General features: G+C 49.0%; 46 protein-coding genes. 28 read left to right on the top strand and 18 right to left on the bottom strand.

What is annotated here, in order from left to right; all coding sequences use genetic code 11:
• The 3 genes from ABNT28_RS01490 to fabA all read right to left on the bottom strand — a co-directional run.
• Positions 1 to 803: SDR family oxidoreductase (locus ABNT28_RS01490; protein ID WP_348720894.1), on the bottom strand; the 803-nt coding region annotated here is incomplete at its 3' end.
• A 1-nt stretch (position 804) separates the two neighbouring features.
• Positions 805 to 2,037 carry a beta-ketoacyl-ACP synthase I gene (fabB, locus tag ABNT28_RS01485; protein WP_348720893.1) on the bottom strand — a complete coding sequence of 411 codons (1,233 nt, stop codon included), beginning with the start codon at positions 2,035 to 2,037 and terminating at the stop codon, positions 805 to 807.
• A 1-nt stretch (position 2,038) separates the two neighbouring features.
• Positions 2,039 to 2,557 (bottom strand): 3-hydroxyacyl-[acyl-carrier-protein] dehydratase FabA, encoded by a 519-nt coding sequence (gene fabA, locus ABNT28_RS01480; protein WP_332924727.1) that lies wholly within the window; start codon positions 2,555 to 2,557, stop codon positions 2,039 to 2,041.
• Positions 2,558 to 2,839: 282 nt separating this feature from the next.
• On the opposite strand from fabA, the gene irrA reads away from it, so the two are divergent.
• Positions 2,840 to 3,286 (top strand): iron response transcriptional regulator IrrA, encoded by a 447-nt coding sequence (irrA, locus tag ABNT28_RS01475; RefSeq protein ID WP_332924728.1) that lies wholly within the window; start codon positions 2,840 to 2,842, stop codon positions 3,284 to 3,286.
• Between the two features lie 253 nt (positions 3,287 to 3,539).
• Positions 3,540 to 5,672 carry a catalase/peroxidase HPI gene (gene katG / locus ABNT28_RS01470; RefSeq protein WP_332924729.1) on the top strand — a complete coding sequence of 711 codons (2,133 nt, stop codon included), beginning with the start codon at positions 3,540 to 3,542 and terminating at the stop codon, positions 5,670 to 5,672.
• 32 nt (positions 5,673 to 5,704) lie between these two features.
• Here katG and ABNT28_RS01465 read toward each other — a convergent pair whose 3' ends face one another.
• A complete protein-coding gene (locus ABNT28_RS01465; protein ID WP_332924730.1) occupies positions 5,705 to 6,238 on the bottom strand; it encodes an SH3 domain-containing protein in 534 nt (177 codons plus the stop codon).
• Positions 6,239 to 6,377: 139 nt separating this feature from the next.
• Between ABNT28_RS01465 and ABNT28_RS01460 the strand changes: the two genes are divergently transcribed.
• Entirely contained in the window at positions 6,378 to 7,364 is a 987-nt protein-coding gene (locus ABNT28_RS01460; RefSeq protein WP_332924731.1) for a D-glycerate dehydrogenase, read from the top strand.
• Positions 7,365 to 7,525: 161 nt separating this feature from the next.
• On the opposite strand, the gene ABNT28_RS01455 is transcribed toward ABNT28_RS01460, so the two are convergent.
• The 5 genes from ABNT28_RS01455 to ABNT28_RS01435 all read right to left on the bottom strand — a co-directional run bounded on the left by ABNT28_RS01455 (position 7,526) and on the right by ABNT28_RS01435 (position 12,694).
• Complete coding sequence (locus ABNT28_RS01455; RefSeq protein WP_348720890.1) at positions 7,526 to 8,299, bottom strand: HesA/MoeB/ThiF family protein; 774 nt, start codon at positions 8,297 to 8,299, stop codon at positions 7,526 to 7,528.
• A gap of 41 nt (positions 8,300 to 8,340) precedes the next feature.
• On the bottom strand, positions 8,341 to 8,790 hold the full coding sequence (dut, locus tag ABNT28_RS01450) for a dUTP diphosphatase (RefSeq protein ID WP_332923246.1): 450 nt from the start codon (positions 8,788 to 8,790) through the stop codon (positions 8,341 to 8,343).
• Complete coding sequence (gene coaBC / locus ABNT28_RS01445) at positions 8,783 to 10,270, bottom strand: bifunctional phosphopantothenoylcysteine decarboxylase/phosphopantothenate--cysteine ligase CoaBC (protein ID WP_348720888.1); 1,488 nt, start codon at positions 10,268 to 10,270, stop codon at positions 8,783 to 8,785. The genes dut and coaBC overlap by 8 nt, the downstream gene beginning before the upstream one ends.
• Before the next feature lie 106 nt (positions 10,271 to 10,376).
• Positions 10,377 to 11,888 carry a 2-polyprenylphenol 6-hydroxylase gene (gene ubiB / locus ABNT28_RS01440; RefSeq protein ID WP_348720886.1) on the bottom strand — a complete coding sequence of 504 codons (1,512 nt, stop codon included), beginning with the start codon at positions 11,886 to 11,888 and terminating at the stop codon, positions 10,377 to 10,379.
• Positions 11,888 to 12,694: a class I SAM-dependent methyltransferase gene (locus ABNT28_RS01435; protein WP_332923147.1), complete on the bottom strand. Its 807-nt coding sequence runs from the start codon at positions 12,692 to 12,694 to the stop codon at positions 11,888 to 11,890. The genes ubiB and ABNT28_RS01435 overlap by 1 nt, the downstream gene beginning before the upstream one ends.
• 149 nt (positions 12,695 to 12,843) lie before the next feature.
• Here ABNT28_RS01435 and mutM point away from each other — a divergent pair, with 149 nt between their 5' ends.
• From mutM to ABNT28_RS01370, 13 genes are all read left to right on the top strand, one after another.
• Positions 12,844 to 13,677: a bifunctional DNA-formamidopyrimidine glycosylase/DNA-(apurinic or apyrimidinic site) lyase gene (gene mutM / locus ABNT28_RS01430; RefSeq protein ID WP_348720885.1), complete on the top strand. Its 834-nt coding sequence runs from the start codon at positions 12,844 to 12,846 to the stop codon at positions 13,675 to 13,677.
• Positions 13,678 to 13,735: 58 nt separating this feature from the next.
• Positions 13,736 to 14,104, top strand: a complete 369-nt coding sequence (locus tag ABNT28_RS01425; RefSeq protein WP_332923145.1) for a hypothetical protein — start codon at positions 13,736 to 13,738, stop codon at positions 14,102 to 14,104.
• A 187-nt stretch (positions 14,105 to 14,291) separates the two neighbouring features.
• On the top strand, positions 14,292 to 14,558 hold the full coding sequence (gene rpsT / locus ABNT28_RS01420) for a 30S ribosomal protein S20 (protein ID WP_332923144.1): 267 nt from the start codon (positions 14,292 to 14,294) through the stop codon (positions 14,556 to 14,558).
• Positions 14,559 to 15,108: 550 nt separating this feature from the next.
• Positions 15,109 to 16,626, top strand: a complete 1,518-nt coding sequence (dnaA, locus tag ABNT28_RS01415) for a chromosomal replication initiator protein DnaA (RefSeq protein WP_348720884.1) — start codon at positions 15,109 to 15,111, stop codon at positions 16,624 to 16,626.
• Positions 16,627 to 16,877: 251 nt separating this feature from the next.
• Positions 16,878 to 17,981: a DNA polymerase III subunit beta gene (gene dnaN, locus ABNT28_RS01410; protein WP_332924695.1), complete on the top strand. Its 1,104-nt coding sequence runs from the start codon at positions 16,878 to 16,880 to the stop codon at positions 17,979 to 17,981.
• Positions 17,982 to 17,988: 7 nt separating this feature from the next.
• Entirely contained in the window at positions 17,989 to 19,245 is a 1,257-nt protein-coding gene (gene recF, locus ABNT28_RS01405; protein WP_332924696.1) for a DNA replication/repair protein RecF, read from the top strand.
• Entirely contained in the window at positions 19,242 to 21,692 is a 2,451-nt protein-coding gene (gyrB, locus tag ABNT28_RS01400) for a DNA topoisomerase (ATP-hydrolyzing) subunit B (protein ID WP_332924697.1), read from the top strand. Before recF ends, gyrB begins: the two co-directional genes overlap by 4 nt.
• 134 nt (positions 21,693 to 21,826) lie before the next feature.
• Positions 21,827 to 23,110, top strand: coding sequence for an ActS/PrrB/RegB family redox-sensitive histidine kinase (locus tag ABNT28_RS01395; protein ID WP_332924698.1), 1,284 nt, complete (start codon positions 21,827 to 21,829; stop codon positions 23,108 to 23,110).
• A 116-nt stretch (positions 23,111 to 23,226) separates the two neighbouring features.
• The gene (locus ABNT28_RS01390; RefSeq protein WP_348720883.1) at positions 23,227 to 23,757 is read left to right on the top strand and encodes an ActR/PrrA/RegA family redox response regulator transcription factor; all 531 of its coding nucleotides are present in this window, start codon (positions 23,227 to 23,229) and stop codon (positions 23,755 to 23,757) included.
• A gap of 184 nt (positions 23,758 to 23,941) precedes the next feature.
• Positions 23,942 to 25,126: an O-succinylhomoserine sulfhydrylase gene (gene metZ / locus ABNT28_RS01385; protein WP_332924851.1), complete on the top strand. Its 1,185-nt coding sequence runs from the start codon at positions 23,942 to 23,944 to the stop codon at positions 25,124 to 25,126.
• A gap of 5 nt (positions 25,127 to 25,131) precedes the next feature.
• Complete coding sequence (locus tag ABNT28_RS01380) at positions 25,132 to 26,022, top strand: DMT family transporter (RefSeq protein ID WP_332924852.1); 891 nt, start codon at positions 25,132 to 25,134, stop codon at positions 26,020 to 26,022.
• Positions 26,023 to 26,059: 37 nt separating this feature from the next.
• Positions 26,060 to 26,944 (top strand): DMT family transporter, encoded by an 885-nt coding sequence (locus tag ABNT28_RS01375; RefSeq protein ID WP_332924853.1) that lies wholly within the window; start codon positions 26,060 to 26,062, stop codon positions 26,942 to 26,944.
• A 108-nt stretch (positions 26,945 to 27,052) separates the two neighbouring features.
• A complete protein-coding gene (locus ABNT28_RS01370) occupies positions 27,053 to 27,409 on the top strand; it encodes a hypothetical protein (RefSeq protein ID WP_332924854.1) in 357 nt (118 codons plus the stop codon).
• 42 nt (positions 27,410 to 27,451) lie between these two features.
• Here the strand turns inward: ABNT28_RS01370 and ABNT28_RS01365 are convergent, their stop codons facing one another.
• A complete protein-coding gene (locus tag ABNT28_RS01365; protein WP_332924855.1) occupies positions 27,452 to 27,880 on the bottom strand; it encodes a heme-binding protein in 429 nt (142 codons plus the stop codon).
• A gap of 271 nt (positions 27,881 to 28,151) precedes the next feature.
• Between ABNT28_RS01365 and ABNT28_RS01360 the strand changes: the two genes are divergently transcribed.
• The 6 genes from ABNT28_RS01360 to ABNT28_RS01335 all read left to right on the top strand — a co-directional run bounded on the left by ABNT28_RS01360 (position 28,152) and on the right by ABNT28_RS01335 (position 32,209).
• Entirely contained in the window at positions 28,152 to 28,640 is a 489-nt protein-coding gene (locus ABNT28_RS01360) for a cyclic nucleotide-binding domain-containing protein (protein WP_332924856.1), read from the top strand.
• Between the two features lie 57 nt (positions 28,641 to 28,697).
• Positions 28,698 to 29,594, top strand: a complete 897-nt coding sequence (locus ABNT28_RS01355) for a phytanoyl-CoA dioxygenase family protein (RefSeq protein ID WP_332924857.1) — start codon at positions 28,698 to 28,700, stop codon at positions 29,592 to 29,594.
• Positions 29,595 to 29,741, top strand: coding sequence for a hypothetical protein (locus tag ABNT28_RS01350; RefSeq protein ID WP_332924858.1), 147 nt, complete (start codon positions 29,595 to 29,597; stop codon positions 29,739 to 29,741).
• 162 nt (positions 29,742 to 29,903) lie between these two features.
• Complete coding sequence (locus ABNT28_RS01345; RefSeq protein ID WP_332924859.1) at positions 29,904 to 30,791, top strand: pirin family protein; 888 nt, start codon at positions 29,904 to 29,906, stop codon at positions 30,789 to 30,791.
• Positions 30,792 to 30,861: 70 nt separating this feature from the next.
• Positions 30,862 to 31,704 carry a hypothetical protein gene (locus ABNT28_RS01340; RefSeq protein WP_332924860.1) on the top strand — a complete coding sequence of 281 codons (843 nt, stop codon included), beginning with the start codon at positions 30,862 to 30,864 and terminating at the stop codon, positions 31,702 to 31,704.
• Positions 31,705 to 31,852: 148 nt separating this feature from the next.
• On the top strand, positions 31,853 to 32,209 hold the full coding sequence (locus ABNT28_RS01335; RefSeq protein WP_332924861.1) for a hypothetical protein: 357 nt from the start codon (positions 31,853 to 31,855) through the stop codon (positions 32,207 to 32,209).
• On the opposite strand, the gene ABNT28_RS01330 is transcribed toward ABNT28_RS01335, so the two are convergent.
• Positions 32,206 to 34,137, bottom strand: a complete 1,932-nt coding sequence (locus ABNT28_RS01330; protein ID WP_332924862.1) for a sigma 54-interacting transcriptional regulator — start codon at positions 34,135 to 34,137, stop codon at positions 32,206 to 32,208. The genes ABNT28_RS01335 and ABNT28_RS01330 overlap by 4 nt on opposite strands.
• Before the next feature lie 167 nt (positions 34,138 to 34,304).
• Here ABNT28_RS01330 and ABNT28_RS01325 point away from each other — a divergent pair, with 167 nt between their 5' ends.
• The 6 genes from ABNT28_RS01325 (at position 34,305) to ABNT28_RS01300 (ending at position 40,903) form a co-directional block, all read left to right on the top strand.
• A complete protein-coding gene (locus ABNT28_RS01325; RefSeq protein WP_332924863.1) occupies positions 34,305 to 35,360 on the top strand; it encodes an NAD(P)-dependent alcohol dehydrogenase in 1,056 nt (351 codons plus the stop codon).
• Between the two features lie 41 nt (positions 35,361 to 35,401).
• Entirely contained in the window at positions 35,402 to 36,940 is a 1,539-nt protein-coding gene (locus tag ABNT28_RS01320; protein WP_332924864.1) for an extracellular solute-binding protein, read from the top strand.
• Between the two features lie 90 nt (positions 36,941 to 37,030).
• Positions 37,031 to 37,897, top strand: coding sequence for a sugar ABC transporter permease (locus tag ABNT28_RS01315; RefSeq protein ID WP_332924865.1), 867 nt, complete (start codon positions 37,031 to 37,033; stop codon positions 37,895 to 37,897).
• 3 nt (positions 37,898 to 37,900) lie between these two features.
• Complete coding sequence (locus ABNT28_RS01310; RefSeq protein ID WP_332924866.1) at positions 37,901 to 38,749, top strand: carbohydrate ABC transporter permease; 849 nt, start codon at positions 37,901 to 37,903, stop codon at positions 38,747 to 38,749.
• A 1-nt stretch (position 38,750) separates the two neighbouring features.
• Positions 38,751 to 39,830 carry an ABC transporter ATP-binding protein gene (locus ABNT28_RS01305; protein ID WP_332924867.1) on the top strand — a complete coding sequence of 360 codons (1,080 nt, stop codon included), beginning with the start codon at positions 38,751 to 38,753 and terminating at the stop codon, positions 39,828 to 39,830.
• Entirely contained in the window at positions 39,830 to 40,903 is a 1,074-nt protein-coding gene (locus ABNT28_RS01300) for an ABC transporter ATP-binding protein (protein WP_332924868.1), read from the top strand. Before ABNT28_RS01305 ends, ABNT28_RS01300 begins: the two co-directional genes overlap by 1 nt.
• A gap of 35 nt (positions 40,904 to 40,938) precedes the next feature.
• Here ABNT28_RS01300 and ABNT28_RS01295 read toward each other — a convergent pair whose 3' ends face one another.
• The 7 genes from ABNT28_RS01295 to ABNT28_RS01265 all read right to left on the bottom strand — a co-directional run bounded on the left by ABNT28_RS01295 (position 40,939) and on the right by ABNT28_RS01265 (position 47,572).
• Positions 40,939 to 41,424, bottom strand: coding sequence for a YajQ family cyclic di-GMP-binding protein (locus tag ABNT28_RS01295; protein ID WP_332924869.1), 486 nt, complete (start codon positions 41,422 to 41,424; stop codon positions 40,939 to 40,941).
• Positions 41,425 to 41,566: 142 nt separating this feature from the next.
• Complete coding sequence (locus ABNT28_RS01290) at positions 41,567 to 42,166, bottom strand: class I SAM-dependent methyltransferase (protein ID WP_332924876.1); 600 nt, start codon at positions 42,164 to 42,166, stop codon at positions 41,567 to 41,569.
• Between the two features lies 1 nt (position 42,167).
• Positions 42,168 to 43,223 carry an alcohol dehydrogenase family protein gene (locus ABNT28_RS01285; RefSeq protein WP_348720881.1) on the bottom strand — a complete coding sequence of 352 codons (1,056 nt, stop codon included), beginning with the start codon at positions 43,221 to 43,223 and terminating at the stop codon, positions 42,168 to 42,170.
• Positions 43,224 to 43,317: 94 nt separating this feature from the next.
• Positions 43,318 to 44,052 carry an LrgB family protein gene (locus tag ABNT28_RS01280; RefSeq protein WP_348720880.1) on the bottom strand — a complete coding sequence of 245 codons (735 nt, stop codon included), beginning with the start codon at positions 44,050 to 44,052 and terminating at the stop codon, positions 43,318 to 43,320.
• Complete coding sequence (locus tag ABNT28_RS01275; RefSeq protein ID WP_348720879.1) at positions 44,045 to 44,416, bottom strand: CidA/LrgA family protein; 372 nt, start codon at positions 44,414 to 44,416, stop codon at positions 44,045 to 44,047. The genes ABNT28_RS01280 and ABNT28_RS01275 overlap by 8 nt, the downstream gene beginning before the upstream one ends.
• Positions 44,417 to 44,444: 28 nt before the next feature.
• Entirely contained in the window at positions 44,445 to 46,487 is a 2,043-nt protein-coding gene (locus tag ABNT28_RS01270; RefSeq protein WP_332924873.1) for a TRAP transporter permease, read from the bottom strand.
• 83 nt (positions 46,488 to 46,570) lie between these two features.
• Complete coding sequence (locus ABNT28_RS01265; protein ID WP_332924877.1) at positions 46,571 to 47,572, bottom strand: TAXI family TRAP transporter solute-binding subunit; 1,002 nt, start codon at positions 47,570 to 47,572, stop codon at positions 46,571 to 46,573.
• Between the last annotated feature and the right edge of the window lie 860 nt (positions 47,573 to 48,432).

Here is a 48,432-nt window from a genome sequence, read left to right as displayed (position 1 = left end):
GGCACGCCAACATGATTGAAACCGCCATCGACATAATGGATCTCGCCAGTAACGCCAGATGACAGGTCAGATACCAGATATAGACCAGATCGGCCAACTTCATGGATGTCGGGATTACGGCCAAGCGGCGCATTGTCTTCGGAATGACGATAGATATGGCGCGCGCCCGTGATTGCGGCACCTGCCAGTGTTTTCATGGGCCCAGCAGATAGGCCGTTGACGCGGATATTCTGGCCGCCAAGATCAACCGCCAGATAGCGAACCGAGCTTTCCAGCGCGGCCTTGGCAACCCCCATGACATTATAGTTCGGAGTGATACGCTGGGCACCGATATAGCTCAAGGTGACCAATGATCCGCCAGAGGGCATCATATGACGCGCGGCCCGTGCCGCTTCGGTAAAGGAAAAGGCGGATACCATCATCGTGTCGGCAAAATTCTGCCGGCTGGTATCCATATAGCGGCCTTTGAGTTCACTCTTGTCAGAAAAGGCAAGCGCATGAACGACGAAATCAATCGATGACCATGTTTTTGACAAGCTTTCAAAACATGACGCGACGGCACCTTCATGCGCCACATCACATTCAAGCAATAGATCGGAACCAATGGATTCGGCAAGTGGACGCAAGCGTTTGCCAAACCCCTCCATCTGATAGGAAAAGGCCAGTTCGGCACCTTGATTGGCAGCCGCAGCAGCAATGCCCCATGCAATCGAGCGTTCATTGGCAACACCCATGATAAGGCCGCGTTTGCCAGCCAGAAGTGATCCAGGTGCCATTGTCGCTATATCGGCTGTATCACTCATGTCAGACTTTCCGCAAAGCCAAGGTCGCGTTGGTACCACCAAAGCCGAATGAATTCGACAAAGCCAGCTTGATGTCAACATCGTCTATGCGTTTTGAAGGCACCGGAATATCACCTATGGCTGGATCGGGATTGTCGATGTTGGCCGAGGCGGCGATAAAGCCGTTCTGCATCATAATCATTGTATAGATGGCTTCTTGTACGCCAGTGGCACCTAGCGAATGCCCCGTCAGTGATTTTGTTGAAGTGACCACAGGGAGATAGCCGCGCGGGCCAAAGACCTCACGCACAGCATCAAGTTCCTTGGCATCGCCAACAGGCGTTGAGGTGCCATGCGCATTGATATAATCAACCTTGTCATCAAGCTTGTTGCCGTCAAACCCGTCAAGGGCAAGTTGCATACAACGCACCGCGCCTTCGCCTGATGGTGCGACCATGTCATGACCATCCGAATTGGCACCATAGCCAACAAGTTCAGCATAGATTTTGGCACCACGTGCAACAGCGCGATCCATGTCTTCAAGCACAATCATGCCGCCGCCGCCAGCAATGACAAAACCATCACGGTCGGCGTCATAGGCACGTGATGCTTTTTCCGGCGCCTCATTATATTTTGATGACATCGCCCCCATGGCGTCAAACAATACGGACAAAGTCCAGTGCAATTCTTCACCGCCCCCAGCAAACACAATATCCTGACTGCCGCTACGGATCGCATCGGCGCCCGACGTGATGCAATGTGCCGAGGTTGAACAAGCCGAGGTGATCGAATAGTTCAGTCCCTTGATTTTGAAAAAGGTCGCGATACAGGCCGATACGGTAGATGACATGCAACGTGGTACCATATAGGGGCCTACGCGCTTTGGGCTTTTTTCACGTGTCGTATCAAAGGCCGTCAGCATGTTGGCCGTTGAAGGCCCACCTGAACCTGCAATCAGACCCGTGCGCGGGTTTGATACATCATCTTCGCCAAGGCCAGAATCGGCAATAGCCTGTTCCATAGCCAGCACAGCATAGGCTGCGCCCTCGCCCATAAAGCGCATCTGCTTGCGGTCAATATGTTCGGTAACATCCATCTTGACGGTGCCATGAACCTGACTGCGAAAGCCAAGTTCGGTATATTCAGGCGCGGCGACGATGCCTGATGTGCCGGCACGCAAAGATTCGGTAACTTCGGCAACATTATTGCCAATCGATGATACAATGCCAATTCCGGTGATCGCGACGCGACGCATATTAGGCTCCTTCTGGTTGGAATAATCCAACTCTGATGTCATTGGCTTCAAAAACGACCTCGCCATCGCACAGCACTTTACCATCGGCGATGCCCATGACAAGACGGCGCATAATGACACGCTTCATATCAAGACGGAATGTTACCAGTTTATTGCTTGGCAAAATCTGGCCGGTGAATTTGACTTCGCCAACCGATAAAGCGCGGCCACGGCCAAGCCCACCTGACCAGCCCAAGAAAAAGCCAACAAGTTGCCATAAGGCATCCATGCCAAGACAACCCGGCATTACCGGATCGCCCTCAAAATGACAGGGAAAAAACCATAAATCAGGGTTGATGTCGAATTCGGCATCAATTTGGCCTTTGCCAAAATCACCCCCATCGGCATCAATATTTGTAATCCGATCACACATCAGCATCGGCGGCAGTGGCAATTGCGGATTGCCCGGCCCGAACATTTCGCCTTTTGCACAGCTTATAAGCTCGTCATAGGTGAATGAATTCTGATTGCTTGGTGACATGTTAACTTTCCTCTTATCAAGACTGGCCTCTTATCAATGCTGGCCTTTTATCAAAACTGATAGAAACCATCCCGTTCGCCAGTCACGCCCGATAGCATTTTCACGCCATGTAATTGGACTAAACTCCTGCAAAATATTGCAAAATTTATGTTTCAACCTAATTTCAAAGACCTAAACAAACCTAGATATACCCTTGTTATCAAGGCCTAAGAAAGCACGAAATCAGCACCAAAGCCAAGGTAATATTGACAAAATATTTAGGAGCGGTCATTTTCAGTTCAAATGGTTGAAAAAAATCCAAATCCGCTAGCGCGTCCGTTAGCTGCAAACGAACAGAAGCTAGCGGATCAACTGCGCGCGGCGGGGTTGCGCCCGACACGCCAGCGCATTGCGATCGCCGCTTTGTTGCTTGATGGTCGTCATCGGCATGTTTCACCCGAACAGCTGACTGCCGAAATTGCGAAGACCGGCATGCATGTTGCCGGAGGTACTGTTTACAACACGCTGAACCAATTTACCGATGCGGGATTATTGCGGCGGATCACCCTGCATAATGAACACAGCATTTTTGACACGAATGTTGACCATCATCATCATTTCTATGATGCCGATAATGACAAATTGACCGATATTGCGTCGGATGACGTGATATTGGCACATTTGCCAAAAGCGCCGGATGGCCATGAAATATCATCTGTTGATGTGGTTATCAGTATTACTGCCAAATAAAGATAAATACCGTAAATAAAGATTTCTAAATTAAGCCCTCACATATGAAAGCCAATGCGTTTACACCGTCAGATATGGCGTTTATTTATATTCGTTCTAAACAGGCTTGACCTTGTTGGTCTGGCCTCATATCTTTTTTGTAATCGTTCTAAAGAAATGACACGTGATGATCTGCGATCTGTATAGGAGTCTGTTTCCTTGGTTCGATTATCACTTATTATTACGCACTAAACCAACTTGATCGGAGAGACAAATGGACGGCGAAAGCAAATGCCCGGTAATGCACGCACCTCAATCAAACGCGACAGCTGGCGGTACATCTAACCGCGACTGGTGGCCAAAGGCGCTTAATCTCAGTATTTTGCATCAGCATTCAGCGGCGTCCAATCCGATGGGGTCAGATTTCAATTATGCCGATGAATTCAAAAAGCTTGATTTCACCGCGTTGAAAAAAGACCTGAATGATTTGATGACTGATTCTCAGGATTGGTGGCCAGCCGATTATGGTCATTATGGCCCGTTCTTTATCCGTATGACGTGGCACGCAGCGGGCACCTATAGAACAGGTGATGGTCGTGGTGGTGGCGGTACAGGCGCACAGCGTTTTGCCCCGCTTAATAGCTGGCCGGATAATGGCAACCTTGATAAAGCGCGCCGCCTGTTATGGCCGATCAAACAGAAATATGGCAAGCAGATCAGCTGGGCCGACCTTTTGATTCTGGCAGGTAATGTTGCCATTGAGTCAATGGGTGGCAAGACGTTTGGCTATAGTGGCGGGCGTCCAGATATTTGGGCACCAGAAGAAGATATCTATTGGGGTCTTGAAACAGACTGGCTGGCGAATAATCGCTATGCAGGTGACCGCGAACTGGCAACCCCGCTAGCGGCGGTACAGATGGGACTGATCTATGTGAACCCGGAAGGGCCTGATGGCAATCCTGATCCGCTGGCAAGTGCCCGTGATATTCGTGAAACATTTGGCCGTATGGCGATGAATGACGAAGAAACGGTAGCTTTGACCGCAGGTGGACATACGTTCGGTAAAGCGCATGGTGCTGGTGATGCTGCCCTTGTTGGGGTTGAGCCAGAAGGTGCCCCTCTCGAAGAGATGGGCTTTGGCTGGAAAAATGCGCATGGCAAAGGCAAAGGCCGTGACACGATCACCAGTGGCATTGAAGGCGCCTGGACAGCAAATCCGACACAGTGGGATAATGGCTATTTCGATCTTCTGCTTAATTATGAATGGAAGCTGGTGAAAAGTCCGGCTGGCGCACATATCTGGCATGCGATCGACCAGAAGCAAGAAGATATGGCACCGGACGCCGAGGATTCTTCGGTGCGTGTGCCAACGATGATGACAACAGCCGATATGGCGATGCGCGAAGATCCAAGCTATCGCAAAATATCTGAGCGGTTCCATAAAAACCCTGATGAGTTTGCCGATGCTTTTGCCCGTGCATGGTTCAAATTGCTGCATCGTGATATGGGTCCGCGCACCCGCTATATGGGGCCGGAAGTGCCTGAAGAAGAGCTGATCTGGCAGGACCCGGTTCCAGCTGGCAACAGTGATTATGATGTTGCCGCAGTCAAAGCACGTATCGCGGATAGCGGACTGAGCGTTCAGGAAATGGTTGAAACCGCCTGGGCAAGTGCCTCTAGCTATCGCGGGTCTGATATGCGTGGTGGTGCCAATGGTGCCCGCATTCGTCTGGCACCGCAAAAAGACTGGGAGGTTAACAAGCCAGACCAGCTTGGCCGTGTTCTGGATGTATTGTCAGGGATCGCGGCAGATACAGGCGCTTCGGTTGCAGATGTGATTGTGCTGGCAGGTAATGTCGGTATTGAGCAGGCATCTGGCGCAAAGGTTGGCTTTATGCCAGGTCGCGGGGACGCTTCGCAGGAACAAACCGATGTCGAGTCATTTTCGGTATTGGAACCTGATGCTGATGGATTCCGTAACTACCAAAAAACCGACTATGCGTTCAGTCCAGAAGAAATGTTGCTTGATAAAGCGCATCTGCTGGGGCTGACAGCACCGGAAATGACCGTGCTTGTTGGCGGGATGCGTGCTTTGGGTATCAGTGCAAACGGACATGGCGTGTTCACCGAAACACCAGGCACATTGACCAATGACTTTTTCAAGACATTGCTTGATATGGGTGTTGAATGGAAGCCAACAGGTAGCAATAGCTATGAAGCCACCGACCGTGCGACAGGCGCAAAGGTTAGAACAGCGTCACGCGTTGATCTGGTCTTTGGGTCTAATTCCCAGCTTCGTGCGCTTGCCGAGGTCTATGCATCGGATGATGCCGATAACAGTTTTGTAGCTGACTTTATCGCGACCTGGGAAAAGGTGATGAATAACGACCGTTTTGATCTGGCCTAGATAGCCGGATGTAACATTATATTATGGACGGCCTAGTCGATGACTTCGCCGTCCATTATGCCCCAGATTGTTTCGCGGGGCACCCAGCCGTTAATGTCGCCATGCGCAACACGGCACCATTGTTTCGGACATGTTTCAAGATTGAGAAGCGCACCGCGTTCGGCAACAGCGATGACGCGTGCCTCTTGGTTGTCCTGTGCGCGTATTTTGATAACGCCCTTGGTGACAAAAGCTTTGCGTTTGAGCGATAACAGTGATCCCCGCATCCATCCGGATGTGCCGTCATGATCGACAACTTTGCGCCAAACACCAAATTCGGCATCGACAAGTACAGGCAGGCCAATGCGCCGATATTGCCATAATACGGGATATTCACTGCCAGGCCCGGCGCGTAAATTGACTTTGCCAAATTTCAACGTCACGAAACGGGGCACAGGCAGGCCGCTGCCGCGTACCGTAAGTTTGGCGTCTTGTGCAGTGGCTGAAGTTACAGGCGTAGTCAGCCCGAGTATGCCAGTCAGCATGAGAACACAAAGTATGGGGAGGTGAACAAGAAGTTTTGTCATGTACCAATAGTTCTGGTAGTTTAGGTTGATATATGATGCCAATAGCACAAAGATTGGGCTACGGCGTCTAAATAATATTAGACCAGTTTATTTATGTTACCAACCACGCGATTACCAGCGCTGTGCCAGAGGGTTTAAAATGAGTCAAAAGAAACCAAAAGTTGTTTTGACCCGCAAGTTACCTGATTCGATTGAAACCCGTATGCGGGAATTATTCGACACGACGTTAAATGAAATCGATGTCGCGCTGAGTCATGATGCGCTGATTGAAGCGGTAAAAACCGCCGATGTGCTGGTGCCAACAGTTACGGATAAAATTGATGCTGATCTGATTGCCTATGCAGGCGAACAGCTCCGTCTGATCGCATCCTTTGGCACTGGCGTTGACCATATCGATCTGGCGGCAGCAAAGTCACGAGGCATAACGGTTACGAATACGCCAGGTGTGTTGACCGAAGATACGGCCGATATGGTGATGGCATTGATTTTAGCAGTGCCGCGCCGGATTGCCGAAGGCGATGCGCTGGCACGATCTGGTAAATGGCATGGCTGGTCTCCAACGGGTATGCTTGGACACCGGATTAATGGCAAACGGCTTGGTATTATTGGCATGGGCCGGATTGGTGAAGCGGTAGCGCGGCGCGCCCGTGGGTTTGGCCTGTCTATCCATTACCATAATCGCAAGGCCGTGCATCCCGAAACCGAAGCCGAATTAGAAGCAACATATTGGGAATCGCTGGATCAGATGCTGTCGCGGGTCGATATTGTTTCGGTCAATTGCCCGCATACGCCAGCAACGCATATGTTGTTATCGCGGGAACGTCTGAGCCGGATGCAACCATCGGCCTATCTTGTCAACGCGTCGCGTGGGGAAGTGGTCGATGAACAAGCGCTGGCCGAATTGCTGGATGCGCGCCATATTGCAGGTGCCGGACTTGATGTGTATGCCGATGAACCGCATATCCCCGACACCTTGCGCGCGCTAAAAAATGTTGTGCTTTTGCCGCATATCGGATCAGCGACAATCGAAGGACGCCTTGAAATGGGCGATAAGGTTATCATCAATGTGCAGACATTCTGGGATGGGCATTCACCGCCAGATCGTGTGATTGAGGCGATGCTCTAGATCATTGGTTTTTAGTGTGATCATCTTTTCAATCTGCGCTACGCTTGATTGGATGATGCTTGATTCTTTTATTATGCCGCGATCATCTTTCGATTTTCGTTTCACTTCAATCGGATGATGCTTATATTATGCCGCGATCATCTTTCGATTTTCGTTTCACTTCAATCGGATGATGCTTGTCCACAACAGGGGCAGTCCGGGTTTTTGGATGTCGCGATTTCCATCGTCCGCATGTCACGGCCATCAAATAAAACCAGCTTTCCTGTCAGATTTGTGCCAAGCTCAAGGCATAATTTAATCGTTTCGAGCGCTTGCATCGCACCAATGACGCCAGTAACCGGCCCCAGAATGCCTACCTGTGAACATCGGGGTGCTTGCTTTGCATCAGGCATCGCCGGAAATACACAACAAAAGCACGGCGTGTCGGTATGGCCTGCGATACTGCTTTGGAACACCGATAGCTGACCTTCAAGCTGTATCGCTCCACCAAACACCAATGGCCGTTTCAAATGATGACAGCTTGTACCAGCAAGCTGGCGTGTTTCGGGATTATCCGAACAATCGACAATAATGTCATGCGCGCGGATCAATGTTTCGGCATTATCCGAGGTGAGACGCGCATCAAGATATGTTGCTGTGATGGCAGGGTTGAGCCTAGTGACGGCAGTGGCGGCCTGACGGGATTTGCTGGCACCGATGTCGGGCATCGTATAAATGATTTGCCGGTTAAGATCGGTCAAGGCGACATTATCATCATCAAGAATGGTGATATTACCAACGCCAGCGGCGGCAAGATATAGAATGACAGGTGCGCCTAGTCCGCCAGCACCAATGACCAACACCTTTGCCGCGGCCAGCTTGTGTTGTCCCTGTTCATCAATGTCCGGCATAATGACCTGGCGCGCATAGCGTTCCAGATCGGCGTCATTCAGCATAATCATGTCCCTGTTTTATGTTTGTGTATGATGTTTATGTATCATGTTCCTGTCGAGCCAAAGCCATCTGCGCCGCGCGACGTGGTATCAAGGCTGTCAACTTCGCGGAGTTGGCTTTGTATGACCGGCGCGATCACCATCTGCGCGATCCGCATCCCGCGTTCAATGATAAAAGCATCCGATCCCAGATTTATCAAAATGATTTTGATTTCCCCGCGATAGTCACTGTCGATTGTGCCAGGCGCATTGGCGACCGTAACCCCATGTTTGGCGGCAAGTCCGGAGCGCGGGCGAATTTGCGCTTCATGCAAGGCTGGAAGCTTGATGGCAAAGCCCGTTGGCACAAGCACCCGATCACCGGATTCAAGCCGGATAGGAGTGTCATTCGCCGCGCATAGATCAAGACCAGCTGCGCCATCGCTGGCATAGGCAGGAAGCGGTATATCCTTGGCATGCGGCAGACGGCATATATCAAGAGACAGGCTAGACATTGGCAGGTTCCTTATCCGCAACTGTTTCATTCAGTGTCATAATCATAGCTGCAACAAGTTTATCGGCAATCTCGGTCTTGCGCATTTTTGGCCATGCTTCACTGGTGCCATCACGCACCAGCATAATCGTGTTTTTGTCATGCCCGAAAACAAGATTGTCGGATGTGTTCGTACCAGATGATACGGCCACCAGATTGCCGATAATCCAGTCACAATTTTTGGCGATGCGCTTTTGCTGGGCGTTGGCTTCGAGATTTTCGGTTTCGGCGGCAAAGCCAACAAGTAAGGTTGGCCGCTGTTCATGGGTACCCAATGCGGCCAGAATATCGGGATTTTTGACCAGATTAAGCGTCATGCTATCAGCAGCCTGTTTTTTGATTTTATGATTTTTTGGCGCTTGGGCACGCCAGTCAGCTACGGCGGCAGCACAAACGGCAATATCGGCAGGTAAAGCGGCCATACAGGCATCATGCATTTCTTGGGCGGTTTCAACGCTGACCAGCTTTACCCCAGTGGGCGGATCGATGGTGACAGGTCCATTGACCAAGGTGACAGTTGCCCCGTGGCTGGCAAGTGCGGCGGCAATCGCATGGCCTTGCTTGCCAGAGGAATGATTGGCGATAAAGCGCACCGAATCGATTGGCTCGATTGTAGGCCCCGAGGTCACAAGGGCATGTTTGCCCGATAGAGCGAGTGATGATCTGTCTGGTTCCAGTCGCGCCCGCACATGCGCGACAATATCCTGTGGTGATGTTAGTCGCCCTTCGCCGTCTTCGCCGCACGCTGTATCGCCGCTATCAGGACCAATAATATGCACGCCTCGGCTTTGCAGGCGCGCCAGATTATCCTGCGTTGCTGGATGTGACCACATCGCTGGATTCATCGCTGGTGCCATCATGACAGGTGCTGTTGTTGCCAGCAGAATGGTCGATGCCAGATCATCAGCAATGCCGTTGGCAGCTCGTGCCATGAGATTGGCGGTGGCAGGCACGACAAGCACAAGATCGGTTTCGCGGGCAAGGCGAATATGTCCCATTTCAGCTTCGTCGGTGAGCGAAAATAGGTCGGTATAGACCTTTTCGCCTGACAAAGCAGACAGGCTGAGCGGGGTGATAAATTGCTGAGCCGATTTGGTCATGATGCCGGTGATATGAAAGCCATGATCCTGCAGGCGGCGGGTCAGTTCGAGCGCTTTATAGGCAGCGATTCCGCCGCCGATAATCAGCGCAATCCGTTTACCATGCGTGGGGTGGATTATTCTGGGGGGGGTTAGCGTCGTGCTGCTGGTGCTGTTGGCATTTGGGTTGTGAAGTTGGTTGTGATGGGGGGTATCCTGTAACGCTGTATCGATGATGCTTTGAACACGCCTTGGGAAACAGCCACGGGTGATATAATTGCTGATCGCACTTGGACCAACGCCAAGCAATGACTGCAACGCATGTCGCCCGCCTAGCTGATCTATGACTTTTTGAACATCCATGGTTTTTTCACAAAATTAACATTATTCACAGCTATATCACATGTTTGTGAATTTGTGAAGAAATATGAAATGAGACTGTTTTTTGTGAAATATGTGAAATGTGCTATTAATGCCATACAGCGCCGATGGCCAAAGCCAGCGCAAGCAATGCCACGATACCTGGCCAGCGTGGGGCTTTGACTATTGGCGGCTGATTCTGGCGTTGTTCAAGATCCTGTATGATTCTGGGGAGGCGTGAGGCGACCAGCATGGCGTCTTCGAGGAATTGTTCGGCGCGTTTGGCAAGGCCAGCCTGTCCCTGCATCCAGTTGGCAGCAAGGGGTCGTGACAAAGCCCACATATCGGCATTCGGATTGAGTTGGCGCGCGACGCCTTCGGCCATCATCATGGTTTTTTGCAACAGGTTGAATTGCGGCTGGATCGCAATGTCAAAGCGCGTCGATAATTGTAATATCTGCCCCAGAACGGTGCCCAAGGATACGTCGCCTAGCGCCTTGCCCATAATCGGATCGGCGACAGCGCGGATCGATTGCGAAAAATGATGAAGTGATATGGAATCATCAAGCATGCCTGCATCAAAATGCAATTTGGCAACAAGATCGTAATCCCGATCAAGCATGGCATTTAACAAACGTGCCAGAAACATACGGTCGCTGAAACCAAGATGCCCCATGATGCCAAAATCAATCGGCACCAGCCGTCCATCAGCCCCGACAAAGATATTGCCAGGGTGCATGTCGGCGTGGAAATAGCCATCACGGAATACCTGATTGAAAAAACTGGTCGCGGCATATTCGGTCAGTTTGGTGATGTCATGTCCGGCAGCTTCAAGCACGGGGATGTTATCGATGCGGATACCGTCAATCCATTCAATAATCAGCATGCGCGCGGTCGAACGTTCAAGATCAACCCATGGCACATAAATGCCGTCATCATCAGCCAGATTATCAGCCAAGCGTCCGGCCGCGGCAGCTTCAAGGCGCAGATCAAGTTCCATATCCGAAAGCTGAACAAATTGTTCGACGGCGGTAACCAGCTTTAGGCGTTCAAGGCCAGGTGCCAGCCATTGCAGAATCAAAGCCAGCGAGAAAAACAATGAGGTGTCAGCGCGCATCTGCCGTTCGATATCAGGGCGAAGCAATTTGACAGCCACCGCACGGCCATCGCGCAAAACAGCTTTATGCACCTGAGCAATCGAGGCGGCAGCGACAGCTTCCTTGTCAAAGCTGGTGAAAATATCATCAAGCGACTGGCCCGTTTCGCGTTCAATTGACTGTTGCGCAAGGCGACCCGAAAAAGGCGGCAATCGATCCTGAAGCAAGCTGAGGGCATAGGTCATTTCAGGCCCCATCAGATCGGCGCGGGTAGAAAGAGCCTGTCCAAATTTGATAAAGCCTGGCCCTAGCCTAGTTAAGGCTTCGGCAAGGGCAGTTCCAGCGTCACGCGTTGCATTTTGCGAGCGCACCACCCGGTCAAGCACGGTGCAAATACGCCTTAGCCAGCCTGGCAATAGGGTTATGCGGGCGATATGACCCAATACCCCTGCCCGACCAAGATGCCAGCCAATATGGGGAAGCCGGAATAGCGCGCGTAGCATCGACAGAAACCCTATCTGCATCAATCCATCTTCCAGCCAGAATGAATACAGGCGATATTACCTGTCATGCTTCGTATCCGTATCTGGGCAAACCCAGCATCGGCAAACATATCGGCAAGAACTTCCTTGGGGGGAAACTGTCTTATTGATTCGACAAGATAGCGATAGCTATCGGCGTCACCTGCTACCATCTGCCCCATAGTGGGCAAAATAGAAAATGACCACGCGTCGTAAAGCCGTTGCAAGACAGCGTTATCAACCTGTGAAAATTCAAGACACAGAAAACGACCGCCAGCTTTGAGCACGCGATGCGCTTCGGCCAATGCGGCAGGGCGGTCAGTGACATTGCGCAACCCAAAGGCAATGGTCACGAAATCAGCACTTTTATCGGCAAAAGGCAATTGTTCGGCATTGGCATTGCACCAGTTCATCTGGCTGGCCAGCGCTTGCAGATCGCGGCGCTTTTTGCCCGCCATTAACATTGATTCATTTATGTCGGTGATATGAGCAAAACCACCACCAGCACGCAAAAAGCGCTGACCAATATCGCCTGTACCGCCTGCCAGATCGATCAAGGTCTGATGCGGTTGTGGTGCCATCCAGTCGATCATCGCCGCTTTCCAGAGACGATGCACCCCCCCGCTCATCAGATCATTCATGAGATCATAGCGGTTGGCCACCGAATCAAAGACATCGCGCACCATTCCGGCCTTGTCAGCGCGGTTTACCTGACGGAAACCAAAATCAATGCTGTCAGCATCCGAATCGAGATTATGTGTGATGTGATCGGTGTCATGATCGGGATTGTGAGCGTCATCACGTGTCATGCTATGTTTTCATCCTATTCATTATGCTATCGGTTGCCGGTTGCTAGATGCTTTGGTCGGCGCGCTGTTAATATAGACATTTAGTATATATAGCATGAGGTACCAGCTTTCGAATGCAACAATTATATCAAGATTAGGAACGCGACAATATGCCTGAATTGCCCGAAGTAGAAACCGTAAGACGCGCGCTTGCCCCGGTGGTTACCGGACAACAGGTTACCGACGTGTTCGTAGGCCGCAAGGATTTGCGGTGGCCGCTTCCCGAGGCGCTGGATAGCCAGCTTCTTGGCCGTCATTTTGCCGCCCCCATGCGGCGCGGTAAATATGTGCTTATGCCAACCGATGATGGACAGATTTTGCTGATTCATCTGGGCATGTCCGGATCAATAAGAATTCATGAAGCCAAACCAGAGTTAACCCGCCATGACCATATCATGGTGACGGTTGATGCTGCTGACGGGGGACATCGCTATATCGTGCTGAATGACCCACGCCGTTTTGGGTGGGTTGATCTGTTCGCCGCAGATGATATGGCCACGCATAAATTGCTACGGGATATGGGGCCGGAACCATTGGGGAATGGTTTTTCGGCAGCGCATATGCAAACGGTATTTGCGAACCGAAAAAGCCCTGTCAAAAACGCCTTGCTAGATCAGCGTCTGATTGCGGGTATTGGCAATATATATGCCTGTGAAGCGTTGTTCAAAGCAGGTATATCGCCGCGTCGGCGCGCCGGATCGATTACCGCGGGGCGTGCCGAAAAGCTGGTGCATGCAATCGTGACGGTGCTGCGGGCGGCGATTGCCGAGGGCGGCACCAGCCTGCGCGACCATGTTCAGCCTGGTGGTGAAATTGGCTATTTTGTTCAACAACTATCGGTATATGGGCGCGCCGGATTACCCTGTGTGACCTGTGCAACGCCGATTCGCACGATTGTACAATCTGGGCGCAGCAGTTTTTATTGTTCTTCATGTCAACGCTAGGCTTATCTGGCTAGATCGCGTAAAGTGCGTCATCAAGCCAAACGGATAGCAGGTATTTATGAAACAGCGTTATATCGGAAAAAACATCGTAGCGTTTATGCTGGCATTATCGACATTGATAATGGTGGCTGTGGTGCCAGCACAGGCTGAGACACGATGGGTCAGCGACGTGCCGATCATGGAAGAGCTGGATATTGTTGTCGATCTGGGGTTCAGCTTTGATTCGCCAAATGGCCGGATTATCGGCATTTTTGCTACCAGCACTGCGGATGCGGCGAAGGTAAAGGGCTTTTATGATGAGGCGTTAGAGGCACTTGGCTGGGCTAGGCAAAATGAAAGCTGGTATCGGGGCAGTGAAATGATTAGCTTGACGCGCGCTGACACCAGTTTCGGGATCGTCTGGCGTTTGATGGTTCAGCCCCGCTAGACCATGATGCAGAATCAAGCTGTGTAAAGCAGACAGCAACAGACTGAAAAATGTGTCTGGGACAGGAGTGCCACTGGCCACACCCGCCCGCAGTCTTAATAATCAGCCAAATTTGCTTGACGTGGAGGGCAAAAGTCGCCTATAGCACTGTCCGCAACGAAATTTTTGAAATTGAGGGTCATTTTGAATGGCAAATCATAAGTCAGCGAAAAAGCGTATCCGCAGAAATGCCAACCGTGCACTCATTAATGGTGCCCGCATGAGCCGTATCCGCACATTTGTGAAAAAAGTCGAAACAGCCATCGCATCTGGTGATGCCACGGTTGCCCGTGAAGCACTTCGTGTTGCCCAGCCGGAAATCCAGCGTGGCGTTACCCGTGGTGTTGTGCATCGCAATACAGCTTCGCGCAAGATTTCGCGCTTGGCCGCCCGCGTCAAGGCGCTTGCCGCCTAGCTTGCCTAGCACCGTGGGGTGACCTGAGGTATGGCTGGTAAAGATGATGGTCGATAGCCAGTGTTAACTATAAACAGGCTGTCATCATGTCATTCAGGCGCTTTACTATCGATATAAGGCCTTACTGGTCAAGATAAAGTCCACAGCATCATGCGGTGGGCTTTTATTTTTGGAATCGACATATAGCAGGGCAGAATGAAGCGTTCGTAAGAAAGAGCCATATTTCGACGCGACCCCATAAGGGATCTAGATAGCAAAGCATAATATCCGATTCTTGCGATTCGGTGCTTGATAGTTCACAATTTTAGTCAAATGGTGACCTTGTTGAGACGAAAGTCTGTCAACAAAAATAACTGCGCAAAACACAACTTTATTTTGCCATTTCGGGGTTTGGCTGTCTTGCCATCCCGCCCTAATTTTAGCTAATGTCATCAGGCTCAGTTATGAGCATTTCAAAGACTGTTTGCTGTTACATAATACAGGTTTGGCTAGTTACAGTCTGCGGTCTGTCCACAATCAAGTGCGACCACAGCATATATGGGGGTGATACATGTCGAGTGATAATCTTAATGATCCTCCAACCCCACATGTATTTGTGCCGCACGTCACAGATCAGCACGTCACAGATGAGATTGAACCGAACCCCAATTTTGAAAATGGTGATTTTGCGCCGTTAGACTCTAGCACTAATACACAAATTGATCTTGATGCGTGCTGGGAAAAAGTATCAGCCCGTATGCGTGTAGATTTGGGTGACGCCGCATGGCGCAGCTGGATCAAGCCGCTTCGAGTTGGTGCCCTGCAAAATAACATGCTGATAATCGAAGCCGATTCCAGCCTAGCGCGGGATCGTGTAAGCAGTCAGTATGCTGATCGGTTGCGGGTTATTTCGGCAGCTGAATTTACAGGTGTCAAGCGTGTTGAAGTACGTCTTGCGGCGCGCCCTCAATCTATTGCCGAGCGTCCACCGCGGATTACTGATACAGCCAAAAGTAGCGCATTGGTAGCTGATAACACAACCGGTAAGGCGGCGGAAAAACTTGACCCGCTTGCCGGACTTGACCCGCGCTACACCTTTGCGAATTTTGTTGTTGGCAAGCCTAATGAATTGGCTTTTGCCGTGGCGCGCCGCACAGCTGAAAGCGAAAAAGTCGCCTTTAACCCCCTGTTTCTATATGGCGGTGTTGGCCTTGGTAAAACACATCTGATGCATGCTATTGCATGGCATATCCGTGAGCAGACACCATCGCGAAAAGTGATGTATCTGTCGGCGGAAAAATTCATGTATCGTTTTGTGCGCGCGCTTCGGTTCCGCGACACGATGTCTTTCAAAGAACAGTTCCGTTCGGTTGATGTGCTGATGATTGATGATGTTCAGTTCATCAGTGGCAAGGATTCGACGCAGGAAGAATTTTTCCATACCTTTAACGCATTGGTCGAAGATGGCCGTCAGGTGATTATTTCCGCGGATAAGTCGCCAACCGACCTTGAAGGCATGGAAGAACGTCTGCGGAGCCGGCTTGGCTGGGGCATGGTGGCAGATATTCATCCGGCAGATTACGAACTTCGCCTTGGTATTCTGCAAGCCAAGGCCGAACATGCGCATATCCAGATTCCGGATAAGGTGCTGGAATTTCTGGCGCATAAGATTGTCAGTAATGTGCGCGAACTGGAAGGCGCCTTGAACCGGATCATGGCACATGCCATGCTTGTTGGGCGTGAAATCACCATCGAAAGCACAGCTGACCTGTTGGCGGATCTTCTGCGTGCCAGTAGCCGCCAGATCAGTGTCGATTCAATTCAAAAGCAAGTGGCGGCGCATTATGGCATCCGCGTGTCGGAAATGTTCTCGGCACGGCGGGCGCGTAACATTGCCCGCCCGCGTCAGGTAGCCATGTATCTGACAAAAAATCTGACGTCTTTATCCTATCCGGAAATTGGCCGCCAATTTGGTGGGCGCGACCATACGACGGTGATGCATGCGGTCAAAACAATCGAGACATTGACCTTGTCAGATTCGCGTCTGGGCGAAGATGTTGATTTATTGCGGTCACTTTTGTCGAACTAACCGCGATCTGCCTGCATCCGCCGCCTATAGCCTCATTTTATCCCGGCTCATTTTATACCTAAATCGATCCTGTTTTGGTGATTTTTGGGTGTCGCGCCGAATCGCTGAAAACACAATATTTTGGTGTTAGTTTGTTATAATCATGCTATATTTGGATATGAGAGGGCGTATGAGCGATTGACGGTTTATGCGCATGTGTCCCCCGCTGATCGGGCATGGTAGCTCAAGCGCTACAGAATGAGAGAAAATAGATGAAACTGGCAATTGATCGTATGAGTCTTCTAAGGCCTTTGGGTCATGTGCAATCCGTTGTAGAGCGTCGTAATACGATACCTATTCTGGCAAATGTCGTTTTGCGCGCCGAAGATGGACAGCTGTCATTAACAGCCACCGACATGGATATGGATATTACAACCGAGGTTGGTTGTGCAGTGGCAACAGCAGGAACCACAACGATATCAGCGCATATGCTGTATGACATTGTGCGAAAGCTGCCTGATGGGTCAGAAGTTGAACTGTCGGTTGGCGATGGTCATGCGATGATCAGTGCGGGCCGTTCTAGCTTCCGGCTTCCAACCTTGCCCGTTGAAGATTTTCCAGCCATCAGTTCAAATGATCTGCCAACTAATTTTGTGCTGACAGCTGCCGATTTCCGCGATCTGGTCGATGCCACCAAATTTGCCATTTCTACCGAGGAAACGCGCTATTATTTGAATGGTATCTATCTGCATAAATCAGATGCTGGTGATCTGTGCGCCGTGGCAACAGATGGCCACCGTCTGGCAATGACCAAACAGACCCTGCCAAGCGGTGCGGCGCAAATGCCGTCAATTATTCTGCCGCGAAAAGCTGTTGGGGAATTGCGCAAACTGCTTGATGATTATGATGGCGATGTGACGATGTCGATGTCGGAAACACGGGCTGAATTCGCCTTTGGTGCGGTACGGCTGACAACAAAGCTGATTGATGGCACCTTTCCGGACTACACGCGGGTGATCCCGACGAATAATGACAAGATCATGCAGGTTGATGTGGGCGCCTTTTCGGCGGCGGTTGACCGTGTTTCGACAATCTCGTCCGAAAAATCAAAATCGGTTAAAATCGGTTTGCGGCCAGGCGTCATGACTTTGTCTGCCAGCAATACTGACGCGTCAAGCGCGACGGAAGAATTGGAAGTCAGCTATAGTGGCAATGAAATGGAAATTGGTTTTAACGCGCGCTATCTGCTGGATATTGCTGGTCAGGTCAATAGTGAGTTGGTTGAATTTGCCCTTGCTGATCAGGGGTCGCCAACGCTTGTGCGAACGCCAGGTGATGATGCCAGCCTGTTCGTGCTGATGCCAATGCGCGTGTGAGTGACGTTTGACAGCACTTTCACACCACTTCAGACAGACCGATAGTTCGGACAGTGACCGTAATAGCCATGCTATGGGTGGAAAATCCGAACAGACTGCGTCGTCACCACAATTTTGGTTGTCAGGATTGATGTTACGTAATTTTCGCAATTACGAAGCTGTACGGCTTGAATTCGGACAGGCACCTGTGGTGCTGGTGGGCGCGAATGGCGCGGGCAAAACCAATTTGATGGAAGCAATTTCTTTACTGTCGCCAGGCAAGGGTATGCGGCGTGCCAAGACAGCGCATCTGGCGCAGATTGGCGCGGCAATGCCGGATTGGTCGGTATCGGCGGCACTGGAAACCGAAGACGGGGTTATGCAGATTGGCACAGGTGTGCCAGCTGATTCACAGACTGGCCGCCGGATCATGCGGCGTGAGGGGATGACGGTTTCACAGGCCGATATTGCCACACAATTATCGGTATCATGGCTGACGCCGCAGATGGATGGGGTGTTTGTCGATTCACCCGGGACGCGCCGGCGCTTTCTTGATCGTCTGGTAATTGCTTTTGATGCCGCGCATATTGGCCGTACCAATCGTTATGAAAAATTGATGCGCGAACGGACTTTATTAATCAGTGAAGGTCGTGGTGATGCAGGCTGGTTCAACGCGCTTGAAGCCAGTCTTGCCGAAACCGCCATTGCGATCACGGCGGCACGGCGGGCACTGATTCATGATCTGAATATCGAGGCCAGACATGGCTGGCACGGGTTCCCCGGCGTGCGGCTTGAATTGCAAGGTGAAATTGAAAACTGGTTGGATGCCATGCCAGCATTGGCAGTTGAAGACCAGCATATGGCCACCGCCGCCAGCATGCGGGCAGAAGGCACAAGCACATTGTCAGGACCGCATGTCAGCGAGGTTAACGCCTATGATGTGGCAAGCAACACGCCTGCCTATCTGGCATCGACCGGACAGCAAAAGGCGTTGTTGATTGCCGTAGTGCTTGCCCATGCCCGATTACAGGAGCGCCGCCTTGGCCGGCCGCCCATTATGCTGCTTGATGATGTGGCGGCACATCTTGACGCCAAACGTCGGTCAGCCCTGTTTGAGGCATTGTTCGATCTTGGTGGGCAAAGCTGGTTCAGCGGCAGTGAGGCCAGCCTGTTCGAAGGGCTTGGCAAAGGCGCCCAGTTTATGAAAATACATGATGCAGATCATGATGTAAAAAATGAGTCTGGCGTGACAAGCAAAACGCCCAAATGCGAGTGGTTGATATGAGCGAAGACGAAAAAACAAATATCCCAAATGAAAAGGTGAATGTGCCTGAAGGGAATTATGACTCGGATTCGATCAAGGTTCTGCGTGGACTGGATGCGGTGCGCAAACGGCCAGGCATGTATATTGGAGATACCGATGACGGATCGGGGCTTCATCATATGGTCTATGAAGTTGTCGATAATGCGATTGACGAAGCGTTGGCAGGCCATTGTGACATTGTGCAAGTGATGTTGAATGCCGATGGATCAGTCAGCGTTACCGATAATGGACGCGGCATTCCAGTGGATATTCACCATGAAGAAGGCGTATCAGCCGCCGAGGTGATTATGACCCAGCTTCATGCTGGTGGAAAATTTGATAATAATTCCTATAAAGTTTCAGGTGGTTTGCACGGGGTGGGCGTGTCAGTTGTCAACGCCTTGTCCGAATGGCTCCGGCTGACCATTTTCCGCAATGGCCGCAAGCATGAGATGATGTTCAAAATGGGTGAAGCTGATGGTGCGTTGGCTGATATGGGGGATGCCGAAGGGCAGACTGGCACGCATGTTACCTTTTATCCGTCATTAGAGATTTTCTCGTCGATCGAATTTGACTTTACCACGCTGGAACATCGGTTGCGCGAATTAGCGTTTTTGAATTCGGGCGTGCGTATCAAAATGACTGATAACCGGACAAGTGAAGAAAAAGTATCCGAATTTTTCTTTGACGGTGGTCTGGAAGCCTTTGTCACGTGGTTGAATCGATCACGCACCGAAATGCATCCAACAATCACGGCGACAAGCCAGCGTGATGATATTACCGTTGAACTGGCCCTAGCATGGACAGATTCGTTCCATGAAAATACGCTGTGTTTTACCAATAATATTCCGCAACGTGACGGCGGTGCCCACCTTGCTGGTTTTCGTGGGGCCATGACACGGGTGGTTAATAATTACGCGCAATCATCGGGCATTGCCAAAAAGGAAAAGGTACAGCTGACAGGTGATGATTCACGCGAGGGGCTGACAGCGATTGTGTCGGTTAAAGTGCCTGATCCCAAATTTTCATCGCAGACCAAAGACAAGCTGGTGTCTTCGGAAGTGCGCCCTGTTGTTGAACAGGCGGTTGCCGATTGCCTAAACCAATGGTTCGAGGAACATCCATCCGAAGCGAAGAAGATTGTGTCCAAGGCCTATGAAGCCGCGGCAGCCCGGGAAGCGGCGCGCAAGGCACGCGATCTGACCCGCCGCAAAGGTGTTATGGATATTGCCAGCCTGCCAGGCAAACTGGCCGATTGTCAGGAACGCGATCCAGCGAAATCAGAAATCTACCTGGTTGAGGGTGATTCGGCGGGCGGGTCGGCAAAACAGGGTCGTGATCGGTCGAATCAGGCTATTCTGCCCCTACGTGGCAAGATTTTGAATGTCGAGCGCGCGCGCCTTGACAAGATGTTGTCATCAGCCGAGATCGGCACGCTTATCACCGCGATTGGTGCGGGCGTCGGCAATACCGAAATGCAACTTGATAAGGTGCGCTATCACAAGATTGTCATCATGACCGATGCGGATGTTGATGGTAGCCATATTCGGACGCTGTTGTTGACCTTTTTCTTCCGCCATATGCGACCTTTGATCGAGGCTGGCTATCTTTATATTGCCCAGCCGCCATTGTTTCGCGCCAAACGCGGACAATCCGAAGTTTATCTCAAAGATCAGCGCGAACTTGATATATATCTGATGACAGCCGGTTTGAAAGACACGGTGCTTATTGTCGATGGTGATGGCCAGATAGCCGGACCTGATTTAAGGGATGTAACCAATAACGCGGTTACTGCCAGTCGTCTGGTTGAACAGATAACGCGGCAAGTTGGCAACCGTGACGTGGTCGAACAGGCAGCGATAGCGGGGCTTTTGAAAAACACGACGCTTGATAATGACGAAGCGGCCGCATATCTGGCTAAGCGGCTTGAGAATGTTGCCGGCGAACTTGAAAAAGGCTGGCAAGGCACGATCGAAGATACGGTTCATGGCAAAGCCATCGTCATTCAGCGGCGGTTGCGCGGTATTACCGAAAAATATGTCATTGATCGGCGGATCATCGGTTTGCCCGAAGCGGTTCAGCTGGATGGTATGGCCCCACATCTGCAGCAGATTTATGCCAAATTTGCAACATTGACCGGCGCATCGCAAAACACGATCATCCACGGCCCAAGCGATCTGGCACAATTTGTGTTCCAGACAGGCCGAAAAGGCGCACAGATTTCGCGCTATAAGGGGCTAGGTGAGATGAATCCAAGTCAATTATGGGAAACAACACTCGATCCGGATCAGCGGACATTCCTGCAGGTGGTGATTGAACATGAAGAAGATGCCGATAACGCATTTTCAACATTGATGGGCGAAGCTGTTGAGGAACGCCGGAATTTCATCCAGACCAATGCGCTCCGTGTTGCCAATCTCGATGTTTAGGGCATAGGCATCCTGATGAAACGGGTTCTATGCGCATCCCTATTAATATTACCCATATGATGGTGACATGTGATGTGCCGCCGGATGGTGTATTGTTTCAATCTTTGTGAAAAGCGGGGTAGGGCACCATGTTGATGCAGCGTCTTTTTGCTGGCCCCGACACAAGCGTCAGAAGTCCTATTGATCCAAGGGTTGTTCTGACCATCCGCTGGCTTGCCATTACGGGCCAGCTAATGGCCTTGATATTCACCTATTTTGTGCTTGGATTTGATCTGCCGCTGATACCAGCCTTGTTTATTATTGGCTTATCGGTATTGATGAATTTGTGGCAAAACCGACAGGCCAAGGATGATAGTGGACTGGTCGAACAGAATCTGCTGGCGCTGATTTTTGACATTTTACAACTGGCCGCCTTGTTGTTTCTGACAGGTGGTCTGTTGAATCCGTTTTCGGTTTTGCTTCTGGCGCCGGTCGTGGTGTCGGCAACGATGCTTCGCCGCCGTGCAACATTGGTGCTGATCCTGACAGTTGCGGCCAGCGTTAGCGTGCTGGCTTTATATAATCACCCGTTGCCGTGGGATCAGGATAAGGTTGATTTGCCTGGCCTGTATGTTGCTGGTTTATGGATGTCGCTGGTGCTATCGACAATATTCATTGGTGGCTATGTGTGGTGGGTGGCTTCGGCAGCGCGAAGCCTGTCTGAAGCCCTGTCCCAAGCCCAACTTGCCGTTGCCGAAGAACAACAGGCGGTGGCGCTTGGTTCGCTGGCGACAGCGGCGGCGCATAAGCTTGGCTCACCTTTGAATACGATCACTGTCATTAGCCATGAGTTGAGCCGGGAAATCACCGAGGATGATCCGATATATGAGGATATACAGCTATTACGCGCCGAAGCCGAAAGATGCCGCGTGATTCTGGGATCACTGGAAGATTATAAATCACAAAGCAATCCTGATTTTGAACCCGAACTGCCGATTAATGTGTTGATTGAGGATTTGTTGCATGAACGTTTCGATGCGGGTCATGCCGACGTTATTGTTACGCATGATGCAGATACAATGGATGAGGTGCCTGTTGCCACGCGCCGCGCCGAATTTATTCAGGCGATTGAAGATATTCTGCAAAACGCGCATCAATTCGCCCGTAGCCAGATAGTCGTACATATTGAATGGTCATCGGAAGATATCCATATAAGTATCAATGATGATGGCAATGGATTCAAACCGTCAATATTAAGCCGTGCTGGCCAGCCTTGGAATAGTAGTCGTGAGGGTGAAGACGGGCATCGCGGCCTGGGCATGTTTATCGCGCAAACGCTGATTCGTTCGATTGGTGGCTCGGTTGTTTTCGGTAACGGTAAAAATGGCGGTGGTGAAGTCAGGGTTAGCCTGCCACGTTCATGTTTTATGGTGGAATGATGCTATATGCCAGTACACAGCATGGTTATATGGGTGAAATATGCCATTATAAGGTGCCAGTATAACGTGTCAGTATATGAAAGATTATGTGGGTTTAGAAGAAAAGGAAGCAGAAGGTGACTGATAAATCGTTGTTAATTCTTGATGATGATGCGCCATTGCGCAATCGGCTGAAGCGCGCAATGGAAGCGCGTGGGTTTGATGTGGTTGATGCGGGCACGGTCGCCGAAGGCATTGAACTGGTGCGCAAATCGGTACCATCCTATGCGATCCTTGATATGAAACTAGATGATGGAACAGGACTGACGCTGGTTCAGGAATTACGCAAACGTGACGACACTTGCCGTATCGTGATGCTGACTGGTTTTGGCAATATTGCAACCGCCGTAGCGGCGGTAAAAGCCGGTGCGCTGGACTATCTGCCAAAACCGGCTGATCCAGACCAGATCGTGGCAACCTTGATGCAAACGGGTGACGGCATGCCCCCGCCACCGCAGGATCCGATGAGCGCTGATCGAGTGCGCTGGGAACATATCCAGCGCGTCTATGAACAATGCGGGCGCAATGTGTCAGAAACGGCGCGCCGCCTGCGTATGCATCGACGTACTTTGCAACGTATTCTGAGCAAGCACGCACCGCGAAGCTAGGCTGTGTCGTGTTGCCATGCCGCAATGCCATTTAAGATAGATATTTTCCATACATGCTTGGCCTTGTGCGCGTAGCCTAATGCGCCTATACAAACCCAAGGCCAAAGACATATATCTGTTATTTCAGCGTTCACCGCTGGTTTCGTTAAATGGCCATTTCATAAATATATAGACTGTCGTTGATATGAAGAAAAAAGAACCTGAAATCGCAACCAAGCTGGTCCGTGGTGGCCTTGTTAGATCCGCATATCAGGAAACATCCGAAGCGCTGTATATGACATCGGGATTCGTTTATGAATCAGCCGAACAAGCGGCGGCGGCGTTTCGTGAAGAAACGGATAATTTCGTTTATGCCCGTTATGGGAATCCGACCGTTGCCATGTTTGAAGAGCGTCTTGCCATGCTTGAAGGGGCGGAAGCCTGTAAAGCAACGGGAACCGGCATGGCTGCGGTTTTTGCGGTGATGGCATGCCAGCTGGAAAGTGGAGATAGGGTGGTTGCCAGCCGTGCCCTGTTTGGTGCCTGCCACGTTATTCTGACCAAGACATTGCCAAAATGGGGCATCGAAACAGTGCTGATTGATGGCACCGACCTTGACGCATGGGAAAAAGCGTTAGAGACGCCAACAAAGATGGTCTTTTTTGAAAGCCCTTCGAATCCGTTGCTTGAACTGGTTGATATTGCGGCGGTATCGGATATGGCGCATGCCTCAGGTGCTATGGTTGTGGTTGATAATGTGTTTGCCACGGCCCTGCATCAACGCCCGCTTGAACTAGGCGCCGACATAGTTGTCTATTCGGCGACCAAGCATATTGATGGTCAGGGACGCTTGATGGGTGGGGCGGTGCTGGGCGATCAGCGCTTTATAAAGGATGTATTTACACCCTTTTACCGGCAGACAGGGGCGGCGATCAGTGCCTTTAATGCCTGGGTGATGCTGAAATCGCTTGAAACATTGTCATTACGGGTGGAAGCGCAATGTGCCAGTGCAATGCGGATTGCCACCATGCTGACAGAGCATAAGATGGTGCGCAATGTGCGCTATCCCGGGCTGGCGAACCACCCGCAATATGACCTTGCCCGCAAGCAGATGCGTGGGTTTGGAAGCATGATTGCGTTTGAAGTTGATGGCGATGAAGCCGGTGCCTATGGTGTTTTGAACGCGCTATCACTGATTGATATTTCGAATAATCTGGGCGACAGTAAATCACTGGCCTGTCATCCCTATACAACAACACATTCCAGTCTGAGTGATGAAGAGTTGGCAGAGTTGGGAATCAGCACATCGCATTTACGGCTTTCGGTCGGTCTTGAAGCTACTAATGATCTTATGAATGATATTGAACAAGCCCTTCGTGTTTTAGGATAATTATTTTGGAAACTGCCGCTATTTATGCGTTTGGCGCCGCTATCTGCTGGACGCTGGCGGGGTTATTTGGTCATGCGCCAGCGCGCGCCCTTGGATCACTTCATTTCAACCGCCTTCGGATGATTGCCGCGGCAGGGATTATGGCGGTGCTTCTGGTCATGACAGGGCGTAGTTTTGCCCTTGATCCAATATTTATCTGGCCGCTTGTTATGTCATCAATTGTGGGAATTGTGCTAGGCGATTTTTTCCTGTTTCTGACGATGCGCCGGTTAGGGCCACGCCGGACAAATATGCTGTTTTCATCTAATGCTCCCATGACCGCATTGCTGGGCTGGTTAATCCTTGGCGAAGTGCTGGTCATGCATGATGCGCTGGCTGTCATCATTGCCTTTGTCGGTATCTGTTTAGCGATCATTTATGGCAAGCGCCGCGATTTGATGCATGTATGGGAAGATGTGACACCTCCCTTATCACTGGGCATTCTGTTTGGTTTGCTGGCAGCTTTGGGGCAAGCGATCAGCGCGATTATCATTCGTCCCGCGATGAGTGACGGGCTTGATCCGATTATGGCCAGTCTTGTAAGGGTGATGATTGCGGCTGTGTTTTTCTGGGCAAGCTATCCTTTTGACAAGACACAACGCGCCAAACCAGTCTTGCCAGATGGCAAGATTCTGGTGAATGTTTTTTTCAACGGATTATTTGGTCTGGGCGTAGGCATGGCTTTGTTCTTGAAAGCACTTGAAACCGGACATATTGCGATTGTGGCGATTTTGACAGCCACGACGCCAGTATTGATTTTACCGTTTGTCTGGGTGCGAACCCGTATGATGCCTGCGTGGGGGGCATGGGTTGGTGCCTTTCTGGTTGTTGCATGTGCCAGCTTGCTGGTACTTTAGATACATGACGTCATGATCTTATGTGAGGCGGGGGCTGGTGACTGAACAAAACCGAAATGTGGCGCTTTTGATCCTGTTGGCGCTTGTCTGGTCGTCATCCTTTTCGGCGATCAAATTAGCGGTTGTTGAAACCGGCCCGCTGACGCTGGTTGGTTTGCGCACGCTTATTGGCTTTTTTGTGGTGCTGTTATTCATACAATTTCAGTCCGGTTTTGTCTGGCGTCCGTATGTGCGTCATCTTCCCTATCTGTTTGTCATGAGTGTGATTGGGATGAGCGTGCCATTTTATCTGATTTCCGATGCCGAACTGGTTCTGGATTCGTCACTGACCGGACTGTTGATGTCGGTTGGGCCTTTGTTGACAATCATCGGTGCGCATTTCTTTGCTGAGGGTGAACGCATGTCAGTCAATAAGATGATGGGCGTTCTGATTGGCCTGTCAGGGGTGGTGATATTGTTTGGGCACGCCGCGATGAATGCTGGTGGGACGCATATTATTCCGCAGATTCTGGTCTGTTTGGCCACAGGGTGCTATGTGGCGGCGGCATTGATGGCACGGCGATTGCCACAGGTGCCAGCGTTATTTATTGCGGTAGTGATTATGGGGTTTGTGACAATACAGATGGTGCCACTGGCATTTCTGTTTGAACAACCGCTGGCATGGCACGGGTGGTCAGGTGAAGCATGGCTGGCGATTTTATGGCTTGGGGCGTTACCAACCGGTTTTGCTTTTTTCCTGCGTTATCATCTTATCAAACGTGCTGGGGCTGGCTTTACATCCTTTATCGGATACCTGATTCCAGTTTTTTCGGTTTTTCTGGGCGCGCTTTTGCTAGGCGAGTCATTAGGTTTGGACAAATTTATCGCGCTGGGGCTGATTCTGACAGGGCTGGCGGTGGCCCAACGCACAAAGCAGGCGTAATCTGATAATGCTATTTTTACACAAATTAGAATCAGTATTTAAAAATCAGTGGACGAAAACGCCCAAAACAACGTAACGTAACGCGGTCAAAAAGGGGATTTACCGATCATGACGCCATGTATTTGGAAGACTGTATTAAATAAGGTGGTGGTTATTGCGCTGTCGCTTTTGCTAGCCGCGTGTCATTTAGCCCAGCCCCAGGTAACATCAACGCCGTTGAAAAAACCCGGTTCACAGACTACAGACACAGTAAGTCAGGATGTGGAAGCAACGCCAGCACCGCTACCTAGTCTGGAATTTGAATGGGATACAGGCTATTCGAGTGTCATTTTGCCGCCAGACGAAGTACGCAAGGCCGCTATAGAATCATGCAAGGCCCGCGGTTTTGCCAGAGGCTATATGATCAGTGTGGCTTTGAATGAAGGCAAAGTGCGCGCCCTATATGGATGCCGTGGCCCAAATTAGGCCACAGGCAGGTTTAAGAAAATTACAAATAAGCGTTTTGCTTTAGCCAGCGTCGGCGTCTAGGTCAGCCGCGTCAATGGCTGCAAGTGCAGCAGCTTCGTCATTATCAGATGTGTCACCGGATATGCCGACCGCGCCAAGCAAGACACCGTTTTTATCGCGAATCAGAACGCCACCAGGCACAGGCACGAAATTACCATCAGCAAGACCGTTCATAGCCTGAATAAAATAGGCCTGTTGTTCCGCCCGATTCATAAGCGCACGTGTGCCAAGGCCAAGTTGAATGGCGGCAGATGCCTTGCCCAACGCAATTTTGGCGCGAAGCTGGCTGACACCATCTTCTGACATGCACATGACGATTGATGCACGTGGATCAAGCACGACAACGCTGAGGGGTTTCAAGGATAATGCACGGCCTTTGGCAAGGGCGGCTTTGGCGATAATGTGGGCTTGATCAAGCGTAATTGACATTATGGACTCACTGTAAAGGTTGCAGAACAGGCAAAGAGATCAGAAACAAGGACAATCTAGAAACAGGTATGTATAGGACAACTGACGAGCGAATTTGGCATGGTTTCAAACCGTTGCGCAAGTCCCTTTATTGCCGATGCCAGCCCAAATATAAGCAATTTAGACTAGCCAATCTTGGGTGAAAACTATTAGGGTGTATCGCATTACAGGGCATTATGCTGGCCTGTTGTCAATCCAGTGTGGATTTGAGTTTGTTATGAATGGGGGAAGCATGACAGCGAAAACAGAACGTAATGATGGCGATAACATCAGATCATGGGCGCCGCAGGCGATCATTTATGAACATGACTCGACATCTTTTGAAGCTTATTTAGTGCTTGAAGGCGAGGTTGAGATTTTTGCGCCATTAGGTCTGAAGCTGAATACGATTGGTCAGGGCGAGATTTTTGGTGAGGCATCTTTGTTGTTGAATGCAAAAAGATCAGTTACAGCGCGGGCTGGCAATATGCCAGTCAAAGTGCGAAAAATTCCGCGTAGCTATTTCGACCAACTGCAAAATAAGGACCTTGTCATGACAGCCTTATTGAAGAATGTTCAGTTGCGGTTACAGGATTCAAACAAGCAAAGCAGTGACCTGGCCAAAGAAATCGGACAAATTCTGAAACTTGTTGAAATGCAGGTTAACACCAACAAGGAAGTGTCAACGCGTCTTAGTACTATTCATAAAAGGCTGAATGGTGAAATGATCTTTGGTGATTGATACAGCCAGAGGCTGTTAATGAGGGTGTTCAAAACCCAGCAGACGGAGTGATATAGGATGGAAGCAAGCGTAAAGACAGCTGGAAAAGCTGTGCCAGAAGCCCGTCGTTTTGCATGGCAGCATGAGGCAAGCGACGCGATGCGGCAGGCCTTTGCCGAAGATGGCTATCTGATTGTTGATGATTTTGTCACGCCAGCGATGTGTGACAGCTTGATGGCGCGTGCGCATAGCCTGATTGATGCGTTTGACGTTGACGCGCATCAGGTGGTGTTTTCAGCAACAGCGCAAAGCCACGCCGCCGATGATTATTTCCGCGAATCTGCCTATAATATTTCATGCTTTCTGGAAGAAGGTGCGCTGGACGCGGATGGCCAGCTTAACCGTGATAAACATGTGGCGGTGAACAAAATTGGCCATGCGATCCATGATCTTGATCCGGTGTTTTCTGCATTTTCGCATGCCGATGATCTGGCCGCTGTCACGCGATGTATTGGTATGGTCGCCCCTTTGCAACTGCAATCAATGGTGATCTGCAAACAGCCAGCAATCGGTGGGGAAGTGTCAGGCCATCAGGATTCAACCTTTATCTATACCGAACCGGAAAGCTGTATTGGTTTCTGGTTTGCGCTGGAAGATGCCACATTGGAAAATGGGTGCATGTATGCCGCACCAGGTGGACATCTGGCACCGCTTCGTGCCCGCTTTCAGAATGTGGATGGCAGCATGAAGATGAAGCAATTGGATGATGCGGAACTGCCCGAAGCGACGGTGCCGCTTATCGCGCCAAAGGGAACATTAATCGTGCTTCATGGGCGGTTGCCACATACGTCACCCCCGAATTTGTCGGCAAAATCACGTTATGCCTATACGATTCACATGATCGAAGAATCGGCGCATTACGCGGCAGATAATTGGTTACAGCGTCCTGATCATATGCCGTTGAAGGGCTTTTAGATGTCGGCCAAGGATGACGATTTTACCGAGCATCTGCTAGACCAATTTGCATCCTATTTCATTCTTACGATGGTGGGATTCTATATTATAAAAGGCTTGCGTGAGCATAAGCTACGAAGTGATGCTGCCGCGACACCTCCGCGATAGAACCTGCGGCCACGGTTTGCGTGTGGACCATCGTTATACATCAAAATGCAAAAATATTTTGCGGCGGTAATGCGCTGTGTTCAGTTGACATAAATGCAGTAAATGCCCAGATGGTTGTTATGGCGGCAGATGAATGGTCTGCCAGTGATTGAGGTATATGATATGTCGCAAAAGAAACTTGAAACGATTGTTCCCCCAGCGCCACCGCATTTCGTCGGTGACGGGTTTCGTGTGCATGGATTTATTCCAGGATCAGCTCCGCTAAGCATGGAACGGATGAATCCGTTTTTGATGTTTGATTATAACTCAAAATTCTATTTTCCGCCGTCCGACACGCCGCGTGGGGTAGGGGTGCATCCGCATCGTGGTTTTGAAACGGTGACGATCGCCTATAAAGGCAAAGTCGCGCATCATGATAGTAGCGGCGGTGGCGGTGTGATCGGCGAAGGTGATGTGCAATGGATGACCGCCGCATCAGGCGTGTTACATAAGGAATTTCACGAAGAAAATTTCAGTAAACAAGGTGGTGATTTCCAGATGGTCCAGCTTTGGGTCAATCTGCCAGCCAAGGATAAAATGTCGGCGCCTAAATATCAGGACATAAAGAACGCCGAAATGCCCAAAGTGAAGCTGGATAATGCTGGCGATGGTGATGGCGGCTTTGTCGAGGTGATCGCTGGAGATTATCAAGGTGCGACGGGGGCAGCCAGTACCTTTACACCAGTGAACATTCTGAACGCGCGAATGAAAAAGGGTGCGTCTGCCGCCTTTAACTTTCCCGCCGAGAACAATACGGCGTTTCTGGTGGTTGAAGGCAGTGTCATTGTGAATAATGCTGACAAGGTGCCAACGGATCATTTTGGTCTGCTTGAAAATGCGGGTGAAGATTTTTCTGTTACCGCCGAAGAGGATGCGGTTGTGCTGGTGTTAAGCGGCCAGCCAATCAATGAACCGATTGCTGCGCATGGCCCGTTTGTGATGAATAGCCGCGCCGAGTTGATGCAGGCGTTTGAAGATTATAATAACGGAAAATTTGGCTATCTGACCTGATAGATATTGCTTGCAAAGATATGTGAGTTGCAGACATCATGACCTGTCGGTAATTTCGGCAGGTGATGATATGACTATTGATGCCACCACATTGATAAACTTGGATCACTTTCCCATTCATAGTGATGGGCTGGCGCGTGATGCGTTGATTGATCAGGTTCACAAAAAACTGGCAGATGATGGCTGTGTGGTTCTGAAACAATTTCTGACACCTTTGGCGGTCAGACTTGTGACCAAAGAAGCCGATTCGGTCGCGCCATTTGCCCATCGTTCCTTTAACCGCACCAACGCATATTTCACCAAGGATGATCCGGCTCTGGATTCCGATGACCCACGGCGCCAGTTTTTTGATCGTTCGAATGCGTTTATTCCAGCTGATCATTTTACCACCGACGGGCCGTTACGCGTGATACGTGATTTTCCAGCTTTCGACCCGTTCATAAAGGCGTGTCTGGGACAGGAAAATGTCTATCGATATGCCGATCCGCTTGCTGATGTCATTGTCAATATGGCTGAAGAAGGTGCGGGATTTCCATGGCATTTTGACACTAATAATTTCACTATCACGCTGGCCATACAAAATTCTGATGAAGGCGGTTTGTTTCAATATGCGCCAAATATCCGTCGTTCAGGTGAGAATTTTGACGACGTGAAACAGGTGCTTGATGGAAGCTCGGACAAAATCGTGTCGCTGGCGCTTGAGCCAGGTGATCTGCAGATTTTCAAGGGACGTTACTCGTTACATAGGGTCAGTCCATTACGTGGTAAGCAGAAACGCTATGTGGCGATTTTTTCCTATGTTGAAGAGCCAAATATGGTGGGGACCCCCGAACGCGTAAAACAGCTATATGGGCGCGTATTGCCAATTCATCTGGAACGTGCCGGGCAGCGCGCCGATAGCTATATTGATTGAAGTACATGTGAAATAGGCGGCAACTGCAAAAGCAGGATATTCAGTGGCTATGTTTTTCTATATGCTTGAGGGTAGGAATGCGTGATTGAGATGCGTGCAATCGGCAGGTATCATTATGTTTGGTGCTGTTAGAAAGTGGAAATGACAAATGGTGCGAATGGGGTTTTTTGATCTGATCAGAATACGGGTGGGCGTTTTATTACTGTGTTCTTTGGCGATGGTCGGTGTTTCAAAGTCTGCTTCTGCGAACAGTACAGCCATTATGGTTACCGAATTTGGACAAGCTGATCTGACCGTGCGCATGAAATCAACAGGTGATGTTGATGAAGTGTGGCGTGTAACAGGTTCTTGTCAGATAGCGGACACCTATCTGTCGGTTCAGGTTAAGGATTATGGATATGCAGATTTGACCGTCAAAATTCAGTCTAAGGGCGATGCGGACAAGCAGATATGTATCAAAAACCCAGAAGATGTCCCCGAATGGATGATGAAAATGCTGTTTTAGGCATCAGCCTTTTCCAGATGTTTATAGACAGTGTTGCGGGATACACCCAGGCGGCGCGCGACAAGGCTGACATTGCCGCCGGTTTCAGCCCATGTTTTTTTAATCATAACGCATGTTTCCATGCGCACAGGCGAGCTTGTGCATTTGGGGCATGGTGCGACCGTTGCGCCACCAAGCGATGCTAGAACGATCTGGATGTCCTCACGGATTACCAACTCGTCGGATTTAGCGACAACAAGCTGCAAGACGCGGCGTAACTGTTTTATATTGCCAGGCCAGAGCATCGCCTTTAGATGGTTAATCGCCACTTTTGATAAAATATGCTGTGGTGATATTTCGGCCATCAGGGCATGAGCAATTTTTTGAAAATCGGATCGCTGTGCCAAGGCAGGAACTGTTATCTGACATCCCTGAATGGCCTCGTTAAATTCGTAATTGTAAGATGATTGGTCGTCACCATCATCAGTCAGGCATTTACCAGCAAAGAAAAACGCATTAATAGCGGGTTGATCTGCTATTTCGCGGCGTGCTTCCTCATGTGCCATGACCTGTAGAATGGTCTGCTGGATTTCAGATGCAAGAGTGGTGATGTTATCAAAAAAGATCGTGCCGCCACGCGCTTGCGCCAGCTTGCACGTTTTTCCACTATCGTTTCCAGCTTCAAAAAAGCCAAGTTGATCCATATCGCCAAAAAGCTGGGCTTTATAATTATCTGTATTCATCAAGTTGCAATCAATTTTAACAAAGGGTGTGTCCGTGAGAAAACATGTATGCAGATGGTGGGCAAATTCGGTCTTTCCGGTGCCGCGATCACCTTCGATATAGACAGGCAAACCCATTTTTACCGTGTTATGAACCATTTTGATTTGGTGGGCGAATAGCTCGTCGTCATAAACCTTTGCGCCAAACTGGTCAGCATGCTTTGTCGATAAAGTCTGGGTTTTGCTTTGCTGGTCTGTTGCAGGCTTTGCATGGTCAGGAAACCAGATATCTGGTGTTGTTGGCGATGCATTCAGGACGCGTTTTAAAATGGAATGCTGAACGGTCATGAACACGACGGACCCCATGACATCGCGGATCTGGATGACTTCATTGGCACGTAGCTGATCGATAATAGCCGAAAAATTGACTGAAAATACGTCGCCAAAATGCTGGCGGCTGGACAGGTCAAGACCGCTAAGCATGGCCTTGGCATTCACATTTGCACCTTCGATAAAGCCGTATGTGTCAACCGCAATCAAGGCGACGCTGGTTGTTGGCAAATATTCATGGCGTGCATGAAACGACAAGATAAGCGAGTTACTGAACTGTTCAACAAAAAGGCGATTTTCAACATTTCGTGAGGCCAGCTTAACCAGAGCTAGCGTGTGATTGTTACGGGCGGTCGCATCGGATGTGGCATCAATAACGCCGACAATGCGTTCTTCATGATCGAAAATTGGACAGGCAAAGCAGGATAGATCACCCAATTTATGGAAAAAATGATCCTGACCTGAGACGATCTGAGGTTGGCCACTATGTAGTGCCAGCCCCAGCGCATTTGTGCCACGTAGCTGTTCCATCCAGACTGACCCCGGAATAACAGCCTTGCCGCCTTCGCCAGCCTTGAAATCTTCATCCTGAATCGAATCAAGCACAACACCAGCATCATTTGCATAGGCAACCATGAAGTTGGTGCCAGCAATCTGGTTATATAAAAGTTCTAGTTCGGGGGTAACAAGCTGGCGGATATAGTCATTTTCTTCGAGTATTTCGGTCATCTGGTTATCAGAAATAACAGCTTCAACGGGCTTTCCCGATGATAGCAAGCCAAAATTTTTGCACCGTGCCCAGCTATCTGAAATTGCCGTTATGCCAGACTGGTCGCCATCGTTGTTGTGACCAACAACATTGCGCTGATTTTTACCAAAATTTGTATCCGCACACATACCGTAATCTTTCATTTTTATTACAGTAACGTCCGCCGATAAGTGGCGCAATGTTCAAAAAGTGAACAGTTTTTTGCGATAGTTGTGCAGATCTGAGCATATATCGGCGTTGTTTCGCAATTTTTTCCCTGCAAGGGTAAATTAGAAAAATATAGCAGGTGTAAAAAATGAAAGCACAAGTTCTTAATAAATATGACGATGATCTGACAGCATCAAGCTGGGTTGATATGGAAAATGTTCCTGACCCGATTATTGAAAAATCTAGTGACGTGATTGTCCGGATTGGCGGCGCAGGTGTTTGCCGTACTGATTTGCATATAATCGAAGGCGTATGGCGTGTGGCCAATGATCCCAATGGTGATGCTTTATTGCCGTTGATTATGGGTCATGAAAATGCAGGTTGGATCGAAGATGTGGGATCCGAAGTGGAAGGTCTCAAGAAAGGCGATCCGGTGATTGTGCATCCAAAGATCACAGGCGGTACATGTATTGCTTGTCGTCGTGGACATGATATGCACGGTGAAAACGGATCTTTTCCAGGGGTTGATTGTAATGGTGGATATGCCGAAGCTTTGAAAACGTCGGCACGTAACATCGTCAAACTTCCTCAGACATTGGTACCAAAAGAAGTGGCAGCCTATGCTGATGCCGGGCTGACAGCCTATCGGGCAGCAAAAAAAGCGTCACGTCATCTTTTGCCAGGTGAAAAATGTGTGGTTATCGGATCCGGTGGCCTTGGTCATATCGCCATTCAGGTGTTACGCGCCATGTGTGCAGCCGAAATCATCGTGGTTGATCCGTCTGAACTGTCATTGTCTTTGGCTGAATCCTGTGGTGCAGATCATTTGGTCAAAGCGGATGGCAATGAGGTCGAAAAAATTCTGGAACTTACAAAAGGCAAAGGTGCTGAAGCGGTGATGGATTTTGTCGCTGAGCGCGGCACGACAGCCAAAGGTCTAGCCATGACCCGGGACATGGGTAGTTATTATGTCATCGGCTATGGTGAAGACATTAACGTAAGTGCCTTTGAAATGATTACGACCGAGAAAAACATCATCGGTAGCCTGGTCGGCACATGGGCAGAACTTACCGAACTGATGGCGCTTGCCGACAAGGGCAAAGTCAATCTTGCAGTCCAAGAATATAGTCTTGATAACGCCAATCAGGCGCTTCAGGACCTCAATAACGGTAAGGTCAAGGGCCGTGGTGTTCTTGTCCCGTAAGATTTTTAAAAAGAAGTGAGTACCCAAAAACGGAGGAAACAATGAAGAAGACTATGTATGCAACCGGTTTGGTTGTTGCGGCAACATTAGTTGCCGGTACAGCTAATGCCGATAAGTGGAGCGATCAGTTTCCACATATTAAGAACACTGGCGATATAGCTGGTGAATGTTCGTATGAGTCTATGTCCAAAAAGGACTATAGTGGCCGTACATTAACCATCAACACACATGCTGTGCCTGTTATTGGTGAGCCAACAGCCCTGCATGGCGAGCAATTTTCCAAGTTAACAGGCGCGACTGTTAACATTACGCATACGCCTGCGGGTGATCTGTATGCCAAAGCAATGGTTCCGTTCCAAACTGGACAGGCACCTTATGATATTGTTTTTGGCTTCTCGAACTTTATCCGTGACTGGAAACAGTATCTTGAGCCTGTGCCAGCGAAATACGTGAACATGCGGCAGATGCAGGACGTAACCAAGTCACATATTGATGTGGCATCATGGGATGGCCAGATGATCCAGTTCCCAATTGATGGTGACCGTCATTATCTGAAATACCGCAAGGACGTAATCGATAACCCTGAGTTCCAGAAGAAGTACAAGGCTGATACAGGCCGCGAACTTCGTGTGCCACGCACATGGAAAGAGTATGGACAGATCGCCGCCTACTTTAATGCTCAAGATTGGGATAATGACGGCGAGCTGGAATATGGTGCCGCTGAAGTCATGGCGAAAGACATTCTGGGATCGGCTGCCTTCTTTAGTCGTTCTGCTGCATATTCAAAGAATCCTAATACACCAGGTGGCTTTTACTTTGACCTAGAAACAATGACACCTTTGATTAATAATCCAGGTTTTGTTGAGGCTCTGACCGATTGGGTTGAAGCTACAAAATATGTCCCACCAGGCGGCATTAACTTCAGTCTTGGCGATGAAATCAACTCATTTGGTGGTGGACAGGCTCTGTTCAGCTTTTCATGGGATGACGCCTTTGTAAAAGCTATGGAAGACGATAGCCCAATCAAGAACAAGGTTGGCGTAGCTCCTTTGCCAGGTGCTGATCGCGTATGGAACCGTGTTTCAGGTAAATGGGATGAAGGTTACAACCAAGCACCATTTATTGTGTGGGGCTGGGCTGCCGGTGTTGCCAAGAAAAGTGATGACCATGACATGGCCTTCGACTATCTGTGCTTCTTTGCCAATGATGCGAATCACCAGGCTGATATTGCCATTGGTCGTTTCGGTGTGAACCCGTTCAAGAAGTCTGACTTTGTTCCTGAGATCTATGTTGAGCGTCAGGGATGGGATCAGGAAATTGCCGAAGAATATTCTCAGACATTGCTTGATATGGAAGAGAAAAGCACAAACCGTGTGTTTCCTCTTCGTGTAGCGGGCACTTCGCAATTTACAGAAGCTGTTGCAACAGGAACAGCCAAAGCACTTGCTGGACAGCTATCACCTCAGGAAGCGCTTGATGAAGTTGCTGCTGAGTGGACTAAGATTGTTAAGCGTGTGGGTGCAGATAATGTCAGAAAAGCATATTCTGCCGGTGTCGCACTCGAAGACAACCTGAACTAATCAGGCTATAGTAAATAATATATGGTCACTCTGAATTGTCAGGGTGACCATATTAGCTAGTAAGATGAACATTTTACTTAGAGATTAATTATGAACTTTAAACATAAACACATTTTTCTATTACCCGGTTTGCTGACGCTGCTTGGCATTCTTATTTTCCCAATTATTTTTACAGTCCGGCTTAGTTTGTCTAGTTGGGACAGTTTTTACCCGGGTCTTGATTTCATTGGTTTGGAAAATTACGTCCGGCTTTTTACCGATGATCTGAGGTTCTGGGAGTCATTTGCCAGACTTAGTTTCTTGTCTGTAACGACCGTATTTCTGCAATATGTCATTGGCTTTTCGTTGGCGCTTATGGTCTGGGAGGACATAAAGTTTCAACGGTTTTTCAGAGTTCTGTTTCTGATCCCGATGATGTCCACGCCAGTTATCATGACTGTGATCTGGCGCACGGTTTTTCATGAGTCACTTGGTCCGGTAAATGATTTCTTCAGTTTGTTTGATATGGCACCTCCCTGGCTCAGCAACGAATATCTTTCTTTGGTGACAGTTATAACTGTTGAAGTATGGCAGTGGACGCCTTTTATGTTCCTACTGATGCTTGCAGGCTTGCTATCGCTTCCCAAAGAACCGTTCCTTGCCGCATCGATTGATGGCGCAGGCCCAATTCGTAAATTTGTATATGTCACCTTTCCATTGATGGCACCGATATCTATTGGTGCGATTATTATCCGCCTCATTGAAGCATCCAAGATCATGGATACGGTTTATGTGCTGACGTCTGGTGGACCTGGCACATCAACGGAAACATCAAGCTATTATATTTTCATCAAAGGATTGCGTGAATTCCAGATGGGATATTCCGCGGCTCTGTCATTCACATATCTGATTATCATGATTATCAGTCTGACAGTGATTGCCAATGTTTTGGTCAAAATTTTTATAAAGAAAGCCTAACTCATGACCTTTATATATCGTGCTTTGAAATACGGATTTGTCTCGGTTTGGTCGATGTTCGTAATCGCGCCATTTTTGTGGGCACTATCAACATCATTCAAAGACTTCAATTCAGTTACAGGCAGTGCAACCTATATTCCATGGGTTGATTTCGAGCCATCACTTGAAGGCTGGAAAGTGCTCGTAAGGTCGCCAGCGCAAGGTGGTGTTAATATTGTTGAACCGTATTTCAACTCGATCTTTGTGACCTGTTCGGCCAGCCTGATCAGCATCATTCTGGGTACGCTTGCGGCCTATGCGCTATCACGTTTTACGTTTAAAGCAGGCTTCATAAAGAACAACGATATAACCTTCTTCTTTATTTCACAGCGCATCATGCCGCCAGTTGTTCTATCGATTCCGTTCTTTATCATGCTTGGTTTCCTCGGGTTGCTGGATAGTCTGTTCGGACTGATTCTTGTCTATATCGTGTTGCTCATGCCGATTGCGGTATGGATCATGGTTGATTTCTTTAACAAGGTGCCACGTGAGATTGACGAGACAGCTCTGATTGACGGGTGTAATCCATATCAGGCGTTTTATAAGGTCGTGCTTCCAAACTCTATACCCGGGCTGATTGTTGCAGGTCTGTTCTGCATGATTTTTGGTTGGACCGATTTCTTCTTCGCGTTCATCCTGACCTTTACCGAAGTGCAATTATTGCCAGTAGCTATTGTGGCGCTGAATTCTTCAATTACACCATGGTGGAGCTTGTCGGCGTCGGCGCTGGTATCTGTTGCACCACTTATCGTGGTCGCGTTCCTTGTGGAACGCTATCTGTCAAAAGGCAATCTGTCGGGGGCATTGAAGTAACATGGATCTCGTTGCAGAAAATCTAACCTATAAGCCACAAGACGAATTTCATCTTGATGATGTGTCATTCACCATGAAACGTGGCCAATTATATACCATTCTTGGACGTACCCTAGCAGGCAAGACAACTTTGCTGAAAGCGATAGCAGGTCTTCTGACTGTTGATGGGGGAAGCATAAAGGTGGGTGGGCAGGACTTTGGCAATATTCCCGTATGGGAGCGTAATATTGCTATGGTGTATCAACAATTCATCAATTACCCGCATCTGACAGTGTTCAACAATGTGGCCTTTCCTTTGCGCCAGCGCAAATTGGATGAAGCGACAATCAGTCAGCGTGTCATGTCATCACTTCAAACGGTGGGTCTTGAAGGGTTTGAGGCGCGAAAGATACAGGCGCTTTCTGGTGGCCAGCAACAACGTGTTGCTTTGGCACGGTCGTTGGCCAAAGAAGCCAATATTTTGTTGCTTGATGAGCCGTTGGTAAATCTGGATTACAAATTGCGTGAACAACTAAGAGAAGAATTCAGGAATATTTTCTCGACGCGCGTATCGTCGGATTCAATCCTGATTTATTCCAGCACCGATCCAGTTGAAGCGATGCAGCTTGGTGGTGAGATTATCCTCATGGATGAAGGCCGCATTCTTCAGCAAGGCCCTGCTAAGGATGTGTTTGAAAATCCAGCCAATATCCGCGTTGCCGAAATTGCCAATGATCCAGCGATGAATCTGTTGCCTGGTCAGATTAGTGATGGCCGCATTGTGGTGAATAAGGATATATCGATGCCTGTACCCGCACATTTCAAATCATTAACCGCTGGTGATTATACATTTGGTATTCGTGCAGCTGATGTATCGTTGGCATCGAAAGGCTTGCCATTTCTTGTTGAACTGGCCGAAATCAGCGGTTCGGAGACCTATCTGCATGTCAAGAACGGCGATCAGACGATTGTCGGACTGCTTGATATGGTTCGTGATTTTACCGCTAACGAAAAGGTCAAGCTGGCACTTGATAGTAGCAAAATGTATGCCTTTGGTGCTGATGGTGCGCTTGTATCGTCGCCCTTTGGGAAGGTGAAATAATGGCTAGAATTGATCTTGATAATATTGCGCATAGCTATGATCCAAATGTGGCTGATCCAGTGTACGCTTTACGAAAGTTCAGCCTGACCTGGGACGATGGTGGCCGGTATGCCATTCTGGGGCCGTCTGGATGTGGTAAGACAACAATGCTGAACATCATGTCTGGTATCGTTACGCCATCCGAAGGGCGTATTCGCTTTGACGGTGAAGATGTGACGCAAAGCAAAACTGCAAACCGCAATATCGCACAGGTTTTCCAGTTTCCAGTCATTTATAACACGATGTCGGTTGGTGATAATCTGTCATTTCCGCTGGTTTGTCGGAATGTTGATTCCGCAGTGATTAAGCGCAAGGTACAGGAAGTGGCCGAAACGCTGAGTCTTGAGCATTTACTTGATAGGCCAGCCAACAGCTTGACCGCCGACCAGAAGCAACTGATTTCACTTGGCCGCGGTCTGGTACGAGACGATGTGGCGGCGGTGCTGATGGATGAACCATTAACAGTGATCGATCCGGATCTGAAATTCCGGTTGCGACGCAAGCTGAAAGAAATCAACGAACTGTATAAATCAACGCTGATCTATGTAACGCATGACCAGAATGAGGCGATGACCTTTGCCCATAATATTATCGTTATGGATGAAGGATCACTTGTGCAGGTTGGCACACCACAGGAATTGTTCGAGCGGCCACAAACGACGTTTGTCGGCTATTTTATTGGCGCACCCGCTATGAATATGTATGACGGGACGATCAGCGGTAAGAATGAAGTCAGTGTCGATGGCCATAAGTTCAAGACCAAGACTGATCTCAGTAAAATCAAGACCGATAATGTGAAACTGGGGATTCGTGCCGAATTCATTACATTGTCAGCCAAAAAATCGACAGGTGCCATTGAAGCAAATGTGACGCGGATGGAAGATTTCGGCAATTACCGGCTGGTAACAGCGCAGGTGAGCAGCATGGTTATTAAAGCCAAGATGAAAAGAGAAGCGACAATACCAACAGATAAAGTTTGGCTGACATTCCCCGCTGAACGTTGCTGTGTATATGCTGATGAAGTGCTTGTGTAATCAGCCATAATCACATTTTGGTTACGTGACGATCTTTAGTCTCTAAAGTTTTCAAACTGCAAGGGAAGGCCTGCATCCAGTTCTTTAATCAAAGTCATGGTTGCTTGTAAATCGTCACGCTTTTTGCCTGTTACCCTGACTTCATCACCCTGAATAGAGGCTTGGGTTTTCAGTTTTGATGATTTGATTGCCTTTACGATTTTCTGCGCAACGTCACGCTGGACACCTTGTTTTACCGTTACGGTTTGGCGCACTGTGTTACCGCCAGCCTGTTCAGTGTTTCCAAATTCCAGCGCCTCTGTATCGACGCCTTTGCGCGTTAGATGGGTAAGCAATAATTCCTCGACCTGACGCCGCTTGAGTTCATCATCAGCTATGATCAGAATGGCTTCACCTTCTTTGCTGATTTCAGACTTGCTGCCCTTGAAGTCATATCTGACCTGCATTTCCTTTTTTACGCCCTGAAGCGCGTTATCCACCGAGGTCATGTCGGTTTTGCTTACAATGTCAAAACTGGGCATATGTTTCTCCTATTACTAGCCTAAACCCAAAGAATGGATGCTGACTTTAATCGTCGCCTGATGTCAGGCTTGTCAGGCGTTAGTCTGCCACATTCGGCGGCAAAAAGAGAGATTGTTTTACAAAGTGAGGTGGGTGAAGACGTCAGATCATGAACACATCGAATCTGACTGACTTTCCGATTATCTGATGCGAGCATGGTCTTAGCCCCTCAAGCGGGCTGGCTTTGGCGGGCCATTTTAAAACAACGCGTTTTGATGCGGTGGCAAGGGCTGTCTGGATAAGCGTAAGTTGGTCTTCATCGACGCCAACAATCTCGCGGATAGCTCTTAAATCAGCTTTGACCAAGGCAGATTTTTGCCGTGGGGGGTGCATGGGATCAACCAGCACGACGTCAGGGTGCATGGATGGTAACAGGTCAATCGCGTCAGCATGAAGCAAGGTCATGCGATCAGCTATTTCAGCATGGAGACCACCGGCATTACGCGCGGCCTTAAGACCATCTTGAAGAAGCGTGTGCATCACATCCGATCTTTCGATCAGGGTGATTTGTGATCCCAGCGACGCCAGCAAAAAAGCATCCCTGCCAAGCCCCGCGGTGGCATCAACTATGTGCGGTGTTTTGCCAGCTTTCATGCCAACGGCTTTGGGTAAGCCCTGGCCGCGTCCGCCGCCAAACAACAAGCGGTGATTAACAGCACCGCCTATAAAGTCACATTTTAATGATTGGCTTTGTTTCATGATGTTACTGACTGGCGATCTCAAGAACAATTTTGCCAATATAGTTTTTCTCGGTAAAAGCCTGTTGAGCTTTATTGATATGTTTGAGCGGAAATATGTCAGCAACAAGCGGTTTTATGGCATCTGTTTCAATAAGTGTCACCAGATTAGCGAACACGCCCGCATCAAGCGCGGTACAGCCAAAAAAGCTGATATCTTTAAGATAGAGGGTGCGCACATCAAGTGTGACAAGTGGTCCCGCAACGGCACCTGCAACAGCATAGCGACCATGCCGACGAAGACTATCCAGCAAATCTGGCCAGCTAGCCCCCGCAACAAGATCAATGACAACATCGACGCTATTGGCGCCAAGCGTTTCGATAAGAGAAGCGCCCCTGTCTAGTACCCGATCAGCCCCTAGTGCTTTTAGGGCGGTTTGTTTTTCCGGAGATGTCACCGCATAAACCACGGCACCACGCGCCTTTGCCAGCTGTATGGTGGCAGAGCCGACACCGCCAGAGGCACCAGTGACAAGCACTATGTCGCCTGCTTTGACATGTGCCCGGGTTAGCATATTTTCTGCGGTTGAATAGGAACAGGGAAAAGACGCAAGCGCGACCGAGCTTAAGGCGCTGGTGATGCGGTGAGCGTGGCGGGAGGCAACAACCGTATATTCAGCAAAAGCGCCATTACATTCAGATCCGAAAAACCAAGGTTGATCGAGCCTTTTGCCATGCGCTTCATATAGGCATGGTTCAACCAGAACGCGTTCGCCAATCCGGTCATGTGACACGCCTTTGCCAACAGCCATAATGTCGCCACAAGCATCAATGCCCTGAATAAGCGGAAAGTTAAGCGGTGCGCCTGCCCAGCTTGCATCTTGATTGGCAGCGTCTGATTTTGAATACCAAGCAAGGCGGGTGTTGATATCGGTGTTATTGACCCCAGCGGCATGCATTTTTATCAGCACATCGCCTGTTTGTGGCTGTGGTATGGGCAGATCATCGCGATATTCAAGCATGTCTGGCCCACCATGGCCAAGAAGTACGACACCGTGCATCATATCTGAACTATCCGGCATTTTGTTTTCCTGTTATCAGTCTGTCCTGATGTGGTCGCTAGATTCCATTTTATTGGCCCAGCAAATATCGTTATAGAATGACCAAAGCGATAATTTAAAGAAAATCTCTGATTATGAAAAAAGCGAGCGGTATGATCGCGGCTGTAACGATGCCACTCAACCCCATCGCAACAGCAGCAAATACACCTGCTTCTTTGTCTTTGGCCATGGCGCGTGCGGTGCCAATGCCATGACTTGCCAGCCCAAAGGCAAAGCCGCGAGCGGCCATATTTTTGATCCTGAATAGATCAAGCACAAAGGTGCCAAGTGCCGCACCAATGATGCCTGTCACAATGGTAATGATGGCGGTCAATGACGGGACGCCGCCAATTATTTCAGATATGCCCATAGCGATGGGCGCGGTGACATTTCTTGGGAGCAATGATTTTGTCGTGACCAGATCAAGCTGAAGAATAACTGCTATCGCATAGGTGATGCCGATTGCAAAAAGCGATCCAAGTAATACAGAGGTCACTATTGCCTTTTTGGCACCGACAACAATATTCCAGTTGAGATAGATAGGGATCGACAAAGCCACCGTGGCAGGGCCTAAGAGAAAATGAATAAATTTGGCACCGTCGAAATATCGTTCATATTCCACCCCGAAATTTATCAGACAGGTACTAACCAAAATAATGCTGATTGCGACCGGATTTAAAAGCGGAAATAGCCCCGAAGCGCGATAAAGCCTATCGGCTAGCAAATAAGCGCCAATCGTAAGGGTCAGCCAGAAAAGCGGTTCGGCCTGAAGATAAACCCACACTTGATATAGCTTTGCGGCATCACTCATCGGCTTTGGCTTTGCTGGTTTTCAGGAAAATGACGGAGGTGAAAATCATTGTGAATATCGTGCCAAGCACGATCACGGCGATGATTCGTAGTAATTGCGCTTCAAGAAGTTGCAAATGCATGATGACGCCAACGCCAATAGGCACGAAAAGAAGAGATAGATATTTAAGTAAATTTTCAGATGTATTTATAATATTTGTTCTAAACGTGGTGACATTGGGGTTTATATTTTGCTTTGTGAGCAACAAACTCAAGAGCATCAAAATCAGCCCGATTACCGGCCCCGGGATAGCCAAGTCAAAATATTTTTGAAAAGCTTCGCCAGCCAGTTGAAAAATAAAAATTGTAAAGATAGCGCCTAGCAAATGACCCCACTCCTTTAGATACTGCGCATCATATCCGAATGGCTCTTATCTGTTGCATGGCTGGTAAGATAAGCAAGACAAAGCCAACAAGCATTGTATCCAAACCGGGAGCAATGAACAGCAACGATACCATGCCTACATACCAACGCATTGCAATTGGAATAGGGGCAACAAGATAGCCTGTGAAAGCCGCACCAATTAAGCTAATGCCTATCATAGCGCCCACTAATGTGACCGTGAAAACAGCCCAGGTGAATTCGCCAGCAATCAACAACAATGCTGGTGAGTAAACAAACACGAGCGGCACCAGCGCTTTGGCAATACCAAGGCGGAATGCTGTATTTCCTGTCTTGAAAGGGTTTGCCCCAGCAATACCTGCGGCGGCATATGCAGCAAGGGCTACGGGTGGCGTAATATCTGCTAGTACGCCATAATAGAACACAAAGAAATGAGAGACGAGTGGTACAACGCCCATTAACTCTAATGCTGGCGCCGCTACCGCTACCAAAATGATGTAGGTGGCCGTTGTGGGAATGCCAGCCCCCATGACAATACATGCCATAGCGATGAGCAGAAGTGAGAAAAACAGCGCTAGGGTTTCTAGCGAAAAGTAAGATAACGGCCATATCCCATTAAAGAAGACACCAATATCATTGGCCGTTTGCACCACGACATATCCAAGGCGGAAGCCAACTCCTGTTAGAGTGACAACACCTACAATTATCCCAACGCATGCCGCGGCGGCACCAACGGCGATTGTGTTACGGGCACCAGAAGCAAGACCTTCAATGAGGTCGCGTATTGTTAATCTGTTGTCAGGGCGTAAAAAGCCCACAACAACACAGGCAATGATGCCATACACTGCGGCAAAATCCGGGGTGCGACCAGAGAAGATGAAGTAAACCAGAACAATCAATGGCGTAATTGATAGCCAGTGTTTTTTGCAAACAGTGAGAAATTGGGGAAGTTCATCAGCTGACAGGCCGCGAAGACCTAGTTTTTTGGCTTCAAGATGCACCATGATAAAAATGCCGAAATAATGCAGCAACGCTGGAAACAGGGCCGCAGCAAGAATATCGCGTAATGGGATTTCAAGATATTCCACCATGATAAAGGCTGCTGCGCCCAAGATAGGTGGTGTTATCTGTCCGCCTGTTGAGGATGTTGCTTCGACCGCCCCTGCAAAATGCGGTGGATAACCAACACGCTTCATTGCCGGTATTGTTAAAGCGCCCGTTGTGACAGTATTTGCAATCGATGAACCTGAAATCGTACCCATAAAGGCAGATGAGAAAATCGCAACTTTTGCTGGGCCGCCAGCAAAGCGGCCAGCAATAACCATCGCCATATCAATGAAAAGCTGACCAAGGCCTATGCGTGTAGCCAAAACCCCAAATAAGATGAATAGGAACACATATTGTGCCATCACACCAATCGCGATGCCATAGATGCCTTGGTTGGTAAGATAAAGGTGATTAACAATCCCTGCGATACTTGTACCACCATGTTTGAGCGCCCCTGGGGCGTAAGGACCAAACAAGGCGAATAAAATAAAAATAATTGAAATGAGCGGCAAGGTAAATCCGATTGACCGCCGTGATGCCTCAAGCACCAAAAATAGTAAACATCCGCCAATAATAACGTCAGTAAGAGCGGGGTTGCCAACCCGCATCGCTACAATTTCTGGCGGTAATAGCGGCAGATACATCGCTGTCACAACACTGGCAGCGCATAAGAGATAATCGAGAATCGGGATGTCTTGAAGATAAAGCCAGCCAAAGTTTATTTTGGATGAAGCGTTAAATGGCGTTGTGTTTCGACGATAGCCAAACAGCAAAAAGGCAAGCCCTAGAACAAATGAGATGTGGATACCACGATGCATTAGCTCACGCATCAGGCCAAAGCCAGAGGCATAAAAGTGATAGACAGACATCGCCACTAGAGCAATTGTAATTGCTATTTTGAGAAATGGCCCAACAGTACGAAAGGCAGTTTCCGGATCAAATCTGCGCTCAATGTCCGTCAATTCTTCTGATGTAAGCGTACCAGTTGTATCAGCTTGATCTGACATTGTGCATCCTTGCTGGTTTAAAAAAGACCCCACACCCAAGTGTTATAAAAACTAGTGTGTGGGGTTATATTAAATAGATGAGGCTACTTTAACAGACCAGCTTCCTTGTAGAAACGCTCAGCACCTGCATGAAGTGGCACGCCTACGCCTGCCAATGCACTATCAGGTGTAATCGCTTTACCCTTTGAGTGACCAACGTCCATCAATTTGCGTGATTCCTTGTTCCACAAAGCTTTTGTAATGTTGTAGATCAGGTCATCATCTTCTTTTGCTGATGTAAACCACTGCGCACCAACAGCCACTGTAGATGTCGCATCGACACCTTCATATGTGCCAGCTGGAATATCGCTTTGCGCGAAAAATCCATATTCACTTGTTAGCTTCTCCGCACCGCTTCCTGCGATAGGAACTAGTTTGATGTCAGCAGATGAGGCCAATTCTACAATCGCACCTGTTGGATAACCTGCGACAACGAAGAACGCATCAATCTTACCATTGCGTAACGCTTCAGCTGCGGCATTACCTTTAAGTGCTTCGGCTGTGACGTCATCAACACCCAGACCATTTGCGTCCAAGATCAGATTGGCATCTACGTAAGTACCCGAACCTGGCTCATCAAGTGAAACGCGCTTGCCCTTGAGGTCTGCCACGGAATTGATGCCGCTATCTGCAAGTGCAACAAGGTGGATATGTTCTTGGAACAAAGCTGCAATTGTACGTAAGTCTGTTGCAGGCTCCTTGCCTTCCATTGTACCTGTTCCAGTAAATGCCCAATAAGCAACGTCTGATTGAGCAAAACCTGAATTACGCAGACCAGACAGGATAGCATTTACATTATCAACAGATCCACGTGAAGACACAGCAGACGCGATTAAACCTTCAACACCGCAACTGCCGCCTTTGCCACATTCACGAGAGCCTGGAGGCTTTGAGATGGCATTCGCAATCATGCCTCCAACAGGATAGTAAGTATAGGCAGTACCACCTGTTCCAATGGTAAAAAATGTTAGGTCAGCGGCAAGTGCATTAGCCGAAAGCCCTACAGCAAGCGCACTAGCTGCAACAACCGATTTTATTGATTTCATAAACATTACGTTCTCCAAAAGTTAAGATAGCCAACGTGCCTATCTGAGATCAAACCGTCAAGGTTAGGTATGTGAAAACTATATAGAATGAGAAGAATAAATGCACTTTTATAACTGCCAATCTGTCTAATCATAGCTTAAGAGCATTATCAGGCTTTTGGGTGGTCTCATTAAGACTTGCCCCGTAAGACTCGCCCCGTAAGACTTACCCTGTGAGAAGGTGGGATAATAAATTTGCTGGCGGTAAATAAAGACGCACAAACATCAAAACAACCCAATCCAAAGAAGCAAGGGCTGAGAGTCAGTGGCTTGTGACCCAGTGACTTAAAAACTTTTTGAAAAGCTAAATGACATTGAAACTTCGGGCTTAGATATGCACTGATTTTTCTTTTGAAGAGCTTTTATATGACGGCGACGTGCGGGTGCATCTTCACCAAGGCTTGGTGCAAAATCCATCTCTTCTTGTAAAGCAGCGCAATCAAGTAACGCATCCCCTGCTTTTGTAAGAAGAGACCGGTCTTGGGACGCACATGCGCCCAAGCAAGCAAGCGTTATCAATAATGGAATAGTTATCAACCTCATTGTCACAACGTACCAAATGGTAATTAAAAACAACTAAATATAATGCTAACCAGTGAAACATGGCTAGAGGTTCACGGTTCTTTACACCTGAGAACACCTATATTTTGATGTTCATGCAAAAGTGGATGACCTTTTTAGACGGTAAATAGCCTGTCAGCATCTGGTACCCCAGCGGGTACCCCGTTGCGGTTAGCAAATAATATAAATACTGTAAGCTGTTGAAAAAATGGCGCGCTCGGGAAGATTCGAACTCCCGACCCCTAGATTCGTAGTCTAGT

The organism is uncultured Candidatus Puniceispirillum sp., from assembly GCF_963979125.1.
Taxonomy (GTDB): domain Bacteria; phylum Pseudomonadota; class Alphaproteobacteria; order Puniceispirillales; family Puniceispirillaceae; genus Puniceispirillum.
The sequence above is the reverse complement of the archived record's forward strand: the minus strand, read 5'-3'. Positions and strand labels throughout refer to the sequence as shown.

What these genes read in the sequence shown, in the direction of transcription:
- fabB (WP_348720893.1), bottom strand. Translation starts at nt 2,037, where the DNA reads ATGCGTCGCGTCGCGATCACCGGAATTGGCATTGTATCATCGATTGGC.
- fabA (WP_332924727.1), bottom strand. Translation starts at nt 2,557, where the DNA reads ATGTCACCAAGCAATCAGAATTCATTCACCTATGACGAGCTTATAAGC.
- irrA (WP_332924728.1), top strand. Translation starts at nt 2,840, where the DNA reads ATGGTTGAAAAAAATCCAAATCCGCTAGCGCGTCCGTTAGCTGCAAAC.
- katG (WP_332924729.1), top strand. Translation starts at nt 3,540, where the DNA reads ATGGACGGCGAAAGCAAATGCCCGGTAATGCACGCACCTCAATCAAAC.
- ABNT28_RS01465 (WP_332924730.1), bottom strand. Translation starts at nt 6,238, where the DNA reads ATGACAAAACTTCTTGTTCACCTCCCCATACTTTGTGTTCTCATGCTG.
- ABNT28_RS01460 (WP_332924731.1), top strand. Translation starts at nt 6,378, where the DNA reads ATGAGTCAAAAGAAACCAAAAGTTGTTTTGACCCGCAAGTTACCTGAT.
- ABNT28_RS01455 (WP_348720890.1), bottom strand. Translation starts at nt 8,299, where the DNA reads ATGCTGAATGACGCCGATCTGGAACGCTATGCGCGCCAGGTCATTATG.
- dut (WP_332923246.1), bottom strand. Translation starts at nt 8,790, where the DNA reads ATGTCTAGCCTGTCTCTTGATATATGCCGTCTGCCGCATGCCAAGGAT.
- coaBC (WP_348720888.1), bottom strand. Translation starts at nt 10,270, where the DNA reads ATGGATGTTCAAAAAGTCATAGATCAGCTAGGCGGGCGACATGCGTTG.
- ubiB (WP_348720886.1), bottom strand. Translation starts at nt 11,888, where the DNA reads ATGCAGATAGGGTTTCTGTCGATGCTACGCGCGCTATTCCGGCTTCCC.
- ABNT28_RS01435 (WP_332923147.1), bottom strand. Translation starts at nt 12,694, where the DNA reads ATGACACGTGATGACGCTCACAATCCCGATCATGACACCGATCACATC.
- mutM (WP_348720885.1), top strand. Translation starts at nt 12,844, where the DNA reads ATGCCTGAATTGCCCGAAGTAGAAACCGTAAGACGCGCGCTTGCCCCG.
- ABNT28_RS01425 (WP_332923145.1), top strand. Translation starts at nt 13,736, where the DNA reads ATGAAACAGCGTTATATCGGAAAAAACATCGTAGCGTTTATGCTGGCA.
- rpsT (WP_332923144.1), top strand. Translation starts at nt 14,292, where the DNA reads ATGGCAAATCATAAGTCAGCGAAAAAGCGTATCCGCAGAAATGCCAAC.
- dnaA (WP_348720884.1), top strand. Translation starts at nt 15,109, where the DNA reads ATGTCGAGTGATAATCTTAATGATCCTCCAACCCCACATGTATTTGTG.
- dnaN (WP_332924695.1), top strand. Translation starts at nt 16,878, where the DNA reads ATGAAACTGGCAATTGATCGTATGAGTCTTCTAAGGCCTTTGGGTCAT.
- gyrB (WP_332924697.1), top strand. Translation starts at nt 19,242, where the DNA reads ATGAGCGAAGACGAAAAAACAAATATCCCAAATGAAAAGGTGAATGTG.
- ABNT28_RS01395 (WP_332924698.1), top strand. Translation starts at nt 21,827, where the DNA reads ATGCAGCGTCTTTTTGCTGGCCCCGACACAAGCGTCAGAAGTCCTATT.
- metZ (WP_332924851.1), top strand. Translation starts at nt 23,942, where the DNA reads ATGAAGAAAAAAGAACCTGAAATCGCAACCAAGCTGGTCCGTGGTGGC.
- ABNT28_RS01370 (WP_332924854.1), top strand. Translation starts at nt 27,053, where the DNA reads ATGACGCCATGTATTTGGAAGACTGTATTAAATAAGGTGGTGGTTATT.
- ABNT28_RS01365 (WP_332924855.1), bottom strand. Translation starts at nt 27,880, where the DNA reads ATGTCAATTACGCTTGATCAAGCCCACATTATCGCCAAAGCCGCCCTT.
- ABNT28_RS01360 (WP_332924856.1), top strand. Translation starts at nt 28,152, where the DNA reads ATGACAGCGAAAACAGAACGTAATGATGGCGATAACATCAGATCATGG.
- ABNT28_RS01355 (WP_332924857.1), top strand. Translation starts at nt 28,698, where the DNA reads ATGGAAGCAAGCGTAAAGACAGCTGGAAAAGCTGTGCCAGAAGCCCGT.
- ABNT28_RS01350 (WP_332924858.1), top strand. Translation starts at nt 29,595, where the DNA reads ATGTCGGCCAAGGATGACGATTTTACCGAGCATCTGCTAGACCAATTT.
- ABNT28_RS01345 (WP_332924859.1), top strand. Translation starts at nt 29,904, where the DNA reads ATGTCGCAAAAGAAACTTGAAACGATTGTTCCCCCAGCGCCACCGCAT.
- ABNT28_RS01340 (WP_332924860.1), top strand. Translation starts at nt 30,862, where the DNA reads ATGACTATTGATGCCACCACATTGATAAACTTGGATCACTTTCCCATT.
- ABNT28_RS01335 (WP_332924861.1), top strand. Translation starts at nt 31,853, where the DNA reads ATGGTGCGAATGGGGTTTTTTGATCTGATCAGAATACGGGTGGGCGTT.
- ABNT28_RS01330 (WP_332924862.1), bottom strand. Translation starts at nt 34,137, where the DNA reads ATGTGTGCGGATACAAATTTTGGTAAAAATCAGCGCAATGTTGTTGGT.
- ABNT28_RS01325 (WP_332924863.1), top strand. Translation starts at nt 34,305, where the DNA reads ATGAAAGCACAAGTTCTTAATAAATATGACGATGATCTGACAGCATCA.
- ABNT28_RS01320 (WP_332924864.1), top strand. Translation starts at nt 35,402, where the DNA reads ATGAAGAAGACTATGTATGCAACCGGTTTGGTTGTTGCGGCAACATTA.
- ABNT28_RS01315 (WP_332924865.1), top strand. Translation starts at nt 37,031, where the DNA reads ATGAACTTTAAACATAAACACATTTTTCTATTACCCGGTTTGCTGACG.
- ABNT28_RS01310 (WP_332924866.1), top strand. Translation starts at nt 37,901, where the DNA reads ATGACCTTTATATATCGTGCTTTGAAATACGGATTTGTCTCGGTTTGG.
- ABNT28_RS01305 (WP_332924867.1), top strand. Translation starts at nt 38,751, where the DNA reads ATGGATCTCGTTGCAGAAAATCTAACCTATAAGCCACAAGACGAATTT.
- ABNT28_RS01300 (WP_332924868.1), top strand. Translation starts at nt 39,830, where the DNA reads ATGGCTAGAATTGATCTTGATAATATTGCGCATAGCTATGATCCAAAT.
- ABNT28_RS01295 (WP_332924869.1), bottom strand. Translation starts at nt 41,424, where the DNA reads ATGCCCAGTTTTGACATTGTAAGCAAAACCGACATGACCTCGGTGGAT.
- ABNT28_RS01285 (WP_348720881.1), bottom strand. Translation starts at nt 43,223, where the DNA reads ATGCCGGATAGTTCAGATATGATGCACGGTGTCGTACTTCTTGGCCAT.
- ABNT28_RS01280 (WP_348720880.1), bottom strand. Translation starts at nt 44,052, where the DNA reads ATGAGTGATGCCGCAAAGCTATATCAAGTGTGGGTTTATCTTCAGGCC.
- ABNT28_RS01270 (WP_332924873.1), bottom strand. Translation starts at nt 46,487, where the DNA reads ATGTCAGATCAAGCTGATACAACTGGTACGCTTACATCAGAAGAATTG.
- ABNT28_RS01265 (WP_332924877.1), bottom strand. Translation starts at nt 47,572, where the DNA reads ATGAAATCAATAAAATCGGTTGTTGCAGCTAGTGCGCTTGCTGTAGGG.